Here is a 42,821-nt window from a genome sequence, read left to right as displayed (position 1 = left end):
GCCAGCCAACCGATCCAGCGCCGCATTGGCGCCGGCGCCCTTCGGCATCAGCGCTTCCACAAAGCTCGGCTGTCCTGTCCGCTTCACCGCCATCGATACCTCCAAGGCTTTGCCCTAGGGAATCACAACTGGCGGATTACGCAACAGGCCCCCTGTGGGAGAGGGTGGCTCGTCGCGTAGCGACGAGACAAGTGAGGGGTTGCCTCAGCGAACCCCTCTCTCTGAATCTCGAGAACGCCGAAATATACCCCTCATCCGGCGCTTCGCGCCACCTTCTCCCACAAGGGGAGAAGGAAGAAAACAGCGGTATCAAGGGCGGCAAAAAATTCCGACCTCGCTCCGCGAGCCCGGAATCACCAGCAGGCGCTTACGCCGCTTCCTTCACATCACCGTTCACCAGCTTGCGCGCGGCGCGTTCGGCTTCGCGGGCGTTGCGGAAGAGCTGGCCTTCGAGACGGTTGAATCGGTGGGACGAGGCAAAGAAGCAATAGCCTCCCGAAGAACGAACGACGATACCTGCGGTCTGCGAATTGACTTCGATGATGTAGCTGTCCGGCATGGTCCGTGGATTCCTCAGTGCGGGCAAATAACGGCACTCATGCCCAAAGGTTCCCAGGCATTTTGAGGCCGTTTCCACCCCGAATCGACACGCAATTGAGTACGCCGAGACCTCATCCGTTTTATGACTGGTTCTTGGCGAAGCAGCGACGAACGTGACTCACTGGTGCCGCGTTTGACGGCGCTTGCCACGCATTTTGTGAGATGAGGCAGAGCGTCGCGCGCGATTACGTCGCGATGACAGTGTCGGTCGAGCGAACGGCCTGCGGGCGACCATGTTCGTCGATCGAGACGTAGGTGAAGTTGCCGTCGGTGACGAGGAACGGATGCTCCTCCCCGCGGCGCAGCGCCCACGCTTCCAGATGCACGGTGAGCGAGGTGCGGCCTACGCGCACGAGATTGGCGTAGACCGACACGAGATCGCCGACATAGACCGCCTTGCGAAAGTTCATCGCCTCGATCGCAACCGTCACGGTCCGCGATTTCGCGACCTTCGAGGCAAACACGCCGCCGCCGACGTCCATCTGGCTCAGCAGCCAGCCGCCGAAGATGTCGCCATTCGCGTTGGTATCGGCGGGCATCGCCAGCGTGCGGATGCAGAGATCGCCGTTAGGCCCGGGGGCGGAGCTGATAGGGGCGTGGACATGCGTATCGGTCATATGGTTGGTCTCCCGCGGCTCTGGGCTCTGGATACAAAGCCGCGGCGCCTTGCGCAACATCGACACGAGGCAAGCTTGCGCTATCCAATCGGCCGCGGCGACCCGACGAGGATTCCGGTATCGTTCAGTTTGCGTTGCCACTCCGCATCGTCGGCCCGCGGCGCGCGTCCGGTCGTCGCCGTTACCAACCGTTCCAGCCTGCTCCATAGCCGGAGACGGTCGCACGGATAATTGGCCCATCCATTGATGACACAATATCGGATGGTGTGGTCACGGTGATGACACCAATGATGCTCGGGTGAGCAGACCAGATGCAGCCGTTGCGCCATTCGCAGGAGCAGCGGGCGGACCGGTCGGTGCGCGAGATTGTGAAAGCTCATGCCAAACAGCATGCAGGTCGCGATCACGAACCAGACGATCATCAGCGCATAGGTGAGCGCGGAAACCGGAAACAACGCCGTGACGGTGGCCGCGACTCCGACCACCGCCGCGCTCGGCGCCGCACCGAGAGACGCCTGGTCGAGGAATCCGTAGAGCAAAACGTGGCCGGGGTGGGTGTGATGCTCCCGCGTGATCGCGATGCCGCGGCCGAGCATCCCCTCGTCGAGCCAGGTGTCGACCACCCAATGCACCAGCCCTGAAAACAGGTCAGCGAGGAAATATCCGGCCAGGAGCGCCACGATCAACCACGGCCAGCGCAATCCCGCCGCGGGATAACGCCCGACGAGATAGCCTGCGCAACAAAGGATCACGACCACATCGGCCCCGCAGCACAGCCGCGTGATGATGATCTCGCGGAGGGTCGCGTGCTTGAAGAACGGGATCGTCGGCACCGGCGATACTCCCCACGGGCTCTACCACCCATGATAGCATCTTTTTACCGACGGCTCCCTATTGCAAACTGTCCCAGCCCGCATCCGGCGCGAAACGTCCGCCGAACCGCTCGGCGAGCCCACGCAACGTGGACACGACATTCTCCACGCCGCGCGTGCGCGCATAGTTCAGCGGGCCGCCGCGGAACGGTGCATAGCCGGTACCGAAGATCATGGCGCCGTCGACCGCATCGGCATCGTCGACGATGCCCTCGCGAAGGGCAGCAACGCAGACATTGGACATCGGCAGCATCAGGCGGTCGATCATCTGGTCGGTGACGCGGGGACCGGTCTCGGGGAGCGGTGCCTTCTCGGCCTTGCCGTCCTTCCAGGTGTAGAAGCCCTTGCCGGTCTTGCGGCCGAGCTCGCCCTTGGCGACCTTGTCGCGCAGCCAGGCCGGCGTCGGCGGCAGGAGATCGCCGAACTTGGTGCGCAGCATGTCGCCGACGTCGAGGCAGATGTCGAGCCCGACCTGATCGGCCAGCTCGATCGGGCCCATCGGCATGCCGAACTGCTCGGCCGCGGCGTCGATCAGACGCTGGTCGATCTTCTCGTCCAGCATCACCATGGCTTCGAGCATGTAGGGCGTCAGCGCGCGGTTGACGAGAAAGCCCGGCGAGCTCTTCACAGGCAATGGCAAGCGATCGATCGCACCGACGAAAGCGAGCGCGTCTTTCAGCACCCGCGGGTCGTTGCCGTCATGGCTGACGACTTCGACCAGCTGCAGTCGCGACACCGGATTGAAGAAATGCAGGCCGACCAACCGCTCCGGCCGCGCCAACGTGGTGCGCAGATCCTGAAGCGGAATGCTCGAGGTGTTGGTGGCGAGAATCGCGCCCGGCTTGATGCGCGGCTCGAGCCCGGCATAGACCTTCTGCTTGAGCTCGAGCTTTTCCGGCACAGCCTCGATGATCAGATCGGCGTTGCGGACGCCCTCGCCGTCCATGTCAGGGATGAGACGATCGAGCGCGTCGCGCACCTCGGTCGGCTTGCGGATGATCTTGCCGTAGAGTTCGGCGGCGCGCTTCACCGCGCCCGCAATCGGCGCCGCCTTCATGTCGGCGAGCGAGACGCGCAGTCCCTGCCCGGCTACCCAAGCCGCGATGTCGCCGCCCATGGCGCCGGCGCCGATGACGTGGACGTGCTTGATGAAGTTGCCGCTGCCGGCCGCCTTCTTCATCTGCTCGCGCAGGAAGAAGACGCGGATCAGGTTCTGGGCGGTCGGCGTCACCATCAGCTTGGCGAACGAAGCCTGCTCCGCCTTCAGCATCGCGGCCTTGTTGCCGCCATGGGTCTCCCAGAGATCGATCAGCGCGTAAGGCGCCGGATAGTGCTCGCGGGACGCGGCCTTCGCCGCCTCCGAGCGCGTGCGCCTGGCCAGGAGACCGCGCACGAAGCCAAAATTGGCTGCACGCCCGAGCAGGCCGGGCTTGGCCCGCTTCAGGCGGCCGAACAGCGCGTCCTTCACCGCGCCCCGGACATGGCGCTCTTGAGTCACGGTATCGACGAGGCCGAGCGATCTGGCGCGGCGTGCGTCGATGGTGCGGCCGGTCAGCATCAGCGCCATCGACTGGGTGGGATTGACCAGCGCGGTGAACCGCGCGGTGCCGCCGAGGCCGGGATGCAGGCCCAGCATCACCTCCGGAAAGCCGAAGCGTGCGCCGTCGATGGCGATGCGCGACTGGCAGGCCAGCGCAACCTCGAGCCCGCCGCCGAGGCAGAAGCCGTGGATGACCGCGACCGTTGGTAGCTTCAAGGCTTCCAGATGATCGACCACCGCGTGCGCGGCGCGGATTCGCGTCTCCACCATCTCGGGATCATCAGCGCCGCGGAATTCGTTGACGTCGGCGCCGGCGATAAAGCCGGACGGTTTTGCCGAGCGGATCACTAGGCCGGCCGGGCGTTCGGTCTCGATCGCCGCGAGCACGGCGTCGAACTCCTCCATCACCTCCGAGGACAGCGTATTGGCGCTTGCATCAGCGCGGTCGAACAGCAGCCAGGCGACGCCGTCTTCATCGCGCGTCAGCTTGAAGTGCCTGTACGGACTGTCCGTCGCGGGCTTGGGCCCGAGTTCGAGCACGCGGTCGCCGAGCGCGGTCATGATCTTGGAATCCATGGTCACACCGCCTCGATCAGCATGGCGCCGCCGAGCCCGCCGCCGATGCATTCGGTCGCAATTCCGCGCCGCGTGCCGAGCCGCTTCATCGCGTTGACCAGATGCAGCACGATGCGGTTGCCGGAGGTGCCGACGGGATGGCCGAGCGAGATGGCGCCGCCATCGACGTTGAGCTTGTCACGGTCGATCTCACCGGCCGCGCCGTCGAGCCTGAGAATCTCGCGGCAGAACTTGTCGTCATTCCAGGCAGCCAAGCAGCCGAGCACCTGGGTCGCGAAGGCTTCGTTGAGCTCCCAGGTCTCGACGTCCTTGATGGCGAGGCCGTTGCGTTGGAGCAGCGGCGTCGCTGACATCACGGGACCGAGGCCCATGATGCTGGGATCGAGCGCGGCCCAGTGGCTGTCGACGATCGCGGCTTTCGGCGTGAGCCTGTGCTTTGCGACCGCGGCGTCGGAGGCGAGGATCACCCAGGAGGCGCCGTCGGTGATCTGCGAGGAATTGCCGGCGGTGACCTGGCCCCAGGGGCGCTCAAATACCGGCCGGAGCTTTGCCAGCGTCTCCGCCGTGGAGTCCGGCCGCACGCCGTCGTCATGGTCGAAGAACTTGCCGTCGCGGGAGAACGCGGTCTCAACCTCACCCTTGAGAAAGCCCGCACTTTGCGCCTGGGCGAGCCGGCGGTGGCTCTCGGCGGCATAGGCATCGGATTGCGCGCGCGTAATGCCGAAGAGATGGCCGACGACCTCGGCGGTCTGGCCCATGTTCAGATCGGTGACGGGATCGGTCAGCCCGCGCTCGAGCCCGATGATCGGCTTCAGATCGCGCGGGCGCAACTTGAAGGCAGCCGCGAGCTTGGCGGCGACGCCCTTGGCGGTGGCAAGGCCGGCGAACCAGCGCACGCCGGAGTTAGGCCAAACCAGCGGCGCGTGGCTCAGTGCCTCGGTACCTCCCGCCAAAATCATGTCGGCATGACCTTCGCGGATATAGCGGTAGGCGGTGTCGATCGACTGCATGCCGGAGCCGCAATTGATCTGCACGGTGAAGGCGACCATGTCCTCGCCCATGCCGAGCCGGAGCGCGGCAACGCGGGCCGGGTTCATCTCGTCCGCAATCACGTTGACGCAGCCGAGGATGACCTGGTCGAAGCTATCGGGCGAAAACGGCTGGCGCGCCAAGAGCGGCCGTCCGCATTGCACGGCGAGATCGACCGGCGTGAAGGGCCCCGGCCCCGAGCGCGCCTTTAGAAACGGCGTTCGGCTGCCGTCGACGATGAAAACCGGTCGTGCCATCAGCTCGCCGCCCTCTGTTCACCGAGTTCCTGGAAGAACTGATGCACATTGACGGTTTTCTTGTAAATCGGCGACAGCGCCTCCGGCGCAAAATCGTCGACCTCGATTACTTTTGTGACGGCTTCATGAGCCGCGGCCAGTTGCTCGCCCTCGGCCTGCGTGATCACGCCCTTGGCGACGGCATCCTTCCAGTCGCGGATATGCGCGGCGCGCATGCGCTTGGCGATGGCATCGGTACTTGCGACCAGCAGGAACGCGCGCTCCAGCCGGGCAAAGCCGCCGTCGTCATCGACATTGGCGAGATCCGGCGTGAGGCGCTCGCGCGCCGCCGACGGCTCCAGCACGATGGCCGCGCATTGGTGCACGACGCGGTCGGAGGGGCCGAGCACGCGGGCGCCGAACGGCTGGACGACGAGCTTGAGGAAGCCGGCAACAAAGCGGTTGGGCAGATTGGCGAGGATTTCGGCCAGCCGGTTCTCGATCGTCTTGAAACCGGTCGCCATGCACCATTCCAGCGCGGCAAAGTCCTCCTTCTGACGCCCCTCGTCCTGCCAGCGTTTTAGCGCGGCCGACAGCAGATAAAGCTCGGAGAGAATGTCGCCGAAACGCGCCGACAGCATCTCCTTGCGCTTGAGCGCGCCGCCCAGCGTCAGCAGTGCCATGTCGGCGCAGAGCGCGAACGCAGCGGAGTAGCGCGACAGCTGGCGATAGAATGGCGTGGCGTCGCCCGCATCGGGCGCCATCGCAAAGGCGCCGAAGGTCCAGTTCCGGCCGAAGGCACGGAACAAGGTGCGGAGGCTATGGCCGACATGTTTCCAGAACGCCTTGTCGAACGCGGTCAGCCCGCGCTCGCGATCGGTATCGGCCAGCGCATTCATCTCGTCGAGCAGGTAGGGATGCGCGCGGATGGCGCCCTGCCCGAACACGATGAGATTGCGGGTCAGGATGTTGGCGCCCTCGACCGTGATCCCGACCGGCACGGCGCGGTGCAGATTGCCGAGATAGTTCTGCGGACCGTCGATCACGGCCTTGCCGCCATGGATGTCCATGGCGTCGTCGATCGCGGTGCGCATTCGCTCGGTGGCGTGCAACTTCATGATGCCGGAGATGACGGCGGGATGAACGCCGGCATTCAGTGCCGCGCAGGTCAGCCGCCGGGCCGCATCCAGCTGGTAGGCGGTCGCGACGATGCGCGCGAGCGGCTCCTCGACACCCTCGAATTTCGAGATGGAGATGCCGAACTGCTCGCGGATGCGGGCATAGGCGCCGGTGGTGCGTGCAGCATAGGCGGCCCCCGCAGCAGAGAGTGACGGCAGCGAGATGCCGCGGCCGGCGGCAAGCGCGGTCATCAGCATCTTCCAGCCTTGCCCCAGCCGCTCCTTGCCGCCAATGACGTAGTCGAGCGGGATGAAGACGTCGCGGCCCCGGTTCGGGCCGTTCTGAAACACCTGCATCGATGGCAGATGGCGATGGCCGATCTCGACGCCGGGCAGATGGGTCGGGATCAGTGCCACGGTAATGCCGAGCTCCTCCCGGTCGCCCACGAGGTGGTCGGGATCATAGGCCTTGAAGGCGAGGCCGAGCAGCGTCGCGACAGGGCCGAGCGTGATGTAGCGCTTGTGCCAGTTGAGCCTGAGGCCGACGAGCTCGCGGTCCTCGAAGGTGCCCTTGCAGATGATGCCGGTGTCGACCATCGAAGCTGCGTCGGAGCCGGCTTCCGGGCTGGTGAGGCCGAAGCAGGGAATATCGCGTCCATCGGCGAGGCGCGGCAGCCAGCGCGCCTGCTGTTCCGGAGTGCCGAAGCGCATCAGGAGTTCGCCCGGCCCGAGCGAGTTCGGCACCATGACTGTGACGGCAGCAGCGATCGAGCGGGTCGAGATCTTGCGCACCACTTCCGAATGGGCATAGGGCGAGAAGCCGAGGCCGCCAAACTCCTTCGGAATGATCATGCCGAAGAATTTTTCGTGCTTGACGAAGTGCCAGACATCCGGCGGCAGGTCGCGCCATTCCCAGAAGATCTTCCACTCATCGAGCATGGCGCAGAGCTCGTCGACGGGTCCGTTGAGGAACGCCCGCTCCTCCTCGGTCAGCCTGGCCTGCGGGACCTTCAGCAGCTTCGACCAATCCGGGTTGCCGGTGAAGAGATCGGCATCCCACCAGACATCGCCCGCCTCCAGCGCCTCGCGTTCGGTATCGGACATCGCCGGCAGCACGCCGCGGGCCCAGGAGAAGATCGGCTTTGTGATTCTGTCGCGGCGGAAGCTCATGGCTGACCTCATGCATCGGCGCGGTGTCGGGCATTTTAGCGGAAAGCGGCCGGCGGCGGTGAAGACTTCGCCTGCGACATTGACGCGGCCAAGCGCCCCCGGACCATAACGGCCAGGGTGCGACGGCGGTTCCGGGAGGGGAAAAATGGCGATGGATCGTAGCCCGGATGGAGCGAAGCGCAATCCGGGGAGGCCTATCCGCGCGGGGAGAATCCCGGATTACGCTGCGCTCCATCCGGGCTACGGGCGCGACCGATCAATCCGGCCGCACCATCTCGAACATGTTTTCCGGCTTGATCTCGAAATAATCGCCGCGGCGGCCGGCACGGACGATCGGGCGGGCGGCGGCGGTCTGGTAGACGCCGTCCTTGATCATGGCCCTGTCGATATGGACGGCGACGACCTCGCCCAGCGTCAGCCAGGCGTCGGCCTCCTTGCCGTCGGCGCCCTTGAGGCGGACGATGTCGGACACCTTGCACTCGAAGGCGACGGGGCTCTCAGCCACGCGTGGCACGTTGACGAGCTTGCCAGGCACGGCGGTGAGGCCCGCGATCTCGAACTCGTCGACCTCAGGGGCGACATGCGCGGCGGTCGCGTTCATGTGTTTGGCGAGGTCCATGGTGGCGAGATTCCAGACGAACTCGCCGGTCTGCTGGATGTTCTCGACCGTGTCCTTCCAGTTGGTGGAGGAGAAGCCGATGATCGGCGGCACGTAACAGAACGCATTGAAGAAGCTGTAGGGCGCGAGATTCACGTGGCCCTTGGTGTCGCGCGAGGAGATCCAGCCGATCGGCCGCGGCGCGATGATGGCGTTGAAGGGATCATGCTTGAGGCCGTGGCCCTTGGAGGGCTCGTAGAAGTACAGGTCTTTGTCGGTCACGCGCTTGCTTCTCCGTTTTCCGTCATTCCGGGGCGGTCCGGACGGGACCGCGCAAGCGCGGCCCGGAGGACCGAACCCGGAATCTCGAGATTCTCAGGTGCGCAATTGCGCACATAGTTCGCCTCTTCGAGGCGCCCCGGAATGAGAGAGGCAGCTTATAGGAGGAAACCCGCCGCCCCGTCAGTGGCGCGGAGACAGACCCGCGATGACGAAATCGATCATCTGGTCGATGGTCGGGCCCGGCTTGGTGGCGCACTGGGCGATCATCTGCGGGTGGAAGAAGCGTATCATCGCGGTGCAGGCGCACAGCGAGGCCAGCTGCAGGTCCGGCGCCTCGAACTCGCCGGAGGCAACGCCTTGCGCGATCATCTGGCCGATCACCCCGGCAATGCACTCCATATGGGCGACGCAGACGTCCCAGTCCTCCTCCATCGCGATCGCGACCATCTCGTGCAGCTTGTTGTCGCCGACATAGCGCTCGGTGTTCATGCGATGGATGGTGGTGAGCAGTTCCCGGAAACGCTCCTTGACCGGACCGGGCCTCGCCACGATCCGCTGCGCTTCGAACTCGACCTCGCCCATCAGGCCCTGCGCCACCGCCTGATGGATCGCCTTCTTCGATTCGAAGAAACGATAGACATTGGCGGGGCTCATCCTGAGCTCCTTGGCGATGTCCCCGACCGTCGTCTTCTGGTAGCCGATCTGGCGGAACAGCCGCTCGGCCACCTCGAGGATACGATCCCGGGTGTCGACTTCGATATGTTCCGAAATAAGGGCCATCAGTCAGGACTCGTTGGTCAGCAGTCTTCTCATCTATTCAGCCGCTTCGGCAAGCGGAATTGCGCGCTGGTCATCGCTCCCATGCTGCGGCGCGGCAGGTTGCTCGGGGGTACCCGCCTCGTCCAGGCTCTTCCTGAACCACAGCGCGTAGAGGCCCGGCAGGTACAGCAGCGTCAGGAAGGTCGCGACGAACAGACCGCCCATGATCGTGATCGCCATCGGGCCCCAGAAGGCCGAGCGCGACAGCGGGATCATGGCGAGGATGGCTGCCAGCGCTGTCAGCACCACCGGACGGGCGCGGCGGACGGTTGCCTCCACGATCGCCTCGCGCCGGGTCAGGCCATGCGAGACGTCGGTCTCGATCTGGTCGACCAGGATGACCGTGTTGCGCATGATCATGCCGGCGAGCGCGATCAGGCCGAGCAGCGCCACGAAGCCGAACGGGGCGTTGGCGACGTTGAGCCCGAAGGAGGCGCCGACGATGCCGAGCGGCGCGGTCAGGAACACCAGGATCAGGCGCGAGAAGCTCTGCAGCTGGATCATCAGCAGCGTCAGCATCACCATGACCATCAGCGGGAAGAGGACGAAGATCGAGGCGTTGCCCTTGGCGGATTCCTCGAACGCGCCGCCCGGCTCGATGCGGTAGGCCGGCTCGAGGTGGTCCTTGATCGCCTTCAGCTTCGGCGTGATCTGGCCCGTGACGTCGGGCGCCTGCACGCCGTCGACGACGTCGGAGCGCACGGTGATGGCCATGTCGCGGTTGCGCCGCCACATGATCGGCTCCTCATGGGCATACTCGATCTTGGCAATCTGCTGCAGCGGCACGGCAACGCCGTTGCGCGAGGTGATGGTGAGATCACCGACGCCGCCGAGGTCGAGGCGCTCGGACGGAATCGCACGGGCGACCACGCCGACCTTCTCGATGCCGTCGCGCACGGTCGTGACCTGCGAGCCCGAGATCAGCATCGCGAGCGCCTGGGACACGTCCTGCGGGGTAAGGCCCATGGCGCGGGCGCGGTCCTGGTCGACGACGAGCTTGAGGTAGGGCGACTGCTCGTTCCAGTCGAGCTGGACGTCCTTGACGCTCTTGTTCTGCCGCATGACGTCGCGGACCTGGTAGGCGATCTCGCGCACCTTGTTGGCGTCGGGGCCGATCACGCGGAACTGCACGGGGAAGCCGACCGGCGGGCCGAAGTTGAAGCGGTCGACGCGGACGCGCGCCTCGGACAGCATGCCGTCCGCAACCGCGTTCTCGATCTTGGCCTTGACGCGCTCGCGCCCCTCGACGCCCTTGGCAACGATGACGATCTCGGCAAAGGCCTCGTTGGGCAGCTGCGGATTGAGGCCGAGCCAGAAGCGGGGCGAGCCCTGGCCGACATAGGACGTATAGGTCTCGATATCCTTGTCGTCCTTGAGCAGCGTCTCGGCCTTCTTCACCGCCTTTTCGGTGACGTTGAAGGCGGTACCCTCAGGCAGGCGCAGCTGGAAGAACAACTCGGGCCGCTCCGACAGCGGGAAGAACTGCTGCTGGACATGGCCGAAGCCGACGACCGAGGCGATGAAGACGCCGACAGTCGCGACCACCACGGTGATGCGGTGATTGACGCACCATTGCACGATGGCGCGCAGGCCCCGGTACATGCGGGTCTCGTAGACCGCGTGCGGATCGTGGTTGTGGTGCGCCTTCATCTCCGGCAGCAGCTTGACGCCGATATAGGGCGTGAAGATCACCGCCACGAACCAGGAGGCGACCAGCGCGATCGCCACGATCCAGAAGATGCTGCCGGCATATTCGCCGACGGCGGAATTGGCAAAGCCGATGGGGAGGAAGCCAGCGGCCGTGACCAGCGTTCCCGTGAGCATCGGAAACGCGGTAGATTCCCAGGCAAAAGACGCCGCGCGCATGCGGTCCCAGCCCTGCTCCATCTTCACCACCATCATCTCGACCGCGATGATGGCGTCGTCGACGAGCAGGCCGAGCGCGATGATCAGCGCACCCAGCGTGATGCGGTGCAGGTCGAGCGACATCATGTTCATGACGACGAAGACGATGCCGAGCACCAGCGGCACCGACAGCGCGACCACGATGCCGGTGCGCCAGCCGAGCGCCAGGAACGAGACGAACAGCACGATGACGAGGGCTTCCATGAAGGAGTGCACGAACTCGCCGACGGCGTGCTCGACCACCTTGGGCTGGTCGGCAATCAGCTTGACGTCGACGCCCTGCGGCACCGCCTTCATGAACTCGGCCGTCGCCTTCTCGACCTCCTTGCCGAGCTCGAGGATGTTGGCACCCTTGGCGGTGACGACACCGATGCCGATCGCGGCCTTGCCTTCCTGACGCACGACGAAGCTGGGCGGATCGACATAGCCATGGGTGACGGTGGCGATGTCACCGAGGCGGAACACGCGGCCGTTGCTCTCGACCGGCGTCTCCGCGACGGCCTTGGCGCCGTCGAGCGCACCGGTGACGCGCAGCGGCACGCGCTGCGAGGAGGTTTCCACCGTGCCGGCCGGCGTCACGTTGTTCTGCTTGGCGAGCGAATCGAACAGCGCCTGCGGGGTGATGCCGAGGGTGGCGAGCTTGGCGTGGGAGAACTCGACGAAGATGCGCTCATCCTGGTTGCCGTAGACGTCGACCTTGGTCACGCCGGGCACCTTGAGGAGGCGCTGGCGGAATCCCTCCGAAACCTTCTTGAGCTGGGCATAGTCGGCGCCGTCGCCGGTCATCATGTAGAGGATGGAATCGACGTCCGAGAACTCGTCATTGACGACGGGTCCGAGGATGCCGGAGGGCAGCTGGCCCTGCACGTCGACCAGCTTCTTGCGCAGAAGATAGAACAGGTAAGGCACGTCCTTCGGCGGCGTGGAGTCGCGGAAGGTGACCTGGAGCGCGGTGAAGGCGGGCTTGGAATAAGTCTGCACCTTCTCGAAATAGGGCAGCTCCTGGATCTTCTTCTCGATGGGATCGGCGACCTGGGTCTGCATCTCCTGCGCGGTCGCGCCGGGCCAGATCACGGAGACGTTGACCACCTTCACCGTGAAGAACGGATCCTCGGCGCGGCCGAGCTTCTCATAGGAGAAGAAGCCGGCGACGCCGAGCACGATCATCAGGAAGAGAACCAGCGTCGGATGGCTGACGGCCCAGGCCGAAAGGTTGAAGCGCTTCATCGCTCTCTCCGAAAAGACGATCCAATTGCCAAAAACGACAGCCACTCTGTTCAGGCCGTCGTCGCGAGGCAGCGAAGCAATCCAGGGGGCTGGGCAGATTCTGGATCGCTTCGCCGCTTCAGCCTCCGCTTAGGGACAAAGGCCGAAACTCACCTCACACGACGTAACTCGACTTCTTCTGTCATTCCGGGGCGCCCGCAGGGCGAACCCGGAACAGGAACTAGAAAGACAGCGACGACACGACCCGCACCCGCTGGGCCGGATCGAGCTTCTGCACACCGAGCGCGACGATCTTGGCGCCCTCTTCCACACCGCCGGTGATGACGACGTCGTTGCTCTCGTAGGACTTCACTGCCACCGGCTTCAGTGTGAGCGCACCGTTGTCGTCGACGACGTAGAAGGACGGCTTGCCGCCTTCGTTGAACAGCGCCGACAGCGGCAGCCGCGCAACGCGCTCGGTCGCGGCGTCCGACAGCGTCAGCGTCGCGGTCATGCCGAGCGCGACCTTGTCGTCGGCCTCCGGCAGCGAGAACTTTGCAAGATAAGTACGCGTGGCCGGATCGGCCGTCGGCGCGATCTCGCGCAGCTTGGCTGTATACTTCTTGTCCGGCTCCGACCAAAGGGTGACGCTGGCGACGCCCGACTTGGCGCGTCCGACCAGCGTCTCAGGGATCGCGACGACCGCTTCCTTTTCGGCAAAGCGGGCGACACGGATCGAAGCCTGGCCCGCGGAGACCACCTGGCCGGGCTCGATCAGCGTTGCAGTGACGACGCCTCGGGCGTCGGCAACGAGCGTCGCGTAGGAAAGGGAATTCTTGGTCAGCTCGACCGAGCGGACCGCACGATCGAGGCGCGCACGGGCCTCATCGGCAGATGCCCGGCTCGAATCCAGCTGCGCGTCGGTGGTCCAGCCCTTGGCCTTCAGATCCTTGGCGCGCTGCTCGGCAGCGGCGGCCTGGGCCAGCACGCCGGTCGCGGCGGTCTGCTCGGCGACGGATTGCTCGGCCTGGAGCTTCAGGTCGACCTCATCGAGAGTGGCGAGCGGCTGGCCGATTTCGACGGTCTGGCCGACTTCCACGAGCCGCTTGGCGACCTTGCCGGCGACGCGGAAGCCGAGGTCGCTCTCGATCCGGGGCCGGATGGTGCCGACGAAGCTGCGCTCCGGCGTCTCGGCATCATAATGGGCGGTTGCGACCAGAACCGGCCGCGGCGGCTCGGCTTTCTCGGCGACGGTGTCATTGCACCCGGCAAGGCTAGCCGCCATCAGGGCCAACGACACACCTGCCAACAGCCTGGAATAGCTCGACAAAACCGACCGGACGAACATCGAAGGACACTCCTGCATCTCGAATGAGAGGAATGTCGACTAATCACTGATAAAAGTCAATAATCGTCAGTCATCAGGAATGCGTGATCGTTAAGAGGTAGTAGCGAGGCGGAGATTGTTGTCAGGAAGGTCCCATCGTAGGGCTAGACAGAGGCGATGAGCCTGGATGGAGCGCAGCAGGCCTCAGCTCAGACGGCGTAGGGTGGGCAAAGGCGCGCTAGCGCCGTGCCCACGATCTCTCAGTTGAGGATCACAATAACGGTTAGGTGGGCACGCTTTCGCTTTGCCCACCCTACGAGACTGGTCGCTCGGCTTACCGCCCCTGCCCGGCGAACTCGTGCTTGCTGTCGTGGCCGCCGACGAACACCAGGATGCCGGCGATCAGGGGCAACACGGCGAGCACGAGCAGGCCGGTTGAGGTCTGGCCGGTGGCTTCCTTAACCCAGCCGATCAAATAGGGCCCGCCGAAGCCAGCGAGATTGCCGATCGAGTTGATCAGGGCGATGGCGCCGGCGGCCGCGGTGCCGGAGAGCCAGGCGGTCGGCAGCGTCCAGAACACACCGAAGCAGCAGAACACGCCGATCGCGGCCACCGTCAGCACCACCATCGTCATGGTGGGATCGGTGAGGTAGCTGGAGACGGCGAGCGCGACGGCAGTGAGCAGCAACGGCGCGCCGACATGCTTCACGCGCTCACGCGTGGCATCCGAATGCCGCGCCCACAGGATCATGGCGATGGTGCCGAACAGATACGGGATCGCGGTGACGAAGCCGGTCTGCGCGTTGGTCAGCCCGAACGCCTTGACGATCTGCGGCAGCCAGAACTGCATGCCATAGAGCGCGCCGACGAAGCCGAAATAGATCAGGCTGAGCGCGATCACCTTGGGCGAGGCCAGCGCCTCGCCGAGCGAGAAATGCTTCACCGCCTGCTTGGCGGCGATTTCCGAATCGAGCTTCGCCTTCAGCCACGCCTTCTGCTCGGTCGACAGCCAATCCGCCTTCTCCGGCTTGTCGGTGAGATAGAACCAGGTGACGATGCCGAGCAGCACCGAGGGGATGCCCTCGATGATGAAGAGCCACTGCCAGCCCTTGAGGCCCATCACACCGTCGAGCCCGAGCAACAGGCCCGAAATCGGCGCGCCGATCACGGTCGACACCGGCACCGCGATGGCGAAGGCCGCAAGGAAACGGGCGCGATATTCGGCCGGATACCAATAGGTGAGATACAGGATGATGCCGGGGAAGAAGCCGGCCTCGGCGACGCCGAGCAGGAAGCGCAGGACATAGAAGCTCGTGACGCCGCTGACGAGCGCCATCAGAGCGGAGATGATGCCCCAGGTCACCATGATGCGGGCGATCCAGCGGCTGGCGCCGAACTTCTCCAGCGCGAGATTGCTCGGGACCTCGAAGATGAAATAGCCGAAGAAGAAGATGCCGGCACCCCAGGAAAAGATCAGCGGCGTGAACTTCAGCTCCGCATTCATGGTCAGCGCAGCGAAGCCGAGATTGACGCGGTCGAGATAGGAGAAGAAGTAGGCCAGCACCAGGAACGGAATCAGGCGCCAGGAGATAGCGCGGATCGTCGAGGTCTCGATTTCCGACTTGTTAAAGTTCTTGGCCGCGTCGGCGGAACCGGCATAGGTCGTGGTCTGGCTCATGGCTTTCCCCAGGGTTGTTGCTTTTATGGGCTGATTGCGGTTTTCAGCATCGCGGGCGAAGAGTCAATGGAGCGAGCAATGCACGGGACGCAGCCGGATAAACCTGTTGCGCTGTTACGGACATCGCTGATCCGCGCCGCCCTCGCGCTCGCGGTGATCGTCTGCGGGCTGTCGCTGCGCTGGTACGGCTTTCCGCTCGGCCTGCCCGCCTTCGTCGTGAAGTATGGCGGCTCGCTGTTGTGGGCGACGATGGTGTTTCTGCTGGTCGGGGTTTTGCTGCCCCGGCTCACCCGGACTCAGATTGCGGCGATCGCCCTGGTCATCGCGGTGGTGGTCGAATTTTCCCGACTGGTGCATACGCCATGGCTCGATGCATTCCGGCTGACCACGGCCGGCGCACTGCTGCTCGGGCGCATCTTCTCGCTGTGGAATCTGGTGGCGTACGCGGCGGGGATTGCGTTCGGCGTCTGGATCGATCGGCTCGCCACGACGCACGCTCTCGTAGGGTGGGCAAAGGCGCCCTAGCGCCGTGCCCACGTCTTCTCATCAAATAGGCAGAGGTGGGCACGCTACGCTTTGCCCACCCTACGAGACCGACGCCGTGGCAATCAGCCTTCACTCCGCCAATTGAAACCGCTCGAAGCGATCAAGCTCCTCCTCGATCACGCGCTTGAGCTCCTTGCGCCCCACCGTCTTCTTGCCCTGCCCGACCCAGGTCCATTTCTGCATCAGCAGCTTCTTCGCCTGCCGGTCGGTCTTCAGATCAAGTGCGGCGATGATCTCGTCGCCGACCAGTACGGGTAGCGCAAAATAGCCGAGCTTGCGTTTGGCCTTCGGCACATAGGCCTCGAACAGGTGGTTGTAGCCGAAGATGAGACTGGTGCGCTTGCGCTGGATGATCAGGGGATCAAACGGCGAGAGGATGTGGACGAGATCAGGCGAGACCGCCTCGCCGTTCATCTCGAGCGCGGCGGGCGCTGCCCAATGCTCCTGATTGCCGGCGCCGTCGATCGCAACAGGCACGAGCTCGCCGCGGCGGACGCGGGAGGCGATCAGGCCGGCCACCGCCTTCTTGCGCGGCGCGTCGAGGTGGCAGATCGAATCCAGGCTCACCACGCCCTGCGACCGCAGCGCGCGATCGAGCAGATAGGTCGTAATCTCCCTGGCTGAGGCTGGCCTCGGCAGCGTGTCCCAGCCGAAATGCCGCGTCATCAGCTCATAGGTCTTGAGCATGCCCTGCCGCTCGCTGATGGTCACGGCGCCGGTATAGAAGGCGAGCTGCAAGGCCCGCTTCGAGGGCTTGCGGCTCTGCCACAGATGCTCCTTCTCGGTGAGCACGTCGTCCTCGATATCGCGGATCGTCAGCGGCCCGGCGCGCACCAGCCGCATCACCTTGCGCGTGTCGGCGGGCTTCACCGAGGCGAACCATTTGTGCCCTTCGCGGCGATGCTCACGCATCGCCGGCAGGAAGAAGCGGAAGTCGCCGGCGGGTACGTAGGAAAGCGCGTGCGTCCAATACTCGAACACGCTTCTGTCGACGCTCTGGGCGTGGCGCAGATCGGCGCGGCGATAGGACGGGATACGGCTGAACAGGATGTGGTGATGGCAGCGCTCGATCACGTTGATGGTGTCGATCTGCACATAGCCGAGATGAGCGACCGCGTCCGCGACGGCCTGCGCTCCCTCGCCGAACGGGGCGCGCTCATCCAGCCGCTGGGCATGCAGCCAGATCTGCCGGGCCTGTGTCGTGGTGAGGTGGAGCGGTTTGGGCGCGCGTGACATTGCGGGGAGGAATGTAGCGGGATTCGCGCCAAGAAAAAGAAGAAGAAAAAGAAGACCTCGAGGCAGCAGTCAAAAAAACCGCGCTGCCATCTGCTGACAGCGCGGCCGGATGCGGGGCGCCTCGCGCCTACTTCATCGTCATCGCCTTCTGCGACTTCATGTAGTGCATGCAGGCGCTCTTCATCTTGCCGTTGCTCATGTCCGTGTTGGCCATGGCCATTTCCTTGTTCGCCGCCATCTTGGCCGGCGTGTCGGGCGTACCGCCCATCATGGCTGCGGACTTCATCATGTTGTCCTTGGTGCACGCCATCATCGCGGCGGACGCGGGGGACAGCGAAAGGGTGAACGCGACAAAGGCCGCAAACGTGAGCAAGATCTTCATCGAAAAGTCTCCTCCGTAAAACAAAACCGGCGTCATGCCGGCCTTCGCAATTACGCATTCTCTCGCGCTGACGTTTCGCGGAGAAGACAATTTTCTTGCTGCGGTGCGAAGGCGGAGGGCCTAGCGGCCATCCTTCGGGATCTTGGGCCGGTCCCCGAGGCTGCCGGTGGCGACCTCCGGCTCGCACAGGGCCTTGCCGCGCCCCTCCGCCTGGCAGCGATAGACGCTGCCGGTGAGGCGGTCGACCAGCCACACGTTCTCCTCGGTCGGCGCTTCGAGCCCGACATAGCGGGAGGTCAGCCCCGTGATCAGGGTCGACAGCAGGATCGCCACCGCGATCATGGCCGCACCGATATAGATGGGCATTGAGCTCAGGGACACTGTTCGATCCGGCGGGCCGCTGCGATTGAAGTAGTCACGCTGATAGTCACTTGGCCTCGGCACTGGACGGAACTCGGCTCCTTCATTCGGCAATTGGCGGGGGCAAATCCTGCTAGGCGCGCATCTGGCCGATTTCTTGTTCGCGGCCGGGCCGTGCGGCGACGGCTTTGCGACGATCGGTGTGCAAAGGTTACCCCCACGCCTGCCGGCCCTCGCCGGCGCCGGAACCTTTGGCCAGCACCTCCCCACCGGCATGGAAGGAATGAGCCTGCTCGCAGCGTGATTTCAATCACACGGGGGATTGCCGCCGTTTGAACCCACGCGGCGGAGGATGCGACCACTGCTATTGGGACCATCGGCCCCACCCGCGGAGCAGCCGCGAAACGCGCCGGTTCACCGCCCGGGACGCGGAGAAACACCCGAAAATGAGCCTGAGAGCGTTGTCGCCACAGTGACCAAGATCACATCAGGGCTTTTGAACCCGCCCTATGCTCGCAGCATCAAATCGCTATCAGGCGTAACAACGAGGATACGACAATGACCCGTTTTGATAAGTTCTTTGGACTGAAGGCGATAACTCTCTCCGCCGCGCTGTCGATGACGGCGGGCCTGGCTTTGGCCGGTGACAACAATGTCTCCACAGGCCAGATCCTGGATGCACTGAAGCCGAAGCCGGCGACCCGCGGCCTGTCCGCCGGTCCGCAGACCGATCCGGCGGTGCAGGCCAAGGAATCGACATTCCTGAATACGGTACGCAACCGCTCGACCCGGTCGCTCTCGACGGGCGAGCGCGAGCAGATCGCCGAACTCGCCGCGACCAAGCCGAAGATCGACCTGGAGATTCAGTTCGACTACAACTCGGCCGATATCGCCAAGACCTCGATGACCTCGGTGCAGGCGCTCGGCAAAGCCCTGTCCGATCCGGCGCTCAAGGGCTCGACCTTCGTGGTCGCCGGCCACACCGATGCGACCGGCGGCGAAGAGTACAATCAAGGGCTCTCCGAACGGCGCGCCGACACCATCAAGAAGTACCTGGTGCAGAACTACGGCCTCAACGCCACCGATCTGGTCACCGTCGGCTACGGCGAGACCAAGCTGAAGGATACTGCCAACGGTGCCGACCCGGTCAACCGCCGGGTCCAGGTCGTGAACATGGACACCAAGACCGCATCGAAGTGATCTCTAACTGATCCATACGCCGCCTGCCGCCCCGGCAGGCGGCGATGTCATATCCAGCTCTGGAACAGCATCAGCCGGCCGAAGCTCCGCATCGACGTGCCGATGAAGGCCGCAGAGATCGGCAGCATGACCGCAAAGCCGATCGCGGCGACACCGACATAGGCCCACAGCAGCCAGCGCGGCAGGCCGTCCCGGCGCAGCACATAGACCAGCGCGAGCGACGCCGCGGTGGCGGCCGGCATATAGTAGTAGATGAACCCGAGCGTACGCGGCAGCAATGCCCATGCAAGCCAGGGACCGAAATAGAACGCCGCGATCAGGAACGCATCCCACCGGCGCAGCACGATGAAATCGCGCAGCACGAGCGCGAGTGCGAGCAGAGCCGGCCACAACACCAGCGGATTGCCGAGCAAGACGATTGCGGAGACGTTGTCCTCCCCCGTCTTGTCGAACAGGAACCACACCGGGCGCGCGAGCAGCGGCCAGGATGGCCATGCGCTCATATAGGTGTGTCCGGCGATCGCGGTCGTGGTGTTGTCGGCGAAAATCCGGCGCTGCGCCTCGATCAGATCCGGCAACGACACGCCGTAGAGCGGAACGAAAGCCGCCAGATAGGCCACGCCTGGCAAGACGGCGAAGCAGAGCGCGACGTGGTGCAGCCTCAAGCCGGGCCAGAGGTCCGGCCGATACCAGTCGTCCGGCTTCGCGTCGGCGAACAGCGTGCGCCAACCCTGCATCAGGCGGATCACCGCGACGATGAGGATGCAGATGCCGAGCGGAAACAGGCCGCTCCATTTGCAGGCTGCGGCAAGACCGAACAGAGCGCCCGCGAATGCGAACAGTGCATGCGGTCGCTCCCTGCGAAAGCCATGCATGAAGGCGGCGGTCGCGAGCAGACCGAAGCCGAGCGCAAAGATGTCGAGCATGGCGATGCGCGCCTGCACGTAGAGCATCTGATTGAAGGCCGCGATCAGCGCGGCGGCGATCGCCGGCCCTTGCGCTGCGAACAGCGCGAGGCCGCACAGATAAATCGCGACGATGGCGAGTGCGCCGAACAATGTCGCAGGATAGCGCCAGCCGAGCGCGTTGTCGCCGAAGGCCGCGATCGAGGCCGCGATCAGCTCCTTGGCCAGCGGCGGATGCATCGGATTGAGCATCGGCTGCGACATCGCCGGTGCCAGCATCTGCCGCGCCGCCGGCACGTAGTGCACCTCATCGAAGACGAACTTCTCCGGCGTCGTCAGTCCGATCAGCAGCGCGAGATGGGCAGCTAGGAAAATAGCGACAGCAATCACTGCGCTTCGCGACAATCTCGGAACTGCAGACCGTTCAAGCAGCTGCTGTGGGGATGCTTTGCGTGGCAAATTTGCGTCACCGCGGACAAAAATAAGGATCGCGGTTTTCATTGAACGCATTCCGCCGCGGCTGTCACTAAGCATAACGCACGTCCCGCGCCGCTTGTGATAATTTCGCCACATCAGAAGCGCGCGCGATCCGGTACGATCAGGGGCACATCGATCGGTTGTGAAATGAATTTGCGTTTCTGGCTTTTTCCCGCCCTGTTGTCGGCCGCATTGTGCGCGGCGCCCGCTGCGCTGGCGCAGACGCGCGTCGGCGAAGCCGTCGTGATCCAGAACGAAGTGGTCCGCGTGGCCGCGGCCACCACGCCGATCTCTGTCGGCGACAGCATGCTGCGCGACGAGACCGTGCGCACCGGGGCCGACAGTGCCGCGCGCTTCGTGATGGCCGACAGCACCAATTTGTCGCTCGGCCCCAGCGCCACGCTCAAGCTCGACCGCACCGTCTTCAACGACGAGCACAGCTATCGCGACGTCGCGATCCGCATGACAACAGGCGCATTCCGTTTCGTCACCGGACATTCCGAGAAGACCGCCTACAAGATCACGACGCCGCTTGCGACCATCGGCGTGCGGGGCACCACGCTCGACATCCTCTCGCAGCGGGGACGCTCTGTCGTCGTGCTTCAGGACGGCGCGGCCAGCGTCTGCACGACGAGCTCACAATGCGTGCAGCTCACCCAGCCGGGCGACACCGCAATCATCACATCGACCGGCGGCAAGGTCAGCATCACCAGGACCAACACGCCGCCCTGGACCTTCGCCGCCAACTGCGCCGCAAGTGCCGGGCTATGCGCGGTGAACCAGTATGCCGGCGCCTCGCCGACCATCACGCCCTCCGTCCAGGACGACGGCATGCTGTGCGGGCGCTGACGATGGCGGAATTCAACTTTCGGCTCTTCGCCCTCACCGGCCTGCTGACCGCGGCCGCTGCACTGGCATTTGTCGCGCTCGACATTCGTCCCGCCGTAGCTCAAGCGACCTGCGAAATCGGATGCGGCGAGCCGACGCCCTACCCGACCTATTCACCGTCTCCGACGCCGACATATTCGCCCTCACCCTCACCCTCCCCTTCGCCGAGCCCCTATCCTTCGCCGTCGCCGAGTCCATATCCGTCGCCGAGCCCGACACCGACCGGCGCCGATTCCAGCGGCAATTCGATCGGCGGCCTCGCGGGCCAGCGCTTCAACCAGATGATCACCAACCGGGTGCTCGGCACGGTCCTGCTCGGCGTCAACGAGCAGATCAATTGCAGCGACTGCATCAGCGCGTTCGGCTCGGCCGGCTCGTTCTCGGCCGGCATCCACGGCCGCAAGGAGCTCACCAACAATCTGTCGCTGCTCGCCGGCATCGCCTACACGCACTACAACGAGGGCGGCTACAAGATCACGAGCGCGCCGATCGGCGCCTTTGCGCTCCGCTACGACTTCACCGACTGGGGATCGTCACGTCCGTTCTTCGACGTCGGAACGATCCTGACGCCCTGGGAGAAGGCGCGCTACACTCGCAGCTACAACACCAGCCTCGGCCCGGTGAGCGTGACGAGTTCGACCAACGCTTCGAACTACGCGGTCTACGGCCGCGCCGGCTGGATAAGCCGCCTCTCGCCGCGCGACGAGGTCGCGGCTTCGATCGAAGTCTGGCAGCTCTGGCAGCGCGTGTCCGGCTATAGCGACAATGCCGTGGCCTTCAACCCGTTCGACGCCACCATCGCGACCGGCACCGACCGCACCAGCCTGGTCAAGATCGGCGGCCAGTGGACGCATCTGTTCGGCAGCAACGTCGAGACCAACATCAATGGCGGCTGGGTGCAGTCGTTTGCGAGCCACAGCGGAATCGTCGCCACCGTGACCGGCGACGGCGTGGTGGTGCCGACCATGGGCAACCAGGGCTGGTTCGAATATGGCGGCCGGCTCGGCTTCCGCGTGCAGAAGGGCTGGGTCGTGGATCTCTTCGCCAACGGCACTCTGGGTCCGCAGCCGGTCGGCAACACCATCCACGGCGGCGTGGGGCTGCGGATCAATTACTGAGGCAGCTTCGTAGGGTGGGCGAAGCGAAGCATGCCCACCACTTCTCTCCACCGGAGACGGATCGTGGGCACGGCGCAAGAGCGCCTTTGCCCACCCTACGGCACCTGTGTCGTCGTCACGCCGCCGACTTGCCCTCGAACGCGCGGCGCAGCGCGTCGACGTCCAGCTTCACCATCTTCATCATTGCCTGCATCGCGCGCGCGGCCGCTGCCCTGTCCGGGCTCGACAGGAATTCGAACATCACCTTCGGCACGACCTGCCAGGCCACGCCCCAGCGATCCCGGAGCCAGCCGCATTGCTCTTCCTTGCCGCCATCGGCGAGGAACGCATTCCAGACGCTGTCGACCTGGGCCTGGTCGTCGCAATGGATCATCAGCGAAATGGCGTGGGTATATTCCATCTTCATCCCGCCATTGAGCGCGACCAGCGGCTGACCGGCGACCGTGAACTCGACGACAAGCACGGAGCCTTCCTTGCCGGAGGGGCCGTCCGAAACATTGCGCTGAACGTGCGTGATCGCCGAATTCGGCACGAGCGAGACGTAGAGCTTTGCGGCTTCCTCTGCATCGCCGTTGAACCACATGCAGGGTACGACCTTGGACATCGTGAATGCTCCTCGTTGGTTTAGCGTTCGACGGACTGCGATCAGGCATTCGCCATGGCGGGCTGCGGAGGGACAGCCGCCATGTCCAGCCAGTTCACACCCCACATGTGGCCATCCGGATCCTCGAAGCTGCGGCCGTACATGAAGCTGTATTCGTCCTTCGGGCTGGGATCGGCCACCCCGCCCGCCGCCTCTGCCTTGCCGACAATCGCGTCGACCTCGTCGCGGGTGTCGGCGGACAGGCAGAACAGCGCCTGGTTCGAGGTCTTGGCATCTGCGATCGGCTTCGGCGTGAACTGGCGGAATTTGTCGTGGGTCGCCAGCATCACGTAGATGGCCTCGGAAAAGACCATGCAGCTCGCCGTGTCATCGCTGAATCGCGGGTTCCGGGTCGCGCCGACCGCCTCATAGAAGGCGGTCGCACGTTTGAGGTCGGTCACGGGAAGATTGAGGAAGATCATCCTGGGCATCGGAAGCTCCTTGGGCGGGTTCTGCCCAAGGACGGACTGCAGGGGGCCTACCCGACACGGCTTCCGAATATTTTTTCACCCCCCGGAGACGATCGCGCCTCCCACGGCAGGGCGGTCTTACTTCTTCTCGTTCGGATCCCGGTGGATGGGGTCGACCCACAGCACGGTCTCGGGCTTCTCGACCGGCTCGATGTCGAGGTTGATCGCCACTGCCTCGCCGTCACTGCGCACCAGCACGCATTCCAGCACCTCGTCCGGGCTGGCGTTGATCTCCTGATGCGGCACGTAAGGCGGCACGAAGATGAAATCGCCGGGGCCGGCCTCGGCGGTGAATTGCAGGCTCTCGCCCCAGCGCATCCGCGCCTTGCCCTTCACGACATAGATGACGCTTTCGAGATGGCCGTGGTGGTGTGCACCGGTCTTGGCATCCGGCTTGATGCTGACGGTGCCGGCCCACAATTTCTGGGCGCCGACGCGCGCGAAATTGATCGCGGCCGCGCGGTCCATACCTGCCGTCGACGGCACGTTGGTATCGAGCTGGTTGCCGGGAATGACGCGCACGCCGTCATGTTTCCAGCGATCGTCGTGATCGTGGTCATGGTGGGAATGCGAATGGTCATGGCCGGTCATGGGACTTGCTTTCTGTTGGTTCCGTGCGCGGCAACCTAACCCGAAGCCGCACTCGCGAGCCATGCCAAAATCGGAACCCTCGTAGCTGCGGGACGTTGTCTTTGCGAGCAAAATGGATGGAGAGTTTCATGGGTAGCACGACCGACAAGATCAAGGGTAGCGCCAACGAAGCGATCGGCAAGGCCAAGCAGGGCATCGGCGAAGCCACCGGTTCCGAACGCATGAAGGGCGAAGGCGTGGTCCAGGAAGTGAAGGGCAAGGGCCAACAGGCCATGGGCGATGCCAAGGACGCCGCAAAGGATGCGATCGATCGCGCGGCGGCCGGGGCAAAGCGCGCGACGGAATAGCGCGCGCAGGACTGAACGCGAAAAGACCGGCCGAAAGGCCGGTCTTTTTGTTCGTGTCGATTATCTCCGTCATGGCCGGGCTTGACCCGGCCATCCACGTCTTAGCAGCACGAAGAAAGAACGTGGATGCCCGCGACAAGCACGGCCATGACGACGTGGAGACGTCAGTTATTTCACCGCCAGCAATTCGACGTCGAACATCAGCGTCGCATTCGGCGGGATCACGCCGCCGGCGCCGCGGGCGCCGTAGCCGAGCTGCGGCGGGATGATCAGCGTGCGCTTGCCGCCGACCTTCATCGAGGCCACGCCCTCGTCCCAGCCGGCGATGACACGGCCCTTGCCGATCGGGAATTCGAACGGCTCCTTGCGATCGACGGAGCTATCGAATTTCTTGCCCTTCTGACCGTTCTCATAGAGCCAGCCGGTATAGTGCATCACGCAGATCTGGCCGGGCTGCGGCGAGGCACCGGTGCCGACGGTGGAATCGATGATCTGCAAGCCTGAAGCTGTGGTCATGGTCTTTCCTGCGGTCTGGGCCGAGGCCGTGGTGGAAACGAAATGCGACACGCCCGCGATCACCGTGATCGCGAGTGCCGACATCAGGGTGAGGAGCGCGCGCTGGAAACGCTGCATAAGGCACCTTCCGTTTGAGGCGGAAGGTGTCTAGCGCAACGCGGGTGCGGTTTCCACCCCTCACACCTCGATATTTTCCAGCCGAACCGGGAGCTTGCGGATGCGCTGGCCGGTGGCATGGTGGATCGCGTTGCAGATCGCGGCATTGGTGCCGACATTGGCGAGCTCGCCGAGGCCCTTCACGCCGACCGGATTGATGCGGTCATCCTGCTCGGAGAGCAAAATGACCTCGACGCCGGCGACGTCCGCATTCACGGGCACGAGGTAGTCGGCAAGATTGTCGTTGACGTAGCGCGCATTGCGCTCGTCGATTTCGGTGGCCTCGAGCAGTGCCGAGGACATGCCCCAGATCAGTCCGCCCATCAGCTGGCTGCGCGCTGTGCGCGGATTCATGATCCTGCCAGCCGCAAACGCACCGACGAGGCGAGGACAGCGGATTTCGTGGGTGAAGCGATTGACACGGACCTCGACGAACTCGGCGCCGAACGCATAGGCGATCTGGTCTTTCATGGCGTGACCACCAACGAGCCGCACCTGCCCGTTGTGCATGGCGCGGAAGGAATCCAGCGGCGCGCCTTCCGGCTTCCACTCGCCATATTCCTCGACGACGCCGACACCGAGCGCATCGAAGGCCTTCTCGATGTCCAGCGGACGATCGCCCTTCGCCGCTTGCGTGGCCGGCGTCTGGCCAAGACCCACGGTCTCCTTGGCCCGGTCGGTCAGGCTTTGAGCCGGCATCGCGGCCTTGAACAGGCGCTGGCGAATCTGATCGCACACCATCATCACCGCCGAGCAGGTGCTCGCGGTCGAGTTCGAGCCGCCGGCAACCGGCGCCGGCGGCAGATCGCTGTCGCCCATGAAGACCGCGACCTTCTCGAGGGGCACGCCGAGGCGCTCGGCCGCGGTCTGGGCGATGACCGTATAGGCGCCGGTGCCGATCTCGTGGCCGGCGATCTCGACCCGGGTCCGGCCGTCGCGCTGAAGGCGCACGCGCGCGGCCGACGGTCCCATCTGCGTCGGATAGCAGGTTGCGGCACAGCCATAGCCGATCAGCCAGTCGCCTTCCGACATCGATTTCGGCTGCGGCGAGCGCTGCGCCCAGCCGAAGGCCTTGGCGGCCTCGTCGAAGCACGCCATCAACGAGCGCGAGGTGTAGGGCTTGCCACCGATCGGCTCGTTGGTGGTGTCGTTGATGCGCCGAAGCTCGACCGGATCCATGTTCAGCTTGACCGCGAGCTCGTCCATCGCGCTCTCCAGCGCAAACAGATACGGCACCTCCGGCGGCGAGCGCATGAAGCCCGGCGTGTTGCGGTCGGCACGCACGATCGACACCAGGCTGTCGACGTTCGGGCAGGCATAGAGCCGCGTCGTCGTCTTGGTGCCGCCGACGCAATAGGCGTCGGCGCGCGAGGAGACCTCGGCGCCCTCATGCCTCAAAGCCAGCAGCTTGCCATCCCGGTTTGCGCCAAGCTTGATCTCCTGGCGCGTCTCGGCACGGTGGGTCGTAATGGTGAAACCCTGATCGCGGGTCGGGACCAGCTTGATCGGGCGGCCCAGGCGCTTGGCGATGCCGGCGATGATGGCGGTCCGCGGCGTCATCGAACCGCGCGAACCAAAGCCGCCGCCGACATAGTGATTGACCACGCGCACCTTGTCGGCGTCGATGCCGAGCTGCTCGGCGACGCCGTTCTTCAAGCCATAGACGAATTGGCTGCCTTCGTAGATGACGAGATTGTCGCCCATCCAGGCGCAGCTCGTCGAAAACAGCTCCATCGGATTGTGGTGCTGCGTCGGCGTGTCGTAGGCGGCGGTCAGCTTGACCTCGGCCGCATCGAATGCCTTGGCGAAATCGCCGACCGCGGGGTCTTCCTTGAACTGCGCGTTCTGGCCCTTGGCGGCGGCCGTGGTCGTTCCCGGCGAGTCGAAGCTCGCGCTGGGCGCGGTGGCGGTGTAGCTGACCTTGACACGATTGGCGGCTTCGCGCGCGGCCTCGTAACTCTCCGCGACAATGACAGCGATGATCTGGCCGTCATGGGCGATGTCGGCCGACTTCAGCGGCTGGATCGTGGTCCCGGCATAGCCGCCATTGCTGAACAGCTTCGACTCCTTCAGCTTCGGGGCGTTCTCGTGCGTGACGATCTCGATCACGCCGCGGACGCCCTTGGCGTCATCGAGATCGAAATGGTCGATGCGCCCCTTGGCAATCGCACTGGTGACCAGGAATGCATAGGCCGGATTGTCCAGCGGCATGTCGGAGGCGTAGGTCGCCCGTCCCGTCACCTTTGCAGCCGCATCATAGCGCGGCACGGGCTGGCCCATATTCGCCCTGGGCGAGGGAGCTGCAGCGGTCATGATCAGATCTCCATCGTTACGGCCTGCTGGAGCGCGCGCACCACCACGCGCTTGCCGAGCGCGATCTTGAAGCTGTTGTGCCGGCGGCCGCGGGCGTCTGCAAAAGCGGCATCAGCGACGCGTTGCGCCAGAGCTTCGTCGAACTTTTGTCCCTTCAGCAGCGCCTCCGCCTCGCGCGCCCGCCAGGGCATGGTGGCGACGCCGCCGAGCCCGACGCGCACATCCCGGATCGTGCCGTCCTGCACGTCGAGCGCGATCGCAGCCGAGGACAGTGCGAACTCATAGGATTGCCGGTCGCGCGCCTTGAGATACACCGAGCGCGGCCAGCGTCCCTGGATCGAGAAGGCCGAAATCAGCTCGCCGGGCTGAAGCGTGGTCTCGATATCCGGGGAGTTCCCCGGCGCCTTGTGCAGCTCCGCGAACGGTATGCTGCGCGTGCCGGCCCTGCCCGTGATCTCGACCACGGCATCGAGGGCGATCAACGCCTGCGCGAAATCGCCGGGATAGCTCGCAATGCACTGATCGGACGTGCCGAGCACGGCATGCATGCGGTTGACGCCGTCCATGGCGGCGCAGCCGGAGCCGGGATTGCGCTTGTTGCAATTCTCGTAGGAGACGTCGCGAAAATAACTGCAACGCGTCCGCTGCATCACGTTGCCGCCGAGCGTTGCCATGTTGCGGAGCTGGGCGCTGGCGGCGAGCTTCAGGGAATTGGCGATCACCGGATAATTGCGCTGGATCTCGGCATGGCCCGCCACGTCGGACATCTTTGCGAGCGCACCGAGACGTAATCCGTCGTCCCGAGGCTCGATTGCCGACCAAGCCTGCGCGAGCGGATTGATATCGACGATCGCGGCGGGCCGCATCACGTCCAGCTTCATCAGATCGATCAGCGTGGTGCCGCCCGCAAGCGGCTGGGCTATCGCCTGCGACAACGGATGGTTGGCTGCTGCGGCGGCGCTCAGCGCCTGCACGGCCATGTCAGGGTCTGTTGCCCGCTGATACGAGAAGGGTCGCATGCGCCTAGCCTTTCATGATCTCGGGCGCGGCCTGCTTCACCGCCGCGACGATGTTGGGATAGGCCGCGCAACGGCAGATGTTGCCGCTCATGTATTCCCGGATATCGGCCTCGTTCCCGGCATGTCCCTCCTTGACGCAGGCTACGGCGGACATGATCTGGCCGGGCGTGCAATAGCCGCACTGGAACGCATCGTTGTCGACGAAGGCCTGCTGCATCGGGTGCAGGCGATCGTCGGTCGCCAGCCCCTCGATCGTCGTGATCTCCTGCCCTTCCGCCGCGAGCGCCAGCGTCAGGCATGACACCACCCGCCGATCGTCGATCAGCACCGTGCAGGCGCCGCACTGGCCGTGGTCGCAGCCTTTCTTGCTGCCGGTGAGCTTGAGGTGATCGCGCAGCGCATCGAGCACCGTGGTGCGCGCGTCGATGCGCAGGCGCTTGTCCTTGCCGTTGACGTGCAGCGTGACCTCGACAGGAAGTGAGGGGTCCTGTGCAGCTGGGGCTTTGGCTTCCTCTGTGGCCGCGCGCGCTGTGATCGGGACGAGCGCACTGCCAGCCGCGCCGGCCATGAAGGCGCGCCGATCGAATGCTGATCGTTTGGAACTTGATGTGTCGGACATCGAGGCCTCCGCCGCTTATCTGCAAAGCAGCGCACGCCCTGCACCGCTCATCGCCCCTTAACCGGAAGCGATGAACTCTGTTCCGAACGAGAAAGGGCGACGCAGCAAATGCCGCGCCGCCCTTCGTCAACTTTTCCTGATCTTGCGCGCGGAACCCCGCGCGGCAGCGCTCAATAGCCGAGCGCGCAGCCGTCCTTGCGCGGATCGGAGCCGCCGGTGAGCGTGCCCTTGTCCCAGTCGATCCAGATCGCCTGCGCGCCGCCGAGCGGGCCGACCACGCTGGTGGTCTTGTGGCCGAGCTTCTTCAGGCCCTCGACGATCGCAGCCGGCACGCTGTCCTCGAGCTGATACTGGCCCTCGTAGTGCAGGCCGCGCGGCATGTCGATCGCCTCCTGCACGTCGCAGCCATAGTCGAGGATGTTGGTCACGACGCGGGTCTGGCCGACCGGCTGGTACTGCCCGCCCATCACCGCGAACGGCATCACGGAGCGGCCGCCCCTGGTGAGCAGGCTCGGCATGATCGTGTGCAGCGGCCGCTTGCCGCCGGCGATGCAGTTGGGATGGCCCGGCTGGATGCGGAAGCCGCCGGCGCGGTTCTGGAACAGGACGCCGGTCTTGTTCGAGACGATCGCCGAGCCGAAAGAATGCGCAATCGAATTGATGAACGAGCAGACGTTGCGATCCTTGTCCACGACGGTGATGTAGATCGTCGACGGATTCATCGGCGGTGCGACGTTCGGCAGGTCGAGCATGCCGTCCATGCGGATCTTGGCGATGTGCTCGTCGCAGAATTCCTTGGCGAGGATCCTGGCGACCTCGACCTGCATGTGGTCGGGATCGGCGACGTGCAGCTCGCGGTGCATGTAGGCGATGCGCGCGGCTTCCGCTTCGAGATGGAAACGCTCGATGCTGAGCGGCGCGTATTTCGTCAGGTCGAACCGCGACAGGATATTCAGCATCAGCAGCATGGTGAGGCCGGGTCCGTTCGGCGGGCACTGCCAGACGTCGTAGCCCTTGTACATGGTGCCGATCGGCGTCGTCGTCTCGGTGGTGTGCGCGGCGAAATCGTCGAGCGTGTGCAGGCCGCCGATGCCCCTGAGGGTCTCGACCATGTCTTCGGCAATCGAGCCCTTGTAGAAGGCGTCGCGGCCGTCCTTGGCGATCGCGCGCAGCGTCTTGCCGAGCTCGGCCTGGCGGATGACGTCGCCGGCCACCGGCGGCTTGCCGCCCGGCAACAGGTAACGCACGGTGTTGGTACCGCCCTTCAGCTTTTCGAACTGGTTCTTCCAGTCGAAGGCGATGCGGGGGGCGACGACGTAGCCTTCCTCGGCCGCCTTGATCGCGGGCTGGAGCAGCCGGTCGAAGCCGAACTTGCCATGGTCGCGCAGGACGGTCGCGAACGCATCGACCACGCCGGGAATCGAGACCGCATGCGCCGAGGTCAGCGGCACCGAGTTGATCTTGCGCTCCAGGTACCAGTCGGCGTTGGCCGCCTTCGGGGCACGGCCGGAGCCGTTATAGGCGATGATCTTGCCCTCGCCGCGCGGCTGGATCAGCGCAAAGCAGTCGCCGCCGATGCCGGTCGATTGCGGCTCGATCACGCCAAGCAGGGCCGAGCCCGCAACGGCCGCATCCACCGCGGTGCCCCCTTCGCGCAACACCTCGATCGCGGCGAGCGAGGCCTGCGGATGCGAGGTCGCCACCATCGCGTTGGTAGCGTGGACCGTGGACCTGCCTGGGAAATGAAAGTTTCTCATCGAATTCTTGCTCTCTTGGGCCCGTGGCGCGGATGGCGCGCCATCTCGGAAAAACCGGGGTTACATGACACATTCCGGCAGCCTTCGGCAATGCTGGCATACCAGGGAAATGGCTGCCATCCGCTGGGCGAATAGACCTTTCGAAGCCGGCGGCCATGCGGGTTTTCCGGGCCGCACGCGCCTGCTAAACGAACCGCCATGTCTGATCCGGATTCGATCAAGGTCGCCGCCTTCTACCAATTCGCCGCCCTCCCGGATTACCGCGAGCTGCGCGAGCCGCTGCGCGCGTTCTGCGCCGGTATTGAGCTGAAGGGCAGCGTGCTGCTGGCGCAGGAGGGCATCAACGGCACGCTCGCCGGTGCGCCGGCGGCGATCGACGCCCTTACCCATGAGCTGGCGAACGGCGACATGTTCGGCGGCAGGCTGAACAATCTCGAATTGAAATTCTCGGCCGCCGAAGCGATGCCGTTCGGGCGGCTCAAGGTGCGGCTGAAGAAGGAGATCGTCACGCTTGGCGATACGGCTGCCGATCCGACCCGCCAGGTCGGCACCTATGTCGATGCGAGCGAATGGAACGCGCTGATCTCCGCGCCCGACATGCTGCTGCTCGACACCCGCAACGCCTTCGAGGTGGCGATGGGAACGTTCGAAGGCGCCGTCGATCCCGGCATCAGGAGCTTTGGCCAGTTCAAGGATTTTGCCGCCGTCGAGCTTGATCCGGCAAAGCACCGCAGGATCGCGATGTTCTGCACCGGCGGCATCCGCTGCGAGAAGGCGAGCGCGCACCTGCTCGCGCGCGGCTTTACCGAGGTCTATCACCTCAAGGGCGGCATTCTCAAATATCTGGAAGAGGTGCCGGAGGCGCAGAGCCGCTGGCGTGGGGAGTGCTTCGTGTTCGACGAGCGCGTCGCGCTCGGCCATGGTCTGCAAGAATCTCGCTTGCAAGAATCCGGTTTGCGCGAACGAAACAAGGATGCGACGCGTGACGAATGAGATCAAGACGCTGAGCGAGCGCATCGACACGCTTGAAACGCGCCTCGCCTACCAGGACGACACGATCGAGACGTTGAACCAGACCATCACCGCGCAGTGGAAGCAGATCGATCTGCTGACCCGGAAGATCGCAGAGCTCGGCGAGCGGCTGCAGGAGGCCGAGGCCAATGCGCCTGGGCCCACCAACGAGCCTCCGCCGCATTATTGAGCCATCTTACTGGCCGGAGGCCTTGGGCAGCAGGTTCATGAGCTCGCCGGACATCACCAGGCGATCGCGGCCTGCATCCTTGGCGGCGTAGAGCGCCCGGTCGGCGGCCTCAACCAGCGAGGCCACGCCCGCCGTGCGCTCCAGCGCCGGCCGACAGGTCGCACCGCCGACCGAGGCGGTGACACATCCGGACTCCGGATTGGTCGCATGGACGAGGCCGGCCTCGTGGATGGCGCTGCGGATCCGTTCGCCGAAAAGGGCGCAGCCGGCGGCATCGGTGTTGGGCAGCAGCATGGCGAATTCCTCGCCGCCATAGCGCGCCGCCAGATCGCCGGCGCGTTGGGTCTCGGCCGCGATGATCTTTGCGACCAGACGCAGGCAGGCATCGCCCGCGGGATGGCCGTATTCGTCGTTATAGGCCTTGAAGTGATCCACATCGATCATCAGCAAAGCAAGGCTCGAGCGGTCGCGATAGGCGCGCGCCCATTCCTCTTTCAGCCGCTCGTCGAAGCGGCGGCGATTGGCAAGGCCGGTGAGGCTGTCCTCGATCGCGAGCGTCTCGAGCCTGGTTTCCAGCTTCTTGTGCTCGGTGATGTCGCGGGAGATCGCGACCACGCCGTCGACGCGGCCATTGTCCTTGCGCGTCACCCGCATGGTCGATTCCAGCCAGACTTCACCGTTCTGCCGGTGCGAGTTGCGGTAGGTGAGACGCGCCTCCTCCCGCTCGCCACGCTTCATGGCGTCGACGATCGCCTGGACCTCCGGCAGATCCTCCGGATTGATGCCCGCCAGCGCCGGCGTGCCGATCAATTGATTGGCGCGCCAGCCGACGACGCGCGCAGACGAGGGCGAGACATAACGCAGCCGCTCGTCGAGCCCGATGCGGGTCACCATGTCGCTGGAGCCTTCGGCGAGCAGGCGGAAATGCGCCTCTTTCTCGACCAGGGCCGCGGCCATGCGCTGGCCCCGCTGCAACTGTCGCACCAGCACGGCGCCGATGACCGCAATCAGCATCACCAGCGCGGTGACGTAGAGCATGCGGGAGATTGCCGCGGCGCGCCAGGGCGCGAGCAGCTCGTCCTTGTCGACTGTGGCAAGCAGAAGGAGCGGGAAACGGCCGCTGCGCTTGAAGAAGCTGACGCGCTCGGCGCCGTCCAGGGGAGACTTGAAATAGTAGGCCCCACTCGGCCGTTGCAGGCTCGCGTCGCGGAATAACGGCTTGTCGGAAACGCTGCGTCCGACAAATGTCTCGTTGCTGGGGTTGCGCGCGATGATCAGGCCATCGCCATGCGTGAGCGACACCGAGCTGTTGCGGCCGATCTCGAACTGCTCGTAGAAATGCGAAAGATATTTTGAGCTGATGGTCGCGAGCACCACCCCGCCGAAGCTGCCGTCGGGCTTGTTGAAGCGGCGCGACAGGGTGACGACCCATTCGCCGTCCAGGAGGCTCTTTACGGGACGGCCGACATAGGGCTCTCGTTTCGGGGAGAGCTGATGATAGCGGAAAAACGCATCGTCGCTGAGCGTTGAGCCGATCGTGCCGGGCGCGGTCAGCCAGTTGCCCTGGTCGTCGATGATGGCGAGGCTGTGAACGCGCTCGATGGCCTTTTTGCGTACTTCCAGCAGGGTGCGCAGTTTGGCGATCGTGGCCGGTGCAGTGCCGTCCATCTCGAGCCGGCTGACGACGCCGACGACGCCGGAATCCAGCAGATCGAGGCTGTCCTCGGCGTGCTGGGTCAGCGAACGGGCGACGTTCGCCATCTCGGTCTCGGCACCCCTGAGCACCGCGTCGCGCGCAGCCCATTCGCGCCAGCCACTGACGCCGAGGATGGTCGCGCAGGTCAGCACGACGAACGCCGCCGCGCGCAGCGGCAGGCGGCTCCATCCGGCTCTTTGGGTCGCAAGGCTCATGCGGCAGAATTCTCCGATCGTCGGAAACTCTGCTGCTTCTATTATTGAACTCTGAAATCACTACTGGAATACGCGGCCATCTCCCCGGTTTCCAGTAGTCCTACGGACACCGCGATCAGCACATCGCTAACAAGGTATTAGCAAGCCGATCGGAATCCCGGCGTCGCCTTCCGCTAGCTGAAGATCGCCTTGACCTTGTCCCAGAGCGAGGGAGCGTCAGCTTCCGCATCGGCCTTCGAGGGCGTCGGCTGGGCGGCGCTGACGGGATCAGATGCCGGGAAGGTATCTTTCAGCCCGGCATCGAGCTTGGCGTTGCGGTCGGCGGCGAGCGCTTCACGCAGATCGTCGGCGTGCTTGTCGTGCGGGGCGGGATTGAATCTCTCAGCCATGATCTCCTCCATCGGCTGGATCAACGCGGCCCTGTTGCGCTGGTTCCCCTGTTCCGCTGAGGGCCGGAGCGGTGTATCAGAGGCCATAACCTTGCTCAGGACCATTCGTGCCCCAATCTGCGACGAAACCTTTCATCGACGTGCTCTCCGGCCAGCGCCAGAGCATCCCGCCCATGTGGATGATGCGGCAGGCCGGCCGCTATCTACCGGAATATCGCGAGGTCCGCGCCAAGGCCGGCGGCTTCCTCGATCTCTGCTTCAACCCGGAGCTGGCGGCCGAGGTGACCCTGCAACCGATCCGCAGGTTCGGCTTCGATGCGGCGATCATCTTCTCGGACATTCTCGTGATCCCCTACGCGCTCGGACGCTCGGTGCGGTTCGAGGTCGGCGAGGGCCCGCGGCTGGATCCGCTGGATGATCCGGCGAAGGTCGCAACGCTTGCCGCGCGCGCCGACTTCGGCAAGCTCGAGCCGGTGTTCGACGCGCTCAGGATCGTGCGCGGCACGCTCGATCAAAAGGTCGCGCTGATCGGCTTCTGCGGCGCGCCGTGGACGGTCGCGACCTACATGGTCGCGGGCCAGGGCACGCCCGACCAGGCGCCGGCGCGGATGATGGCCTACCGGCATCCGGAGGCGTTCGCTGAAATCATCGACGTGCTGGTCGAGAACTCGATTCAATATCTGCTGTTGCAGCTCGCCGCCGGCGCCAATGCCTTGCAGATCTTCGACACCTGGGCCGGCGTGCTGCCGCCGGCCGAGTTCGCGCGCTGGTCGGTCGAGCCGACGCGCCGCATCGTGGAGGGCGTGCGGGCCAAGGTGCCGGATGCGAAGATCATCGGCTTCCCCCGCGGCGCCGGTGCGCAATTGCCGGGCTATGTCGAGGCGACCGGCGTCAATGCGGTCAGCATCGACTGGACCGCGGAGCCCGGCTTCATTCGCGAACGCGTGCAAAGCAAGGTCGCCGTGCAGGGCAATCTCGATCCGCTGGTGCTGATCACGGGCGGCGCCGCGCTCGACCGCGCGGTCGACAACACGCTGGCGAATTTTGCCCAAGGGCGGCTGATCTTCAATCTCGGCCACGGCATCCAGCCGGAAACGCCGATCGCCCATGTCGAGCAGATGATCAAGCGCGTGCGGGGCTAGTTCGCCCGCCCCCAACGGGGCGGAAACAAAAAACGCGAAAACAACCCCATGCACAGTAGACAAGTCATTGAAAAAGCTGGGCCGGCAAGATCCGACTCACCAGCCGCGTTTGACACGTCGGGCAAAACAGGCGCACGCCCGCATGATCTCGTGATCGCGGCCGCCTAGCGCGGCCGGCTGCGCTCGATGATCTCGGCCGCGCCCTTCGTCAGCAGATCCAGACCCACGGCACGGCCGAGCTCGCGCGGGCGATTGGCGGGGCCTGCGCGCGAGGCTTCGATGATGGTATTGCCGGAGAGGTCGAGCACGGATGCGGTGAGCGACATCTGATCGCCCGCGATGGTCGAGAAGCCCGCCACCGGCGAATTGCAGTGGCCGTTCAGCACCCAGAGCACCTCGCGCTCGGCGTCCGCGCTGGCATGCGCGGCGGGATCGTCGATCGACGACAGGATCTGCCGCGTTTGCCAGTCCTGCGCGGCGCATTCGACCGCGACGATGCCCTGCCCCGCCGCCGGCAGCATCTCGGCCGCGGTGAATTCGTACGCGATGCGGCCGGCGAGGCCGACGCGGTCGAGGCCCGAACGCGCCATGATCAGCGCATCGGCCGGTCCCACCGTGCCGCCATCCGGCAGGCGCTGCTTCTCGCCATTGTCGAGCTTTCGCACGCGCGTGTCGGCGGCGCCGCGGAAGTGGATCACGTCTACATCCGGAAACAGGCGTCGCGCGTAAGCGGCGCGACGGACCGCATTGGTGCCGATTTTGAAACCCTTGCCGCGGGACTGGCGCAGCGCCTCCAGCGTCACGCCGTCGCGCAGCACCAGCGCGTCGCTCGGCGGATCGCGGGACAGCGTGGCGCCGATGACGAGGCCGGGCGTGTCCTCATTGCCCGGCATGTCCTTCAGCGAGTGCATCGCCGCCTGCAATTCGCCCGACAGCACGGCGGCGCGGATCTGCGCCACAAAGGCGCCGCCCTTGCCGCCATGCGGCAGGAGCTTGCTGGTCTGATCGAGATCGCCCGTGGTGTCGAACTTGACGATCTCGACGTCGAGACCGGGCACGGCGGCGGTCAGGCGGCGCGCGATCTCTTCCGTCTGTGCCAGCGCCATTGTGCTCTTGCGTGTGCCGATCCGAAATCGAGTAGCCAAGTCCAAACCCTCTCAAGACGCGAATTTACCGCGCATCCTCCAATATCATGTCGGAGGCCTTTTCGGCGATCATGATGATCGGCGCGTTGGTGTTCCCCGATACGAGGTCCGGCATGACCGAGCCGTCGACGACGCGAAGGCCTTCGAGCCCCCTCACCTTCAGCCGCTGGTCGACCACCGCGAGCGCATCATTGCCCATACGACAGGTCGAGGTCGGATGGTAGATGGTGCTGCCGCGCTCGCGGCAATATTCCAGCAGCTCGGCGTCCGTGGATACCTTCGCCCCGGGATCGTATTCATTGACCACGAATGGCCTCAGCGCCGGCGCGCTCAAGATCTTGCGCAGGATCTTCAGTCCTTCGACGTTGGTGGTGCGGTCGGTCTCGGTCGACATGTAGTTGATGCGGATCTCCGGCGGCACCGTCGGATCGGCGCTTCGGATGCGCAAGGTCCCGCGGCTTTCAGGACGGAGCTGGCACACAGAGGCGGTGAAGCCGGAGAAATCGTGCAGCTTCTCGCCCATCTTGTCGGTCGAGAACGGCAGGAAGTGCACCTGGATGTCGGGCGAAGCCAGTCGCGGGCTGGTCTTGAAGAACGCGCCCGCCGTGCCGGCCGCAATGGTCAGCCATCCCTTGCGAAACAGCGCATAGCGCGCGCCGGCCATGGTGCGGCGGAGCGGATGATTGACGGTGTCGTTGAGCGTGATCTGCTGCGAGCAGCGCATCACGATGCGGACCTGCATGTGGTCCTGGAGGTCGTGACCGACGCCCGACGCGTCCAGCACGACATCGATGCCGTGCTTGCGCAGGAGATCGCCAGGGCCGACGCCGGAGAGCTGCAGCAGTTGCGGCGAGTTGTAGGCGCCGCTCGACAGCACGATCTCTCTTCGCGCGCGGGCCCGGCGCACAGCTGCGCCTTGCCGATATTCGACGCCGACGGCGCGGCGGCCCTCGAACAGCACGCGCTGGCCGAGCGCGCCAGTTTCCACCTTGAGATTGCCGCGGGTCCTTGCCGGGCCGAGATAGGCCACCGAAGTCGAGGCGCGCCGGCCGTTGCGCGTCGTGGTCTGGAACAGGCCGACGCCTTCCTGCGTGGCGCCGTTGAAATCGGGGTTGTAGGGCAGTCCGGTCTCGACCGCCGCGTCGATGAAGGCCTTTGACAGTGGATCGGTCACGACCATGTTGGAAACCGGCAGCGGACCGCCGCTGCCATGATACTGGTCGGCCCCCCGCGACTGGTTCTCGGCCTTCTTGAAATAGGGCAGCACGTCGTCATAGCCCCAGCCGGTGTTGCCGAGCTGGCGCCAGCGGTCATAATCCTCGTGCTGACCGCGGACGTAGAGCAGGCCGTTGATCGAGCTCGATCCGCCCAGCGTCTTGCCGCGCGGCTGGAACACCTGGCGTCCCTTCAGCTCGGGCTCCGGCTCGGTCTGGTACATCCAGTTGACAGACTTCTCCTTGAACAGCTTGCCGTAGCCGAGCGGCACGTGGATCCAGATGTTGGAATCCTTCGGGCCGGCCTCGAGCAGCAGCACGCTGTGCTTGCCGTTCGCCGAGAGCCTGTTGGCGAGCACGCAGCCGGCCGAGCCGGCGCCGACGATGATGTAGTCGAATTCGGGATCGGACGGCGCGAGGGAGGAGTTTATGGTCATGTCTTGTCAGTCTTCTTGTTGGTTGGGGCGTTTCCGTCTGCGTGGCTTAGCACAATCATTCCCGCAGGCGCAGCGCCTCGACCAGCGACTTGAACGCACGGGCATATTCCGCGCCTGCCCTTGCGATATCAGCGCGTCCGGCGCAGGCGACCGCGGCCTCCGTCACCGCGCCGAGCAATAGCCGCGCCAGCGGCTCGACCGGCTGCTTTGCGATCAGGCCAGCCTCCATCGCCACCGAGAGCGCACGTGGCAGCTTGCCGCCAAAATGCTGCGCGTCGATCTCGCGCCAGCGCTCCCAGCCGAGCACGGCCGGGCCGTCGCGCAGGATGATCTGGCCTGTCGGGCCCTTGGCGGTCGCCGCGAAATAATGCTGCGTGCCGGCGACCATCGCGGCGAGCACGTCCTTCTCGGCGCGAGCCGTGCCGTCGATCTCGACGACGAGGTCGCGCGAGACCTGGTCGAACACGGCTTCGAACACCGCCTCCTTGGTCTTGAAGTGATGATAGACCGCGCCCTTGGCGACGTGGGCTGCTTCCGCGATCTCGTCCATGGTGGTAGCGGCAAAGCCTTGCGTCCCGAACAGGCGGCGCGCCGCCGACAGGATCGCTTCCGATGTCGCCGCCCGCCGCTCCGCCTGTTTCGCCATGAGTCTCGTCTAATCGAATTCGGCAGGGGCGGCCAGTTGACTTTTTGACCCTCGGTCGGTATTTTACCGACTGTCAGTCGGTTTTAATCGCGAGGTTTGCCATGCCGAGCCGTGATGTCGTCGAAGCTTTTGCGCAGCGGCTGGAGGCCGGGGATTTCATCGGCGCGATCGAGCAGTTCTGCACGCCCGACGCCGCGACCTATGAGAACAACGGCGCCCCGACGATCGGCCGTGACAAGCTCGTCGCCAAGGAGCGTGCCGTGCTGGCGGCCTCGAAAGAGGTCAGGGCCGTCCGCATCGGACCGAGCCTGATCGACGGCGACCACGTGGCGACGCGCTGGACGTTCAGCTTCACCAACGCAGAGGGTGTCTCACGAACGCTGCACGAGATCGCGTGGCAGACCTGGCGCGGCGACAAGCTGGTCGAGGAGCGGTTCTACTACGATCCGAAGCAGCTGGGGCGGTGACGACGTCTCTCCACACAGGTGTCATCGCCCGGCTTGACCGGGCGATCGAGTATTCCAGAGAGGGTTGTGATTCCTCGATAGGCCGCGGCGTACTGGATGCCCCGGTCAAGCCCGGTCAAGCCGGGGCATGACGGCGAGCTAGTGGGGAGCGCCCTGCTCTCGTTACAGCCGTAATCCGAAGTCTGCATTTGTATCGATTTGTTATCGATATCACGTCACGAACACGCGGAAGTGGTCGCGGCGAGCGCCGCAGTCAGGGATAATTCATAGTTCGTCAAAGGTTTGCGGCGAATTTCCCTGAAGGAGCCGACCAACGGCCCGTCCTGCTAGGCTCTGAAATGCGGACTCAAACGACCAGCTATGTCGCGCGGCTGTTCGCGGGCGATTTGTCGGCCTTTGGCGGTCCTGCAACCGACGAAGCCGTGGCCGGCCATATCCGCGCCGAGCAGATGTCGCTGGTGCTCGGCTATTCGGTCGGCATCATGCTCGCCAATGCCTGCAACGCCATCGTGCTCGCCATCGCATTGTGGCAGTCGCCGGACAGGATATCCGCCCTGATCTGGGCCGCCGCCGTCGCCAGCGCCGCGATCGCATTCGGCCTGCAATCCCGCGCGGCGCGCCGCATCACCAAGCCGCAATTCGTCTCGCGCCGCGCCATGCACCGGCTGGTGCGAAACGCCTTCGTCCTCGGCACCGCCTGGGGCATCGTCCCGGTCGCCTTCTTCGACAGTGCTTCGACCGGCGGCCAGCTCGTCATCACCTGCCTGTGCTCGGGCATGCTGGCCGGCGGTGCGCTCGCCTTCGCCACCATCCCGATCGCAGCGATCGCCTTCACCGCCCCGATCTTCGTCGGGATCGCGATCTGCCTCGGCAGGAACGGCGATCTGGCCTTTCTGCTGATCGCCTTCCTCGTCGTGGTCTATGGCAGCGTGCTGATCCGCGGCGTGTTCGTCAATTCCTTCTCGTTCGCGCGGCGCGTGATGCGGCAGATCGAGGCGGAGCGCACGGTGCGGCTGGACCCTCTGACCCACCTGCCCAACCGCGTCGCCTTCAACGAGACGCTCGAGGCCGCGCTCAAGCGACTGGCATTGTCCGGCGAGGAGTTTGCGGTGCTGCTGCTCGATCTCGATCGCTTCAAGGAGGTCAACGACAAGTTCGGCCATCCCGCCGGCGACGAATTCCTGGTCCAGGTCGCAAGCCGCCTGCGACGCTGCACGCGCGCCGCCGAGCATGTCGCGCGCATCGGCGGCGACGAGTTCGCGCTGGTGATGGCCAATCTGGCGCGTCCCGAGGATGCCCTCGAAATCGCCGAACGCTTCGTCGCGGCCTTCACTGAGCCGTTCCGCATCGAGGGCCGCCAGATCGGGGGCGCGACCAGCGTCGGCATCGTGCTGGCGCCGCGCGACGGCACCACACCGCTTGACGTCATGAAGAATGCCGATGCCGCGCTCTACCGCGCCAAGAAGGCGGGACCTGGCACGATCCGCTTCTTTGAGGCCAGCGACGACAGGGTGTCACGCGATCGCAAGGCGCTGCAATCCGACCTCGAGGGCGCGATCGCGCGAGACGAGCTGTTCCTCGTGTTCCAGCCGTTCCTCGATCTCGACCAAAGCCGGATCACCGGTTTCGAGGCGCTGCTGCGCTGGCAACATCCTGAGCGCGGACTGGTGCCGCCGAGCGAATTCATCCCGATTGCGGAAGAGACCGGACTAATCCACGAGATCGGCGAATGGGTCGTCCGCCGCGCCTGCGCGACGGTTGCCGAGTGGCCGGACGAGATCAGGGTCGCCGTCAACTTCTCGGCCGCGCAGTTTCATAACGCCGGCATCCTCCAGATCATCGTGCAGGCGCTGGCGGACGCGAAGATCGCGCCGCACCGGCTCGAGATCGAGATCACGGAATCGATGCTGCTGTCGAAATACGGCTCGGCCGAGCCGGTTCTGAACGCGCTGCTGCAGCTCGGCGTCACGGTCGCGCTGGACGATTTCGGGACGGGCTTCTCGTCCCTCACCTATTTGCGCAAGCTGCCGTTCAGCCGCATCAAGATCGACCAGTCCTTCATCCGCGACATGCTGGTGCAGCCGGACTGTGCCGCCATCGTCAAGTCGGTGATCTCGCTCGCGCGCGACCTGCGCATCGCCGTCGTCGCAGAAGGCGTCGAGACCGCCGACCAGCTCGACTATCTCAGGCAGATCAGTTGCGACGAGGTCCAGGGCTATCTGATCAGCCGGCCGGTGTCGGTGGATGGCGTGCTGGCGCTGCTGGACAGGAAGAAGCTTCGGGCGACGTTTGCGGCGTAGGTCACTTGCGGCTGACGCTTCGTAGCCCGGATGGAGCGAAGCGCAATCCGGGACGAGTGCGCGCCGGAGCAAGACCGCCCCGGATTTCGCTCCGCTCCATCCGGGCTACAATCCTTCAGACCCTGCCGGGTCACGAGAGGCTGCCTCAGATCGCATCCGCCCGCAGCAGCGTGTCCACCGTGATGGTGCCCCGCGCGCGGGAGACGCAGGCGCAGATCTTCTGGTTGCTTTGCTTCTGATGGTCGCTGAAGAAGACGTCGCGATGGTCGATCTCGCCGTCGACCTCGACCACGTCGATGGCGCACAGGCCGCATTCGCCGCGCTTGCAGTCGTACATCACGTCGTGACCGCTGGCGTTGAGCACGTCCAGCATCGAGCGCTCGCGCGGGATTTCGAGCTCGACATCGGAGCCCTTCAGGCGCACGCGAAACGTCTCGGTCGGCAGCGTGCCGCTGGAGCCGAAGGTCTCGTAGCGGAGATCGGGCAGCGGATGGCCCGCGCCGATCCAGGCGTGGCGTGCGGCATCGAGCATGCGCATCGGGCCGCAGAACAGCGACAGCGTGCCTTGCGGCAATGACGCGAACACCGCATCGAGGTCGAGCCGTTTGCCTTCATCGCTGGCATGAACGACCAGGCGATCGCCGAGAATTCCGGCGAGATCGTCGAGATAGGCAGCCTCGCCGCGCGAGCGCACCGCATAATGCAGCGTGACGTCAGCCCCGCGCCGCGCCAGCGCCTGCGCGGCGCCGAGGATCGGCGTGATGCCGATGCCGCCGGCGATCAGGCAATAATTTTCACGGGACCAGTCCACCGCAAGCAGCGAAGCGGGCTGCGTGATGTCGAGCCGCGCGCC

The 42,821-nt window shown here is 65.0% G+C and carries 38 protein-coding genes and 1 pseudogene (1 of these 39 cut by a window edge); 10 read left to right on the top strand and 29 right to left on the bottom strand.

All coding sequences use genetic code 11. The features are described from left to right. Positions 1–367: 367 nt before the first annotated feature. The 11 genes and pseudogenes from GGD65_RS30390 to GGD65_RS30340 all read right to left on the bottom strand — a co-directional run bounded on the left by GGD65_RS30390 (position 368) and on the right by GGD65_RS30340 (position 15,573). The gene (locus GGD65_RS30390; protein ID WP_018323258.1) at positions 368–559 is read right to left on the bottom strand and encodes a hypothetical protein; all 192 of its coding nucleotides are present in this window, start codon (positions 557–559) and stop codon (positions 368–370) included. Between the two features lie 226 nt (positions 560–785). Further along, complete coding sequence (locus GGD65_RS30385) at positions 786–1,217, bottom strand: acyl-CoA thioesterase (protein WP_183237625.1); 432 nt, start codon at positions 1,215–1,217, stop codon at positions 786–788. 209 nt (positions 1,218–1,426) lie between these two features. Beyond that, positions 1,427–1,840: pseudogene (locus tag GGD65_RS41175) on the bottom strand (fatty acid desaturase CarF family protein); the annotation flags it as partial. 268 nt (positions 1,841–2,108) lie between these two features. Further along, positions 2,109–4,205, bottom strand: a complete 2,097-nt coding sequence (locus GGD65_RS30375) for a 3-hydroxyacyl-CoA dehydrogenase NAD-binding domain-containing protein (protein WP_183237623.1) — start codon at positions 4,203–4,205, stop codon at positions 2,109–2,111. A 2-nt stretch (positions 4,206–4,207) separates the two neighbouring features. After that, positions 4,208–5,491: an acetyl-CoA C-acetyltransferase gene (locus GGD65_RS30370; RefSeq protein WP_183237622.1), complete on the bottom strand. Its 1,284-nt coding sequence runs from the start codon at positions 5,489–5,491 to the stop codon at positions 4,208–4,210. Beyond that, complete coding sequence (locus GGD65_RS30365; protein ID WP_183237621.1) at positions 5,491–7,758, bottom strand: acyl-CoA dehydrogenase; 2,268 nt, start codon at positions 7,756–7,758, stop codon at positions 5,491–5,493. The genes GGD65_RS30370 and GGD65_RS30365 overlap by 1 nt, the downstream gene beginning before the upstream one ends. Before the next feature lie 256 nt (positions 7,759–8,014). Continuing rightward, complete coding sequence (locus tag GGD65_RS30360; RefSeq protein WP_183237620.1) at positions 8,015–8,638, bottom strand: flavin reductase family protein; 624 nt, start codon at positions 8,636–8,638, stop codon at positions 8,015–8,017. A 180-nt stretch (positions 8,639–8,818) separates the two neighbouring features. Further along, the gene (locus tag GGD65_RS30355; protein ID WP_183237619.1) at positions 8,819–9,418 is read right to left on the bottom strand and encodes a TetR/AcrR family transcriptional regulator; all 600 of its coding nucleotides are present in this window, start codon (positions 9,416–9,418) and stop codon (positions 8,819–8,821) included. Positions 9,419–9,451: 33 nt separating this feature from the next. After that, a complete protein-coding gene (locus GGD65_RS30350) occupies positions 9,452–12,589 on the bottom strand; it encodes an efflux RND transporter permease subunit (RefSeq protein WP_183237618.1) in 3,138 nt (1,045 codons plus the stop codon). A 220-nt stretch (positions 12,590–12,809) separates the two neighbouring features. Next, entirely contained in the window at positions 12,810–13,916 is a 1,107-nt protein-coding gene (locus tag GGD65_RS30345) for an efflux RND transporter periplasmic adaptor subunit (protein ID WP_018323251.1), read from the bottom strand. Positions 13,917–14,229: 313 nt separating this feature from the next. Continuing rightward, positions 14,230–15,573 (bottom strand): MFS transporter, encoded by a 1,344-nt coding sequence (locus GGD65_RS30340; RefSeq protein ID WP_183237617.1) that lies wholly within the window; start codon positions 15,571–15,573, stop codon positions 14,230–14,232. A gap of 78 nt (positions 15,574–15,651) precedes the next feature. Here GGD65_RS30340 and GGD65_RS30335 point away from each other — a divergent pair, with 78 nt between their 5' ends. After that, the gene (locus GGD65_RS30335; RefSeq protein ID WP_183237616.1) at positions 15,652–16,098 is read left to right on the top strand and encodes a DUF2809 domain-containing protein; all 447 of its coding nucleotides are present in this window, start codon (positions 15,652–15,654) and stop codon (positions 16,096–16,098) included. A 90-nt stretch (positions 16,099–16,188) separates the two neighbouring features. On the opposite strand, the gene GGD65_RS30330 is transcribed toward GGD65_RS30335, so the two are convergent. The 3 genes from GGD65_RS30330 to GGD65_RS30320 form a co-directional block, all read right to left on the bottom strand. Further along, positions 16,189–17,355: a winged helix-turn-helix domain-containing protein gene (locus GGD65_RS30330; RefSeq protein ID WP_183237615.1), complete on the bottom strand. Its 1,167-nt coding sequence runs from the start codon at positions 17,353–17,355 to the stop codon at positions 16,189–16,191. Positions 17,356–17,482: 127 nt separating this feature from the next. Continuing rightward, positions 17,483–17,737 carry a hypothetical protein gene (locus GGD65_RS30325; protein ID WP_026202897.1) on the bottom strand — a complete coding sequence of 85 codons (255 nt, stop codon included), beginning with the start codon at positions 17,735–17,737 and terminating at the stop codon, positions 17,483–17,485. Between the two features lie 120 nt (positions 17,738–17,857). Next, the gene (locus GGD65_RS30320; protein WP_183237614.1) at positions 17,858–18,103 is read right to left on the bottom strand and encodes a hypothetical protein; all 246 of its coding nucleotides are present in this window, start codon (positions 18,101–18,103) and stop codon (positions 17,858–17,860) included. Positions 18,104–18,655: 552 nt separating this feature from the next. Here GGD65_RS30320 and GGD65_RS30315 point away from each other — a divergent pair. Next, entirely contained in the window at positions 18,656–19,297 is a 642-nt protein-coding gene (locus GGD65_RS30315) for an OmpA family protein (RefSeq protein WP_092261581.1), read from the top strand. Positions 19,298–19,344: 47 nt separating this feature from the next. Here GGD65_RS30315 and GGD65_RS30310 read toward each other — a convergent pair whose 3' ends face one another. Then, entirely contained in the window at positions 19,345–20,775 is a 1,431-nt protein-coding gene (locus GGD65_RS30310; RefSeq protein WP_183237613.1) for a phospholipid carrier-dependent glycosyltransferase, read from the bottom strand. 51 nt (positions 20,776–20,826) lie between these two features. Here GGD65_RS30310 and GGD65_RS30305 point away from each other — a divergent pair, with 51 nt between their 5' ends. Both GGD65_RS30305 and GGD65_RS30300 read left to right on the top strand, forming a co-directional pair. Then, entirely contained in the window at positions 20,827–21,528 is a 702-nt protein-coding gene (locus tag GGD65_RS30305; RefSeq protein WP_183237612.1) for a FecR domain-containing protein, read from the top strand. 2 nt (positions 21,529–21,530) lie between these two features. Then, positions 21,531–22,685, top strand: coding sequence for a hypothetical protein (locus GGD65_RS30300; protein ID WP_179737106.1), 1,155 nt, complete (start codon positions 21,531–21,533; stop codon positions 22,683–22,685). A 115-nt stretch (positions 22,686–22,800) separates the two neighbouring features. On the opposite strand, the gene GGD65_RS30295 is transcribed toward GGD65_RS30300, so the two are convergent. The 3 genes from GGD65_RS30295 to GGD65_RS30285 form a co-directional block, all read right to left on the bottom strand. After that, entirely contained in the window at positions 22,801–23,289 is a 489-nt protein-coding gene (locus GGD65_RS30295) for a VOC family protein (protein WP_183237611.1), read from the bottom strand. A 41-nt stretch (positions 23,290–23,330) separates the two neighbouring features. Next, a complete protein-coding gene (locus GGD65_RS30290) occupies positions 23,331–23,759 on the bottom strand; it encodes a VOC family protein (RefSeq protein ID WP_183237610.1) in 429 nt (142 codons plus the stop codon). 117 nt (positions 23,760–23,876) lie between these two features. Then, a complete protein-coding gene (locus GGD65_RS30285; RefSeq protein ID WP_007606929.1) occupies positions 23,877–24,389 on the bottom strand; it encodes a cupin domain-containing protein in 513 nt (170 codons plus the stop codon). 128 nt (positions 24,390–24,517) lie between these two features. On the opposite strand from GGD65_RS30285, the gene GGD65_RS30280 reads away from it, so the two are divergent. Next, complete coding sequence (locus GGD65_RS30280; RefSeq protein ID WP_183237609.1) at positions 24,518–24,736, top strand: CsbD family protein; 219 nt, start codon at positions 24,518–24,520, stop codon at positions 24,734–24,736. A 168-nt stretch (positions 24,737–24,904) separates the two neighbouring features. Here GGD65_RS30280 and GGD65_RS30275 read toward each other — a convergent pair whose 3' ends face one another. The 5 genes from GGD65_RS30275 to ggt all read right to left on the bottom strand — a co-directional run bounded on the left by GGD65_RS30275 (position 24,905) and on the right by ggt (position 31,116). Then, the gene (locus GGD65_RS30275; protein ID WP_018323238.1) at positions 24,905–25,369 is read right to left on the bottom strand and encodes an FKBP-type peptidyl-prolyl cis-trans isomerase; all 465 of its coding nucleotides are present in this window, start codon (positions 25,367–25,369) and stop codon (positions 24,905–24,907) included. A gap of 60 nt (positions 25,370–25,429) precedes the next feature. Further along, positions 25,430–27,721: a xanthine dehydrogenase family protein molybdopterin-binding subunit gene (locus tag GGD65_RS30270; protein ID WP_183237608.1), complete on the bottom strand. Its 2,292-nt coding sequence runs from the start codon at positions 27,719–27,721 to the stop codon at positions 25,430–25,432. A 2-nt stretch (positions 27,722–27,723) separates the two neighbouring features. Beyond that, the gene (locus GGD65_RS30265) at positions 27,724–28,740 is read right to left on the bottom strand and encodes a xanthine dehydrogenase family protein subunit M (protein ID WP_183237607.1); all 1,017 of its coding nucleotides are present in this window, start codon (positions 28,738–28,740) and stop codon (positions 27,724–27,726) included. Positions 28,741–28,744: 4 nt separating this feature from the next. Further along, on the bottom strand, positions 28,745–29,359 hold the full coding sequence (locus tag GGD65_RS30260) for a (2Fe-2S)-binding protein (protein ID WP_210286649.1): 615 nt from the start codon (positions 29,357–29,359) through the stop codon (positions 28,745–28,747). A gap of 170 nt (positions 29,360–29,529) precedes the next feature. Further along, a complete protein-coding gene (gene ggt / locus GGD65_RS30255; RefSeq protein WP_183237606.1) occupies positions 29,530–31,116 on the bottom strand; it encodes a gamma-glutamyltransferase in 1,587 nt (528 codons plus the stop codon). A gap of 198 nt (positions 31,117–31,314) precedes the next feature. Between ggt and GGD65_RS30250 the strand changes: the two genes are divergently transcribed. Both GGD65_RS30250 and GGD65_RS30245 read left to right on the top strand, forming a co-directional pair. Beyond that, on the top strand, positions 31,315–32,109 hold the full coding sequence (locus GGD65_RS30250; protein ID WP_183237605.1) for a rhodanese-related sulfurtransferase: 795 nt from the start codon (positions 31,315–31,317) through the stop codon (positions 32,107–32,109). After that, on the top strand, positions 32,099–32,317 hold the full coding sequence (locus tag GGD65_RS30245; protein WP_092261590.1) for a SlyX family protein: 219 nt from the start codon (positions 32,099–32,101) through the stop codon (positions 32,315–32,317). The genes GGD65_RS30250 and GGD65_RS30245 overlap by 11 nt, the downstream gene beginning before the upstream one ends. A gap of 6 nt (positions 32,318–32,323) precedes the next feature. Here GGD65_RS30245 and GGD65_RS30240 read toward each other — a convergent pair whose 3' ends face one another. Both GGD65_RS30240 and GGD65_RS30235 read right to left on the bottom strand, forming a co-directional pair. Beyond that, positions 32,324–34,228 (bottom strand): diguanylate cyclase, encoded by a 1,905-nt coding sequence (locus GGD65_RS30240; RefSeq protein WP_183237604.1) that lies wholly within the window; start codon positions 34,226–34,228, stop codon positions 32,324–32,326. Positions 34,229–34,401: 173 nt separating this feature from the next. Next, complete coding sequence (locus GGD65_RS30235) at positions 34,402–34,617, bottom strand: hypothetical protein (protein ID WP_183237603.1); 216 nt, start codon at positions 34,615–34,617, stop codon at positions 34,402–34,404. 107 nt (positions 34,618–34,724) lie between these two features. Here GGD65_RS30235 and hemE point away from each other — a divergent pair, with 107 nt between their 5' ends. Next, positions 34,725–35,759, top strand: a complete 1,035-nt coding sequence (gene hemE, locus GGD65_RS30230; protein ID WP_183237602.1) for a uroporphyrinogen decarboxylase — start codon at positions 34,725–34,727, stop codon at positions 35,757–35,759. A gap of 164 nt (positions 35,760–35,923) precedes the next feature. Here the strand turns inward: hemE and hemC are convergent, their stop codons facing one another. From hemC to GGD65_RS30215, 3 genes are read right to left on the bottom strand one after another with little or no spacing between them, the layout of a single operon-like run. Continuing rightward, a complete protein-coding gene (hemC, locus tag GGD65_RS30225; RefSeq protein ID WP_183237601.1) occupies positions 35,924–36,904 on the bottom strand; it encodes a hydroxymethylbilane synthase in 981 nt (326 codons plus the stop codon). Positions 36,905–36,929: 25 nt separating this feature from the next. Further along, entirely contained in the window at positions 36,930–38,555 is a 1,626-nt protein-coding gene (locus GGD65_RS30220; protein ID WP_183237600.1) for a GMC family oxidoreductase, read from the bottom strand. Between the two features lie 55 nt (positions 38,556–38,610). Beyond that, entirely contained in the window at positions 38,611–39,201 is a 591-nt protein-coding gene (locus GGD65_RS30215) for a TetR/AcrR family transcriptional regulator (protein WP_183237599.1), read from the bottom strand. A 101-nt stretch (positions 39,202–39,302) separates the two neighbouring features. Between GGD65_RS30215 and GGD65_RS30210 the strand changes: the two genes are divergently transcribed. Together GGD65_RS30210 and GGD65_RS30205 are read left to right on the top strand one after the other, a co-directional pair. After that, on the top strand, positions 39,303–39,668 hold the full coding sequence (locus GGD65_RS30210; protein WP_183237598.1) for a nuclear transport factor 2 family protein: 366 nt from the start codon (positions 39,303–39,305) through the stop codon (positions 39,666–39,668). Between the two features lie 338 nt (positions 39,669–40,006). Further along, positions 40,007–41,968 (top strand): bifunctional diguanylate cyclase/phosphodiesterase, encoded by a 1,962-nt coding sequence (locus GGD65_RS30205; protein ID WP_183237597.1) that lies wholly within the window; start codon positions 40,007–40,009, stop codon positions 41,966–41,968. A gap of 145 nt (positions 41,969–42,113) precedes the next feature. Here the strand turns inward: GGD65_RS30205 and GGD65_RS30200 are convergent, their stop codons facing one another. Further along, positions 42,114–42,821: the 3' portion of a PDR/VanB family oxidoreductase gene (locus GGD65_RS30200; RefSeq protein ID WP_018323222.1), read on the bottom strand. Its footprint extends 273 nt past the window's final position; only the last 708 of its 981 coding nucleotides appear in the window; its start codon lies off the right edge, out of view; it ends in the stop codon at positions 42,114–42,116.

It is taken from the genome of Bradyrhizobium sp. CIR18 (assembly GCF_014198295.1).
GTDB lineage: Bacteria > Pseudomonadota > Alphaproteobacteria > Rhizobiales > Xanthobacteraceae > Bradyrhizobium.
This window is presented reverse-complemented; position numbering and strand designations above follow the sequence as displayed.

What these genes read in the sequence shown, in the direction of transcription:
- GGD65_RS30310 (WP_183237613.1), bottom strand. Translation starts at nt 20,775, where the DNA reads ATGTGGCGAAATTATCACAAGCGGCGCGGGACGTGCGTTATGCTTAGT.
- GGD65_RS30290 (WP_183237610.1), bottom strand. Translation starts at nt 23,759, where the DNA reads ATGCCCAGGATGATCTTCCTCAATCTTCCCGTGACCGACCTCAAACGT.
- GGD65_RS30300 (WP_179737106.1), top strand. Translation starts at nt 21,531, where the DNA reads ATGGCGGAATTCAACTTTCGGCTCTTCGCCCTCACCGGCCTGCTGACC.
- GGD65_RS30240 (WP_183237604.1), bottom strand. Translation starts at nt 34,228, where the DNA reads ATGAGCCTTGCGACCCAAAGAGCCGGATGGAGCCGCCTGCCGCTGCGC.
- GGD65_RS30275 (WP_018323238.1), bottom strand. Translation starts at nt 25,369, where the DNA reads ATGCAGCGTTTCCAGCGCGCGCTCCTCACCCTGATGTCGGCACTCGCG.
- GGD65_RS30270 (WP_183237608.1), bottom strand. Translation starts at nt 27,721, where the DNA reads ATGACCGCTGCAGCTCCCTCGCCCAGGGCGAATATGGGCCAGCCCGTG.
- GGD65_RS30390 (WP_018323258.1), bottom strand. Translation starts at nt 559, where the DNA reads ATGCCGGACAGCTACATCATCGAAGTCAATTCGCAGACCGCAGGTATC.
- GGD65_RS30345 (WP_018323251.1), bottom strand. Translation starts at nt 13,916, where the DNA reads ATGTTCGTCCGGTCGGTTTTGTCGAGCTATTCCAGGCTGTTGGCAGGT.
- GGD65_RS30355 (WP_183237619.1), bottom strand. Translation starts at nt 9,418, where the DNA reads ATGGCCCTTATTTCGGAACATATCGAAGTCGACACCCGGGATCGTATC.
- GGD65_RS30205 (WP_183237597.1), top strand. Translation starts at nt 40,007, where the DNA reads ATGCGGACTCAAACGACCAGCTATGTCGCGCGGCTGTTCGCGGGCGAT.
- GGD65_RS30340 (WP_183237617.1), bottom strand. Translation starts at nt 15,573, where the DNA reads ATGAGCCAGACCACGACCTATGCCGGTTCCGCCGACGCGGCCAAGAAC.
- GGD65_RS30350 (WP_183237618.1), bottom strand. Translation starts at nt 12,589, where the DNA reads ATGAAGCGCTTCAACCTTTCGGCCTGGGCCGTCAGCCATCCGACGCTG.
- GGD65_RS30265 (WP_183237607.1), bottom strand. Translation starts at nt 28,740, where the DNA reads ATGCGACCCTTCTCGTATCAGCGGGCAACAGACCCTGACATGGCCGTG.
- GGD65_RS30375 (WP_183237623.1), bottom strand. Translation starts at nt 4,205, where the DNA reads ATGGATTCCAAGATCATGACCGCGCTCGGCGACCGCGTGCTCGAACTC.
- GGD65_RS30215 (WP_183237599.1), bottom strand. Translation starts at nt 39,201, where the DNA reads ATGGCGAAACAGGCGGAGCGGCGGGCGGCGACATCGGAAGCGATCCTG.
- GGD65_RS30305 (WP_183237612.1), top strand. Translation starts at nt 20,827, where the DNA reads ATGAATTTGCGTTTCTGGCTTTTTCCCGCCCTGTTGTCGGCCGCATTG.
- GGD65_RS30320 (WP_183237614.1), bottom strand. Translation starts at nt 18,103, where the DNA reads ATGCCCATCTATATCGGTGCGGCCATGATCGCGGTGGCGATCCTGCTG.
- GGD65_RS30365 (WP_183237621.1), bottom strand. Translation starts at nt 7,758, where the DNA reads ATGAGCTTCCGCCGCGACAGAATCACAAAGCCGATCTTCTCCTGGGCC.
- GGD65_RS30315 (WP_092261581.1), top strand. Translation starts at nt 18,656, where the DNA reads ATGACCCGTTTTGATAAGTTCTTTGGACTGAAGGCGATAACTCTCTCC.
- GGD65_RS30370 (WP_183237622.1), bottom strand. Translation starts at nt 5,491, where the DNA reads ATGGCACGACCGGTTTTCATCGTCGACGGCAGCCGAACGCCGTTTCTA.
- ggt (WP_183237606.1), bottom strand. Translation starts at nt 31,116, where the DNA reads ATGAGAAACTTTCATTTCCCAGGCAGGTCCACGGTCCACGCTACCAAC.
- GGD65_RS30250 (WP_183237605.1), top strand. Translation starts at nt 31,315, where the DNA reads ATGTCTGATCCGGATTCGATCAAGGTCGCCGCCTTCTACCAATTCGCC.
- GGD65_RS30210 (WP_183237598.1), top strand. Translation starts at nt 39,303, where the DNA reads ATGCCGAGCCGTGATGTCGTCGAAGCTTTTGCGCAGCGGCTGGAGGCC.
- GGD65_RS30280 (WP_183237609.1), top strand. Translation starts at nt 24,518, where the DNA reads ATGGGTAGCACGACCGACAAGATCAAGGGTAGCGCCAACGAAGCGATC.
- GGD65_RS30220 (WP_183237600.1), bottom strand. Translation starts at nt 38,555, where the DNA reads ATGACCATAAACTCCTCCCTCGCGCCGTCCGATCCCGAATTCGACTAC.
- GGD65_RS30260 (WP_210286649.1), bottom strand. Translation starts at nt 29,359, where the DNA reads ATGTCCGACACATCAAGTTCCAAACGATCAGCATTCGATCGGCGCGCC.
- GGD65_RS30385 (WP_183237625.1), bottom strand. Translation starts at nt 1,217, where the DNA reads ATGACCGATACGCATGTCCACGCCCCTATCAGCTCCGCCCCCGGGCCT.
- GGD65_RS30330 (WP_183237615.1), bottom strand. Translation starts at nt 17,355, where the DNA reads ATGTCACGCGCGCCCAAACCGCTCCACCTCACCACGACACAGGCCCGG.
- GGD65_RS30235 (WP_183237603.1), bottom strand. Translation starts at nt 34,617, where the DNA reads ATGGCTGAGAGATTCAATCCCGCCCCGCACGACAAGCACGCCGACGAT.
- GGD65_RS30335 (WP_183237616.1), top strand. Translation starts at nt 15,652, where the DNA reads ATGCACGGGACGCAGCCGGATAAACCTGTTGCGCTGTTACGGACATCG.
- GGD65_RS30325 (WP_026202897.1), bottom strand. Translation starts at nt 17,737, where the DNA reads ATGAAGATCTTGCTCACGTTTGCGGCCTTTGTCGCGTTCACCCTTTCG.
- GGD65_RS30285 (WP_007606929.1), bottom strand. Translation starts at nt 24,389, where the DNA reads ATGACCGGCCATGACCATTCGCATTCCCACCATGACCACGATCACGAC.
- GGD65_RS30295 (WP_183237611.1), bottom strand. Translation starts at nt 23,289, where the DNA reads ATGTCCAAGGTCGTACCCTGCATGTGGTTCAACGGCGATGCAGAGGAA.